This window comes from Taklimakanibacter lacteus (genome assembly GCA_003576695.1).
In the GTDB taxonomy this organism is placed as follows: Bacteria; Pseudomonadota; Alphaproteobacteria; order Rhizobiales; family Aestuariivirgaceae; genus Taklimakanibacter; species Taklimakanibacter lacteus.
The window spans coordinates 1-53,663 of sequence record QOZQ01000015.1 but is presented as its reverse complement, the minus strand read 5'-3'; the positions used below and the strand labels follow the sequence as shown (position 1 = coordinate 53,663).

General features: G+C 62.5%; 63 protein-coding genes and 3 tRNA genes (1 of these 66 running past the window's edge). 33 read left to right on the top strand and 33 right to left on the bottom strand.

The window, feature by feature from the left end; translation table 11 throughout:
• From DT068_RS25415 to DT068_RS25405, 3 genes are all read left to right on the top strand, one after another.
• Positions 1-625: the end of a hypothetical protein gene (locus DT068_RS25415; protein WP_119392707.1), read on the top strand. Its footprint begins 950 nt before the window's first position; 625 of the gene's 1,575 nt are visible here — the last part of the coding sequence; its start codon lies beyond the left edge, outside the window; the stop codon is at positions 623-625.
• Entirely contained in the window at positions 622-1,077 is a 456-nt protein-coding gene (locus DT068_RS25410; protein WP_162914452.1) for an N-acetyltransferase, read from the top strand. Before DT068_RS25415 ends, DT068_RS25410 begins: the two co-directional genes overlap by 4 nt.
• Before the next feature lie 92 nt (positions 1,078-1,169).
• Positions 1,170-2,165, top strand: coding sequence for a tail fiber domain-containing protein (locus DT068_RS25405; protein ID WP_368905177.1), 996 nt, complete (start codon positions 1,170-1,172; stop codon positions 2,163-2,165).
• A gap of 8 nt (positions 2,166-2,173) precedes the next feature.
• On the opposite strand, the gene DT068_RS25400 is transcribed toward DT068_RS25405, so the two are convergent.
• Entirely contained in the window at positions 2,174-2,671 is a 498-nt protein-coding gene (locus DT068_RS25400) for a hypothetical protein (protein WP_162914451.1), read from the bottom strand.
• Between the two features lie 106 nt (positions 2,672-2,777).
• Between DT068_RS25400 and DT068_RS25395 the strand changes: the two genes are divergently transcribed.
• The gene (locus DT068_RS25395) at positions 2,778-3,854 is read left to right on the top strand and encodes a hypothetical protein (RefSeq protein WP_119392703.1); all 1,077 of its coding nucleotides are present in this window, start codon (positions 2,778-2,780) and stop codon (positions 3,852-3,854) included.
• A 46-nt stretch (positions 3,855-3,900) separates the two neighbouring features.
• Here DT068_RS25395 and DT068_RS25390 read toward each other — a convergent pair whose 3' ends face one another.
• The 3 genes from DT068_RS25390 to DT068_RS25380 form a co-directional block, all read right to left on the bottom strand.
• Positions 3,901-4,287, bottom strand: coding sequence for a hypothetical protein (locus DT068_RS25390; protein WP_119392702.1), 387 nt, complete (start codon positions 4,285-4,287; stop codon positions 3,901-3,903).
• A gap of 223 nt (positions 4,288-4,510) precedes the next feature.
• Positions 4,511-4,783, bottom strand: coding sequence for a hypothetical protein (locus tag DT068_RS25385; RefSeq protein WP_119392701.1), 273 nt, complete (start codon positions 4,781-4,783; stop codon positions 4,511-4,513).
• Positions 4,780-5,028 carry a hypothetical protein gene (locus DT068_RS25380; RefSeq protein ID WP_119392700.1) on the bottom strand — a complete coding sequence of 83 codons (249 nt, stop codon included), beginning with the start codon at positions 5,026-5,028 and terminating at the stop codon, positions 4,780-4,782. The genes DT068_RS25385 and DT068_RS25380 overlap by 4 nt, the downstream gene beginning before the upstream one ends.
• A 21-nt stretch (positions 5,029-5,049) precedes the next feature.
• On the opposite strand from DT068_RS25380, the gene DT068_RS25375 reads away from it, so the two are divergent.
• From DT068_RS25375 to DT068_RS25355, 5 genes are all read left to right on the top strand, one after another.
• Positions 5,050-6,300, top strand: a complete 1,251-nt coding sequence (locus DT068_RS25375) for a hypothetical protein (RefSeq protein ID WP_119392699.1) — start codon at positions 5,050-5,052, stop codon at positions 6,298-6,300.
• 170 nt (positions 6,301-6,470) lie between these two features.
• Entirely contained in the window at positions 6,471-7,292 is an 822-nt protein-coding gene (locus tag DT068_RS25370; protein ID WP_162914450.1) for a trypsin-like peptidase domain-containing protein, read from the top strand.
• Positions 7,292-8,014, top strand: a complete 723-nt coding sequence (locus tag DT068_RS25365; RefSeq protein WP_119392697.1) for an N-acetylmuramoyl-L-alanine amidase — start codon at positions 7,292-7,294, stop codon at positions 8,012-8,014. Before DT068_RS25370 ends, DT068_RS25365 begins: the two co-directional genes overlap by 1 nt.
• Positions 8,011-8,364, top strand: a complete 354-nt coding sequence (locus DT068_RS25360) for a hypothetical protein (protein ID WP_119392696.1) — start codon at positions 8,011-8,013, stop codon at positions 8,362-8,364. The genes DT068_RS25365 and DT068_RS25360 overlap by 4 nt, the downstream gene beginning before the upstream one ends.
• A gap of 177 nt (positions 8,365-8,541) precedes the next feature.
• Positions 8,542-8,793 (top strand): hypothetical protein, encoded by a 252-nt coding sequence (locus DT068_RS25355; RefSeq protein WP_119392695.1) that lies wholly within the window; start codon positions 8,542-8,544, stop codon positions 8,791-8,793.
• A gap of 24 nt (positions 8,794-8,817) precedes the next feature.
• Here the strand turns inward: DT068_RS25355 and DT068_RS25350 are convergent, their stop codons facing one another.
• Positions 8,818-9,429, bottom strand: coding sequence for a hypothetical protein (locus tag DT068_RS25350; RefSeq protein ID WP_162914449.1), 612 nt, complete (start codon positions 9,427-9,429; stop codon positions 8,818-8,820).
• Positions 9,430-9,820: 391 nt separating this feature from the next.
• On the opposite strand from DT068_RS25350, the gene DT068_RS25345 reads away from it, so the two are divergent.
• Positions 9,821-10,162: a hypothetical protein gene (locus DT068_RS25345; RefSeq protein WP_162914448.1), complete on the top strand. Its 342-nt coding sequence runs from the start codon at positions 9,821-9,823 to the stop codon at positions 10,160-10,162.
• Positions 10,163-10,176: 14 nt separating this feature from the next.
• Positions 10,177-10,605, top strand: coding sequence for a hypothetical protein (locus tag DT068_RS25340; protein WP_162914447.1), 429 nt, complete (start codon positions 10,177-10,179; stop codon positions 10,603-10,605).
• A 31-nt stretch (positions 10,606-10,636) separates the two neighbouring features.
• Here the strand turns inward: DT068_RS25340 and DT068_RS25335 are convergent, their stop codons facing one another.
• The 3 genes from DT068_RS25335 to DT068_RS25325 all read right to left on the bottom strand — a co-directional run bounded on the left by DT068_RS25335 (position 10,637) and on the right by DT068_RS25325 (position 11,436).
• Positions 10,637-10,909: a hypothetical protein gene (locus tag DT068_RS25335; RefSeq protein WP_162914446.1), complete on the bottom strand. Its 273-nt coding sequence runs from the start codon at positions 10,907-10,909 to the stop codon at positions 10,637-10,639.
• 50 nt (positions 10,910-10,959) lie between these two features.
• A tRNA-Arg gene (locus tag DT068_RS25330) sits at positions 10,960-11,036 on the bottom strand.
• Positions 11,037-11,130: 94 nt separating this feature from the next.
• A complete protein-coding gene (locus DT068_RS25325) occupies positions 11,131-11,436 on the bottom strand; it encodes a DUF2975 domain-containing protein (RefSeq protein WP_119392690.1) in 306 nt (101 codons plus the stop codon).
• Between the two features lie 394 nt (positions 11,437-11,830).
• On the opposite strand from DT068_RS25325, the gene DT068_RS25320 reads away from it, so the two are divergent.
• A complete protein-coding gene (locus tag DT068_RS25320) occupies positions 11,831-12,625 on the top strand; it encodes an imm11 family protein (protein WP_162914445.1) in 795 nt (264 codons plus the stop codon).
• Between the two features lie 19 nt (positions 12,626-12,644).
• On the opposite strand, the gene DT068_RS28210 is transcribed toward DT068_RS25320, so the two are convergent.
• Positions 12,645-12,800 (bottom strand): hypothetical protein, encoded by a 156-nt coding sequence (locus DT068_RS28210; RefSeq protein ID WP_162914444.1) that lies wholly within the window; start codon positions 12,798-12,800, stop codon positions 12,645-12,647.
• Positions 12,801-12,864: 64 nt separating this feature from the next.
• Between DT068_RS28210 and DT068_RS25315 the strand changes: the two genes are divergently transcribed.
• The gene (locus tag DT068_RS25315) at positions 12,865-13,047 is read left to right on the top strand and encodes a DUF1127 domain-containing protein (RefSeq protein WP_162914443.1); all 183 of its coding nucleotides are present in this window, start codon (positions 12,865-12,867) and stop codon (positions 13,045-13,047) included.
• 229 nt (positions 13,048-13,276) lie between these two features.
• Positions 13,277-13,573, top strand: a complete 297-nt coding sequence (locus tag DT068_RS25310; protein WP_119392687.1) for a hypothetical protein — start codon at positions 13,277-13,279, stop codon at positions 13,571-13,573.
• Positions 13,574-13,580: 7 nt separating this feature from the next.
• On the opposite strand, the gene DT068_RS25305 is transcribed toward DT068_RS25310, so the two are convergent.
• Positions 13,581-14,048, bottom strand: coding sequence for a MarR family winged helix-turn-helix transcriptional regulator (locus tag DT068_RS25305; protein ID WP_119392686.1), 468 nt, complete (start codon positions 14,046-14,048; stop codon positions 13,581-13,583).
• A 44-nt stretch (positions 14,049-14,092) separates the two neighbouring features.
• Between DT068_RS25305 and DT068_RS25300 the strand changes: the two genes are divergently transcribed.
• A complete protein-coding gene (locus DT068_RS25300; protein ID WP_119392685.1) occupies positions 14,093-15,049 on the top strand; it encodes a PLP-dependent cysteine synthase family protein in 957 nt (318 codons plus the stop codon).
• A gap of 609 nt (positions 15,050-15,658) precedes the next feature.
• On the opposite strand, the gene DT068_RS25295 is transcribed toward DT068_RS25300, so the two are convergent.
• Positions 15,659-15,735: transfer RNA gene (locus DT068_RS25295), tRNA-Pro, on the bottom strand.
• A 190-nt stretch (positions 15,736-15,925) separates the two neighbouring features.
• On the opposite strand from DT068_RS25295, the gene DT068_RS25290 reads away from it, so the two are divergent.
• Positions 15,926-16,000 (top strand) — tRNA-Gln (locus tag DT068_RS25290).
• A gap of 25 nt (positions 16,001-16,025) precedes the next feature.
• Here the strand turns inward: DT068_RS25290 and DT068_RS25285 are convergent.
• The gene (locus DT068_RS25285; RefSeq protein ID WP_162914442.1) at positions 16,026-17,336 is read right to left on the bottom strand and encodes a hypothetical protein; all 1,311 of its coding nucleotides are present in this window, start codon (positions 17,334-17,336) and stop codon (positions 16,026-16,028) included.
• A gap of 257 nt (positions 17,337-17,593) precedes the next feature.
• Between DT068_RS25285 and DT068_RS25280 the strand changes: the two genes are divergently transcribed.
• Positions 17,594-18,829: an MFS transporter gene (locus tag DT068_RS25280; protein WP_119392683.1), complete on the top strand. Its 1,236-nt coding sequence runs from the start codon at positions 17,594-17,596 to the stop codon at positions 18,827-18,829.
• Positions 18,822-19,814 carry an asparaginase gene (locus DT068_RS25275; protein WP_119392682.1) on the top strand — a complete coding sequence of 331 codons (993 nt, stop codon included), beginning with the start codon at positions 18,822-18,824 and terminating at the stop codon, positions 19,812-19,814. The genes DT068_RS25280 and DT068_RS25275 overlap by 8 nt, the downstream gene beginning before the upstream one ends.
• A 54-nt stretch (positions 19,815-19,868) precedes the next feature.
• Here DT068_RS25275 and DT068_RS25270 read toward each other — a convergent pair whose 3' ends face one another.
• The 5 genes from DT068_RS25270 to DT068_RS25250 form a co-directional block, all read right to left on the bottom strand.
• Positions 19,869-21,206 carry a TIGR03808 family TAT-translocated repetitive protein gene (locus DT068_RS25270; protein ID WP_119392681.1) on the bottom strand — a complete coding sequence of 446 codons (1,338 nt, stop codon included), beginning with the start codon at positions 21,204-21,206 and terminating at the stop codon, positions 19,869-19,871.
• 72 nt (positions 21,207-21,278) lie between these two features.
• Positions 21,279-21,962: a hypothetical protein gene (locus tag DT068_RS25265; RefSeq protein WP_119392680.1), complete on the bottom strand. Its 684-nt coding sequence runs from the start codon at positions 21,960-21,962 to the stop codon at positions 21,279-21,281.
• Positions 21,959-24,106, bottom strand: coding sequence for a methylmalonyl-CoA mutase (scpA, locus tag DT068_RS25260; protein ID WP_119392679.1), 2,148 nt, complete (start codon positions 24,104-24,106; stop codon positions 21,959-21,961). The genes DT068_RS25265 and scpA overlap by 4 nt, the downstream gene beginning before the upstream one ends.
• Entirely contained in the window at positions 24,103-25,476 is a 1,374-nt protein-coding gene (locus DT068_RS25255; protein WP_162914441.1) for a methylmalonyl-CoA mutase subunit beta, read from the bottom strand. Before DT068_RS25255 ends, scpA begins: the two co-directional genes overlap by 4 nt.
• Positions 25,469-25,858: a DUF2780 domain-containing protein gene (locus tag DT068_RS25250; RefSeq protein ID WP_119392677.1), complete on the bottom strand. Its 390-nt coding sequence runs from the start codon at positions 25,856-25,858 to the stop codon at positions 25,469-25,471. Before DT068_RS25250 ends, DT068_RS25255 begins: the two co-directional genes overlap by 8 nt.
• Positions 25,859-25,962: 104 nt before the next feature.
• On the opposite strand from DT068_RS25250, the gene DT068_RS25245 reads away from it, so the two are divergent.
• A complete protein-coding gene (locus DT068_RS25245) occupies positions 25,963-27,435 on the top strand; it encodes a helicase HerA-like C-terminal domain-containing protein (RefSeq protein WP_119392676.1) in 1,473 nt (490 codons plus the stop codon).
• Positions 27,436-27,673: 238 nt separating this feature from the next.
• Here DT068_RS25245 and DT068_RS25240 read toward each other — a convergent pair whose 3' ends face one another.
• A complete protein-coding gene (locus tag DT068_RS25240; RefSeq protein ID WP_119392675.1) occupies positions 27,674-28,369 on the bottom strand; it encodes a glutathione S-transferase family protein in 696 nt (231 codons plus the stop codon).
• A gap of 100 nt (positions 28,370-28,469) precedes the next feature.
• On the opposite strand from DT068_RS25240, the gene DT068_RS25235 reads away from it, so the two are divergent.
• Complete coding sequence (locus DT068_RS25235) at positions 28,470-29,372, top strand: LysR substrate-binding domain-containing protein (protein WP_119392674.1); 903 nt, start codon at positions 28,470-28,472, stop codon at positions 29,370-29,372.
• On the opposite strand, the gene DT068_RS25230 is transcribed toward DT068_RS25235, so the two are convergent.
• From DT068_RS25230 to DT068_RS25215, 4 genes are read right to left on the bottom strand one after another with little or no spacing between them, the layout of a single operon-like run.
• A complete protein-coding gene (locus DT068_RS25230) occupies positions 29,355-29,819 on the bottom strand; it encodes a hypothetical protein (RefSeq protein WP_119392673.1) in 465 nt (154 codons plus the stop codon). The genes DT068_RS25235 and DT068_RS25230 overlap by 18 nt on opposite strands.
• Before the next feature lie 16 nt (positions 29,820-29,835).
• Entirely contained in the window at positions 29,836-30,876 is a 1,041-nt protein-coding gene (locus DT068_RS25225; RefSeq protein ID WP_119392672.1) for a succinylglutamate desuccinylase/aspartoacylase family protein, read from the bottom strand.
• Positions 30,877-30,880: 4 nt separating this feature from the next.
• Positions 30,881-31,786 carry a 30S ribosomal protein S6--L-glutamate ligase gene (gene rimK, locus DT068_RS25220; protein ID WP_119392671.1) on the bottom strand — a complete coding sequence of 302 codons (906 nt, stop codon included), beginning with the start codon at positions 31,784-31,786 and terminating at the stop codon, positions 30,881-30,883.
• Positions 31,783-32,259 carry an ATP-dependent zinc protease family protein gene (locus DT068_RS25215; protein WP_119392670.1) on the bottom strand — a complete coding sequence of 159 codons (477 nt, stop codon included), beginning with the start codon at positions 32,257-32,259 and terminating at the stop codon, positions 31,783-31,785. The genes rimK and DT068_RS25215 overlap by 4 nt, the downstream gene beginning before the upstream one ends.
• Positions 32,260-32,367: 108 nt before the next feature.
• Between DT068_RS25215 and DT068_RS25210 the strand changes: the two genes are divergently transcribed.
• A complete protein-coding gene (locus DT068_RS25210) occupies positions 32,368-32,838 on the top strand; it encodes a VOC family protein (protein WP_119392669.1) in 471 nt (156 codons plus the stop codon).
• 214 nt (positions 32,839-33,052) lie between these two features.
• Here the strand turns inward: DT068_RS25210 and DT068_RS25205 are convergent, their stop codons facing one another.
• The 4 genes from DT068_RS25205 to DT068_RS25190 are packed head-to-tail and all read right to left on the bottom strand — an operon-like array spanning position 33,053 to position 36,445.
• Complete coding sequence (locus DT068_RS25205; RefSeq protein ID WP_368905172.1) at positions 33,053-33,541, bottom strand: L-2-amino-thiazoline-4-carboxylic acid hydrolase; 489 nt, start codon at positions 33,539-33,541, stop codon at positions 33,053-33,055.
• Entirely contained in the window at positions 33,538-33,909 is a 372-nt protein-coding gene (locus DT068_RS25200; protein WP_119392668.1) for a VOC family protein, read from the bottom strand. The genes DT068_RS25205 and DT068_RS25200 overlap by 4 nt, the downstream gene beginning before the upstream one ends.
• A 7-nt stretch (positions 33,910-33,916) precedes the next feature.
• On the bottom strand, positions 33,917-35,227 hold the full coding sequence (ribB, locus tag DT068_RS25195) for a 3,4-dihydroxy-2-butanone-4-phosphate synthase (RefSeq protein ID WP_119392667.1): 1,311 nt from the start codon (positions 35,225-35,227) through the stop codon (positions 33,917-33,919).
• A 27-nt stretch (positions 35,228-35,254) separates the two neighbouring features.
• The gene (locus tag DT068_RS25190; protein WP_368905170.1) at positions 35,255-36,445 is read right to left on the bottom strand and encodes an AraC family transcriptional regulator; all 1,191 of its coding nucleotides are present in this window, start codon (positions 36,443-36,445) and stop codon (positions 35,255-35,257) included.
• Between DT068_RS25190 and DT068_RS25185 the strand changes: the two genes are divergently transcribed.
• Positions 36,444-37,253 carry a class I SAM-dependent methyltransferase gene (locus DT068_RS25185; protein ID WP_119392665.1) on the top strand — a complete coding sequence of 270 codons (810 nt, stop codon included), beginning with the start codon at positions 36,444-36,446 and terminating at the stop codon, positions 37,251-37,253. The two genes, DT068_RS25190 and DT068_RS25185, sit on opposite strands and share 2 nt — an antisense overlap.
• A 41-nt stretch (positions 37,254-37,294) precedes the next feature.
• On the opposite strand, the gene DT068_RS25180 is transcribed toward DT068_RS25185, so the two are convergent.
• The 4 genes from DT068_RS25180 to DT068_RS25165 all read right to left on the bottom strand — a co-directional run bounded on the left by DT068_RS25180 (position 37,295) and on the right by DT068_RS25165 (position 40,873).
• Complete coding sequence (locus DT068_RS25180) at positions 37,295-37,894, bottom strand: superoxide dismutase (RefSeq protein ID WP_119392664.1); 600 nt, start codon at positions 37,892-37,894, stop codon at positions 37,295-37,297.
• A gap of 200 nt (positions 37,895-38,094) precedes the next feature.
• On the bottom strand, positions 38,095-39,195 hold the full coding sequence (locus DT068_RS25175) for an NAD(P)/FAD-dependent oxidoreductase (protein ID WP_119392663.1): 1,101 nt from the start codon (positions 39,193-39,195) through the stop codon (positions 38,095-38,097).
• Positions 39,192-39,662 (bottom strand): GNAT family N-acetyltransferase, encoded by a 471-nt coding sequence (locus tag DT068_RS25170; protein WP_119392662.1) that lies wholly within the window; start codon positions 39,660-39,662, stop codon positions 39,192-39,194. Before DT068_RS25170 ends, DT068_RS25175 begins: the two co-directional genes overlap by 4 nt.
• Entirely contained in the window at positions 39,659-40,873 is a 1,215-nt protein-coding gene (locus DT068_RS25165) for an acyl-CoA dehydrogenase (protein WP_119392661.1), read from the bottom strand. The genes DT068_RS25170 and DT068_RS25165 overlap by 4 nt, the downstream gene beginning before the upstream one ends.
• A gap of 141 nt (positions 40,874-41,014) precedes the next feature.
• Between DT068_RS25165 and otsB the strand changes: the two genes are divergently transcribed.
• The 5 genes from otsB to DT068_RS25140 all read left to right on the top strand — a co-directional run bounded on the left by otsB (position 41,015) and on the right by DT068_RS25140 (position 45,516).
• The gene (gene otsB, locus DT068_RS25160) at positions 41,015-41,713 is read left to right on the top strand and encodes a trehalose-phosphatase (protein WP_162914440.1); all 699 of its coding nucleotides are present in this window, start codon (positions 41,015-41,017) and stop codon (positions 41,711-41,713) included.
• The gene (locus DT068_RS25155) at positions 41,710-43,500 is read left to right on the top strand and encodes a glycoside hydrolase family 15 protein (RefSeq protein ID WP_119392659.1); all 1,791 of its coding nucleotides are present in this window, start codon (positions 41,710-41,712) and stop codon (positions 43,498-43,500) included. Before otsB ends, DT068_RS25155 begins: the two co-directional genes overlap by 4 nt.
• On the top strand, positions 43,485-44,858 hold the full coding sequence (locus DT068_RS25150) for an alpha,alpha-trehalose-phosphate synthase (UDP-forming) (RefSeq protein WP_119392658.1): 1,374 nt from the start codon (positions 43,485-43,487) through the stop codon (positions 44,856-44,858). Before DT068_RS25155 ends, DT068_RS25150 begins: the two co-directional genes overlap by 16 nt.
• Before the next feature lie 83 nt (positions 44,859-44,941).
• Entirely contained in the window at positions 44,942-45,223 is a 282-nt protein-coding gene (locus DT068_RS25145) for a CopG family ribbon-helix-helix protein (RefSeq protein ID WP_119392657.1), read from the top strand.
• A 5-nt stretch (positions 45,224-45,228) separates the two neighbouring features.
• Entirely contained in the window at positions 45,229-45,516 is a 288-nt protein-coding gene (locus DT068_RS25140; protein ID WP_119392656.1) for a type II toxin-antitoxin system RelE/ParE family toxin, read from the top strand.
• Between the two features lie 12 nt (positions 45,517-45,528).
• Here the strand turns inward: DT068_RS25140 and DT068_RS25135 are convergent, their stop codons facing one another.
• Positions 45,529-47,628, bottom strand: a complete 2,100-nt coding sequence (locus DT068_RS25135; protein ID WP_119392655.1) for a S9 family peptidase — start codon at positions 47,626-47,628, stop codon at positions 45,529-45,531.
• A 223-nt stretch (positions 47,629-47,851) separates the two neighbouring features.
• Between DT068_RS25135 and DT068_RS25120 the strand changes: the two genes are divergently transcribed.
• The 4 genes from DT068_RS25120 (at position 47,852) to DT068_RS25105 (ending at position 51,170) form a co-directional block, all read left to right on the top strand.
• Entirely contained in the window at positions 47,852-49,405 is a 1,554-nt protein-coding gene (locus DT068_RS25120) for a DUF2336 domain-containing protein (RefSeq protein WP_162914439.1), read from the top strand.
• Positions 49,406-49,591: 186 nt separating this feature from the next.
• Positions 49,592-50,008 (top strand): Ros/MucR family transcriptional regulator, encoded by a 417-nt coding sequence (locus DT068_RS25115; RefSeq protein ID WP_119392652.1) that lies wholly within the window; start codon positions 49,592-49,594, stop codon positions 50,006-50,008.
• A 123-nt stretch (positions 50,009-50,131) separates the two neighbouring features.
• Complete coding sequence (locus tag DT068_RS25110) at positions 50,132-50,644, top strand: PAS domain-containing protein (protein ID WP_119392651.1); 513 nt, start codon at positions 50,132-50,134, stop codon at positions 50,642-50,644.
• 97 nt (positions 50,645-50,741) lie between these two features.
• The gene (locus tag DT068_RS25105; protein ID WP_119392650.1) at positions 50,742-51,170 is read left to right on the top strand and encodes a BA14K family protein; all 429 of its coding nucleotides are present in this window, start codon (positions 50,742-50,744) and stop codon (positions 51,168-51,170) included.
• An 11-nt stretch (positions 51,171-51,181) separates the two neighbouring features.
• Here the strand turns inward: DT068_RS25105 and DT068_RS25100 are convergent, their stop codons facing one another.
• On the bottom strand, positions 51,182-51,616 hold the full coding sequence (locus tag DT068_RS25100; RefSeq protein WP_119392828.1) for a SufE family protein: 435 nt from the start codon (positions 51,614-51,616) through the stop codon (positions 51,182-51,184).
• A gap of 124 nt (positions 51,617-51,740) precedes the next feature.
• Entirely contained in the window at positions 51,741-52,169 is a 429-nt protein-coding gene (locus tag DT068_RS25095) for a DUF5330 domain-containing protein (RefSeq protein ID WP_119392649.1), read from the bottom strand.
• Between the two features lie 304 nt (positions 52,170-52,473).
• On the opposite strand from DT068_RS25095, the gene DT068_RS25090 reads away from it, so the two are divergent.
• Together DT068_RS25090 and DT068_RS25085 are read left to right on the top strand one after the other, a co-directional pair.
• Positions 52,474-53,172 carry a peptidoglycan-binding domain-containing protein gene (locus DT068_RS25090; RefSeq protein ID WP_119392648.1) on the top strand — a complete coding sequence of 233 codons (699 nt, stop codon included), beginning with the start codon at positions 52,474-52,476 and terminating at the stop codon, positions 53,170-53,172.
• Complete coding sequence (locus DT068_RS25085) at positions 53,172-53,513, top strand: DUF1491 family protein (protein ID WP_119392647.1); 342 nt, start codon at positions 53,172-53,174, stop codon at positions 53,511-53,513. Before DT068_RS25090 ends, DT068_RS25085 begins: the two co-directional genes overlap by 1 nt.
• The last annotated feature ends 150 nt before the right edge of the window (positions 53,514-53,663 follow it).

Below are 53,663 nucleotides of genomic sequence, written 5' to 3'. Positions count from 1 at the left end.
ATCCTCGAAATACTGGTGTTGCGTCAAGTGGGTGGCGCGCAATATGGCGATCATCGGCGTGCCGACCGTGGGCGCGTCCGAGACCTATTGCTATGTCGTCAATCTCCTGACCGGCGCCTGGGCAAAATATACCGGCTGGGACATCGTGGCCCTGGCCGAGATGGGCAATATCGTCCTCTTCGCCACGCCGGCCGGCGGCATCTTCATCGCCGAAGCGGGCGGCACCGATGACGGCAACACCTATGCGTCGACCTTCGTCGGCCTTTTCGATCACCTGGGCATGCCATCCTCGGCCAAGACGGTGAAGATGGCGCGCTCGACCTGGCTGTACCGGAAGCCATTCCTGCCGAAGATCTCCTTCTCCTTCGACTATCTGCCCCATCTCGGCACCTATCCGAATGCCGCCATCCATCCCGATCTCGATGTCTGGGATGTCGGCCTGTGGGATGCGGCGATGTGGGACTCAGGCACCTCGCTCAACACCGTCACGCGCTGGGTGTCGGTCGCCGGCAACGGCTTCGCGGTGGCGCCCGCCGTCCAGATCACCCATTCGCATGCAAGCCCGCCCGAAGCGGAGCTGATCTCGATCGATCTCCTCTATGAAAGCGGAGGCATCGCGGTGTGAGATTGATCCATGGCAATGACGACACCGTGGCGGCCTTTGTCGCAAGCCGCATTCCCTTCTGCGCGGCGCGCGGCTTCGGCCCCAACCGGGCGATCGGCGTGGCGCGCGGCGATCAGGTGGTCGGCGGCTTCGTCTTCCACGATTATGCGCCGGAATTCGGCGTCATCGAGATGAGCTTCGCAAGTGCCGATCGGCGCTGGCTTACGAGGCCTGTCCTTTACCATGTGTTCTCTTATGTGTTCGACGGCATTGGCTGCCAGATGGCGTGCTCGCGTACGCCGGCCAGCCATCTTTCGGCATTGAGGATCACGAGGGCCTATGGCTTCAGGCAGGTAACCGTGCCGCGGCTTTTCGGCTGCCGGGAAGACGGTGTCATCTCAACTCTCACGGCCGAGGACTGGAAGTCCAACGGCTTTCATCGATCACGATCACTTCAGGCCACTTCGGCCTGAAGTGATGAACGTGATCGAGTTTTCAGTCTGGCGCGCGATCGGACGGAAAACCGCGAAACACTTTTCCTGATCGCGCGCAAAGGAGCATGCACATGGGCAAGTCCAAGGCGCCCAAGCCGCCCGATCCCAAGAAGACCGCCGCGGCGCAGACGGCAACCAATATCGGAACGGCGATCACCGAGGGCAAGCTGAACCAGGTCAACCAGGTGACGCCTGACGGCACGCTGACCTATTCCCAGAGCGGTACGTATGACTATGTGGATCCGCTGACCGGCCGGGTGCACAAGATTCCGTTGACGACGGCAACCACCAGGCTGTCGGATGCGCAGCAGGCGATCAAGAACCAGAATGACGCGGCCGAGCTCAACCTGGCGACACTTGCCCGCAATCAGTCCGGCCGCCTCGATGAGCTGCTGAGCCGGCCGCTCGAGCTCAACAACGAGGCGGTCGAAGGACGGCTGATGGAGCTGGGCAGCAAGCGGCTGACACCCGAGCTCGCCCGCCGCCGCCAGTCGCTCGAGCAGCAAATGGCCGATCGCGGCATAAGGCTCGGCTCCGCTGCCTATGACCGGGCCATGCGGAATCAAGGCGAGCAGGAGAATGATGCCTGGAACCAGCTCCTGCTGTCAGGGCGCGGCCAGGCGGTTCAGGAACTGCTGACCGAACGCAACCAGCCCTTGAACGAGATCACAGCACTTCTGTCGGGCGCCCAGGTGAACCAGCCCGGCTTCGTCAATACGCCGTCGAGCAATGTGGCGAATGCGGACTATTCAGGCCTCGTCAATGCGAACTACCAGGGCCAGCTCGACGCCTGGAAGACGAAGCAGGCGGAAAAGCAGGCTTTGATGGGCGGCCTGTTCAGCCTGGGGACGGCCTTGATCTCCGACCGGCGCGCCAAGACCGACATTCGCAAAGTGGGGCGCACCGATGACGGGCAGGCGGTCTATGCGTTCAAATACAAATCCGGCGGACCGATGCATCTGGGCCTGATGGCCGATGAGGTCGAGCGCCATGTGCCTGACGCCGTAACGCGCCATCCGAGCGGCTTCAAGCAGGTCAATTATGAGCGTGCGCTGCGCAAGGTCTGAGATGTCGCCTAGGCGGCATCATCCTCGTCTTTGCTTTCTTCCTTTGGCCAAATATACAGGCCAAGTGCCGAGAGCAGGATTCCAAATGCGATCATCGTGATGATCAGTTCGCCGAATTCTATCAAGAAGATGATGTAGTAGGTGGCAATCAGCAGACCAAAGAGCCACAAGGTGCCCGCCGCAGATCCCGCCAATTTGTACCGAACATCCCGGTGCTCGCTGGGTGGGATCCACCACCACGAGTACAATAGCATGAAACCAAACATCATTGCCGCCAGGATGGCAAGTTTCTTGTGTGGCAATGCCGGAACGTAGCCGGCCGCTCTTACGAGCATCCATCCCACTGGAACAGATACGACCAGGATCATTACTGTCGCCGCGACGGCTCCTAAAAAGCGCGACATCTGTTTCATCCGAACAGTACTACTCAACCCAAATTGATTTTCAAGGACGCAAAATAGACGTGCCCGGCGAACCCGGGAAAAAGGAGAACAATCGATGGTCATGTATGCTGCCCCGCAAAGAACTGGTCCCAGAGCAGGGGCTCGTCCAACGTCGAACCAAGAGGAAGTTGGACTTGTGGAAGACCTCGCGCGAAGCGGAGTGTCCGGTTTGGGTCAGGGCGTCGCCGGCATTGTCGGGATGCCAGCAGATCTTGCCAATATGGTGGTTCGTGGCGGCGATTGGCTCGGCCGCAAGAGTGGTCTGGTCGAGGATACACCGGAGCACCGGGAGTGGCTCGAAAGCAATCTGAGACAGGCGAATGCCAACTCCATATTTCCAACCTCCGAGAGGGCATTGGAGACTATGAATGCGCTGACGCGCGGGCTTGGCTCAGACTCTGAGGGGCTCTTCGAATATGAACCGCAAACCACAGGTGGCAAATATGTTCGTACTGCTGCCGAATTTCTGCCGAGCGCGGCCACTGGCCCAGGCGGACTGCCGCGAAAGGGCGCCATGTGGCTTGGCAGCTCGCTTGCCTCGGAGACGGCCGGCAAGATGGCCGAAGGCAGCGGGTATGAGGACTGGGTGCGCTTTGCCGGAGCGGTTGGCGGGGGGCTTCCCGGTGCGGCCAAATCGGTGGCCAAGCCATTTCCTTCCACAACCCAACTGGAACGGGAGTTCGAGGCCCTAAAGCCTCGTGCACGGGGGCGCGGCGAGAAGAGGGCCCAACTCGACAAGACCTATGTGCTCGATGATTTGCGTGGTTCGGACAAGCCATTGCAGGATGCCTATAGGCACCTGGCGCGAGATAAGAGGCGGATGAAGCAGTTCTCGCCAGACGAACAAGCCGCAATCCGCGCCATTTCCCAGAATAGCAAGCTGGAAAACGCCGCCAACGTGGCTGCAAGGCTCGTTCCGGACGAAAACGGTCCCTTCATACGCGGTGTAAAGCTTCTTGCAAGGGCAACTGGGCTGGGGGGCGGCGTGACTGGGCATTTCGACCCGCTCACCGGCGCAGGTATTGCCGTTCTGCCGGAAGCCGCCCTCACAGCCAAGGCAATCGCAAATAGGATCGGAGAGTCGATGGTTGGCAACCGTGTGAACAATATTGAAACTCTGGTGCGGACCGGGAAAGCGGCTCCGAAACCCTCCTCCAGAACGCTGGATGCTTTGGCGAAAGCAGTAATGCAGAACCAGGCTCTGCAGCTCGAAGAGCAGCGGCGCGCTATACAGGCCGGCAGATAGCGCCTATGGGCGGGTTTCGAATGTCGTCAGGCGCTCTCATATGACCTCAGTTCGGCTTCTCGCCGGCGAAGAGCTTGGTCAGGCCAACCGCCAGCCTTTGCAGGATGTTGGCGGGAACCTGATAGGCGGTGACCACGCCATCCTTGGTTTCGAGGCTGAGGATCGGATCGGGAAAACCCTTGGCGCCACCGACGCTCAGCGTCTTCACATCGGCGATCTCGCTCAGAAACTCCGTCTTTTTTCCGGCTTTCTGCAGCTGCTTATGCGCTTCCTGCGTTCTGGCGGAGAGCAGCCGGATCAGATGGCCGCTGAGCGACACCGGCAGATTGAGGGTCATGATACCGGCATCGGCGGTATCGAAGGTGACGCTGATGGTGTTCCCGCCATCCGCGACACTGGTGGCGCCGATGCCATTGGGATCGAACGTCGTCATATCAAAAAAGCTCCCCGGAAACTGAAATCGCAGGCGACACTAGAGCAAATCCCGCCAAAGTTGAAGACTTTGGCGATAAGGATTTGCTCCAAGATATTGATTTGGCGCGAATCCTTTTTGGCGAAGCGATTCCGCTTCGCCGGGAAGCGCGTCAGACCAGCTGCCTGGCCGTGCCAAGGTTGGTGACCCGAAGCCGATCCGGACGGCAGACCGCAACGAATTCTCAGCTTTGCGCGATGGGCTTTGCCGGCTTGCCGAATGTGGGGCAGGCATAGGCATCGGGCTGGTCAGCGATGCTGTTCTCGAAATTCTCGAACGGCATCCAGTACAGGCAATAGGTGTTTCCCACATTGTCACGCTCACGCGAGAAATTGACGCCAAGCGTGTTGACATAGAGATAGGCCAGGACGCCGGCCGCGGCGACCAGGGCGCAAATGACGAAGTGGGTCAGAATTGCTCCCCGGTCCCGGCGATTGTCGATCAGCATTGTGGTCATTTGAATTTTCCTCGCCAGTTCACGATCACAAACCCCAAAGCAATGATTACAAGCGCGAGCAGGACGGCCCATATCCCCCAGTTCGTGCTCACTATAAGCCATTTTGAGCCCAAGGCCGCCCCGAACAAGACAACCAGCAGCACCAGCACCACCGCCAGTCTGCCCCAGTCGGTCTCAGGCCCGCTCATGGGCAGCCAGAATAACAATTCCGCGGCGTAATTCCAGACCCCGAAGGGGATCTTCAACGCCTTTAATGAGGAACATCCATGCCCAGAAACGGTTCCGGCATCTATGGACCGCCAGCCGGTACAGCCGCTGTACCCAACACCACCATCGAAAGCGCCGACTATAATTCCGTGGTTGCAGACATTTCCCAGGCCCTGACCGACAGCATCAATGTCGATGGAACCGCGCCGTTCCAGGGCAATCAGTCCATGGGCGACAACAAGCTCATCAATCTGGGGGCGGGAGCGGCCGCGGCCGACAGCGTCAATCTCGGCCAGGCCCAGGCCGGCGTCATCGCGCATGCGACGGCGACCGGCGGGACGGCGGATGCCATCACGGCGGCCTTCTCTCCGGCGTTCGCCGCATACACGGCCAAAATGCGCTTCCGGTTCACGGCAGGCTTCGCCAATGTTGTTGTCAATCCGACGATCAATGTCGATGGGCTGGGCACCAGGACGATCAAGAAGCTGAATGGCGCCGCCCTCGAGCCCGGCGACATAGCAGGCGCCGGCCATGTCTGCGATTGCGTCTATGATGGGACAGATGTCCTTCTGTTGAATTTCGCCCCGATGACGGGGGCGGAAGCCAATGTGTTCACGGAAAAGCAGACCTTCACCAGACCGATCGTCTCGCCCGTAAGCACGCTCGCGGATGCGGCCACCATCGACTGGGACATGAGCGCGACGAGCGCAAATGTCCGTATCGTGCTTTCGGCGTCCCGCAGCCTCGGCGCGCCCACCAACATGAACACCGGCCAAAGCGGTCTCATTGTCGTGCAGCAAGACGGGACCGGTGGGTGGTCACTGACGCCAAACGCCATTTTCAAACAGTCTGGCGGGCAAGTGGTTTTCGATCTCGACTCCACGGCCAATAGTAAGACCGTCTACAACTACCAAATCATTGAGGACCACAGCGCGGCTAAGGTAGCTCTGGTCAAGCATCTCTGGTCGGAGGGAAAAAATTCGATAGGCTTTTGGAAAGAGTATGACAAAGGCACCTTTGTATTGAGCACGCAAACCGCTCAAGCACATGGCCTCGGACGCCGTCCTTCACTATTTGAAGTTTGGCTCGAAAACGTTGTGGCTGAACTCAGCTTCACCCCGGGTGACCGCGTCCGCCTGGTGAGTGCGAGTGACAGTGATACAGGCGGACGCTCCGTTACACAGGGCGTTAATACAACTACAGTTTTCATCAATGCCGGCGAGCTTAATCCAACCCTTGTGAACTCTTCTGGCAATGCCGCGATCATTACGACGAACCGGTGGAAGGTAATTTTCGTCGTGTATGAATAGCATTTCAGGTTGCTGACGTCGGCATCAGCAACGCCTCTCACCTCTTCACAAAAAGGAACATCCTCATGAAAGCCAAATATTGGCCGACTGCGCTCGCCTGCGCGCTCGGATTTCTTGCTCCCTCAGCGGATGAGAATGCCTGGGCGGTGGAGGGCTGGGATCTCGCCAAGATGGGCCAGCAGATCGACCAGACGAATGTCGTGGTTGGCGTTGGCGGCGACGGGCTCTGCTCCGGCACGATCATCTCGCGCAAGCACCGCCTTGTGCTGACGGCGTCGCATTGCGTTTCCGACCGGATCACCCGGACGACGGAGGAATTCGTCGATCCCATTACCGGCGAAGTCACCAGGAAGATGATCGAGAAAAAGCTGGACCTTGAAGTCTGGCAAAACACGACGCGTGATTACGAAGTCATCTCGTCCCGGCATTTTGTCGCGCGGATAAAAGGTAATGACAGCCAGAACGATGTAGCTATCCTGCAGATCGCCGATGCGGATTTCAGCGCCTCGATGGAGGCGCCCCTGGCACCCGACAGCCATAGGCTGATGCGCGGGCAGACGATTTATGTGGTCGGCAATCCGGGCGTGGTCCTGGACAATTCCGTCACCAAAGGCATCGTCTCGTCGACCGAGCGCACGCTGACCATTGGCGGCAAGCCGATCAAGGTATTCCAGATCGACGCTGCCAGCATTGGCGGCAATTCCGGCGGATCGGTTCTGAATGAAAGAGGCGAGCTCGTGGGCACGCTCGATGCCGGCATGCGGGGCGCCGGCATCAACTTCGCCGTGCCCATTTCCGCGACTAAGGCGCTTCTGCGCCGCAGTGGCTTTCCGGACATCGTTGGCGACGCATCAAGGCCGGACAAGGCGCCGTCCGGGGACGGCCGGACCGGCCGGCACGGCGGCCCGCAAGATCCGGCATCGATCGTTCATCGCACGTCCGCATCTTGGTTTTCGACCTGGTTTTTCCTCGTGGCCCGCATGGTGCGCTGATGCTCAGGAGAACGACCGATTATATCGTCCTGCACTGCTCGGCGACGCCACCTGCGCACGATATCGGGGCGGCCGAGATTCGCCAGTGGCACATGGCCAAGGGCTGGAGCAATATCGGCTACCATTTCGTCGTCCGGCGGAACGGCGCGATTGAGACGGGCCGTCCGGCCGCCGAGATCGGCAGCCATGTCAAATACCACAATGCGAGCAGCCTGGGCGTGTGTCTCGTCGGGGGCGTCAACAAGGCGCAGAAGCCACAGAACAACTTCACCGAAGCCCAGTGGCTGGCCCTCAGGCAGCTCCTGGCCGAGCTGCAGTCGCGTTATCCCCACGCGCTCATTATTGGTCATCGCGACTTTCCGGGGGTTGCCAAGGCATGCCCATGCTTCGGCGCCATCGAGTGGGCCCAGACAAATGGGTTGCGGGCAGCGCCGCCGATGCGCCTCGTCACGGCATCGATGCTGCGGGCGATCAAACGGGAATCGGAGGATGGCGACGAAGCCGACGACGATCTGTCCGGGCAGGAAACAGCCCCGGCCAAATGGTGGACGGCAATCCTCGGATCGGGTGGCGTGGGGTCGCTGGCGGGGCTGGGTTATGGCCTGGACTGGCTGAGCATCACGGCAATGATCCTCGGTCTTATCCTGCTGGTGTGCCTTGCCCTCTATCTCATGGGGTATGAGCGTCGCGAGCGCCTGTGGGACAGGCTGGTGGGCCTATGATCGCCTGGATCCTCACCCGTCTTGGGCTTGGCGGCCTTGGCCTCAAGAGCGCGATTTGGCTCTTCATGGGGGCGCTCGGCCTGGCCTTTGCCGTCTGGATTTCGACAAAACTCTATCTGGCCGGCGTCTATTCGGAACGGATCAGGGCGTATGAGGCGGTCATTGCCCAGATCAAGGCGGATCTCATCGCCAACGAGGTCATCGCCCGGCAGGCCGAAGCCGATGCGCGCGCCGCCGAAGCGGAAGAACAGAAACTCAAGGAACTGATCGATGCGATGCAGAGCGATAAATCCTGCCCTCTTACTCGCGAGCATGTTGACGGCGTGCGCCGGATCGACGAAAGCCCCTGATGTAAGGGTCCCACTCCCTGAAGCACCGGCAAGACTGCAGAACAGGTGCGACTTTCCGCATGTCTCGGTCGGTCAGGATGCCGTCCAGGCTCTCTACCAGAACCGTGCCGCCCTCAGGGTCTGCGAGGGAAAGCGCCGCGACTGGCAGAAATTCTATCGCACTGTGCGCGAGAAAAGATGACCATGCCGAGAAAACTGATCCTCGCGGAACGCAAGCTTGGACGCGAACGCGCCGCCGGCCAGGCCTTCACCGAAGAGGGATTGATAGAGATCGACCCTCGCCTGGAGCCTCGCCAGTGGCTGTCGACGCTTATTCATGAGGGGATCCATATGGCCTTTCCGGAAGCTCCGGAAGATCGCGTCGCCAAGGCGGAGCGAATTATCACGCGCTTACTGTGGCGAGCCAATATACGTCGCATCCATCAATAGCGGATCTGCTTCTTCGGAACGGACTTACAGGCCGAGCCAGTTCGTGATGCGGCTGCCGAGCGACATGTCCTTCTTTGTCCAGACGATCGTCTTGTCATCGGCAGGCTTTGCCTCGGCAGTGGCCGGCGCCGGCTGCTCAACCGCCTTTGCCTTTGGCTTCTGGGACTTGGCGATCCGGGCTTTCTTCTTCTTCTTTTTCTTGGCCGCCACCTTCTTCCTGGCCGATGGTTTCGCTTTTGCCTTGGGCCGTTCACGCTTGGGCGCGGCTTGCTCTTCAGGCTCGGGCGTGGCCTTTGCCGTTTCTACATCCTTCTTCTCCGGCACTGAAACCGCAGCCGGCATTTCAGGCGCGGCCTTTGCGGGCTTGATGGCCGTCGCCTGGGGCGTCGGCTCGAACCAGGGAACATCGGCAGATCCACGCTCAACCGTCGTCGTCTTTTCCGGACCGGCGAGCAAAGGCTGCTTTGCCGAAGGGAGCGTTTCTTCCGAGCAGCGATAGACGGTGGTCGCGGTCGCGCCGACCTCGGCGGAGGGGCTCAAGCATTCGCCATGCGCCCATTGCGACATCGCAAAGAAAGCGAAGACCAGCGCCGCAGACGCCAGCCGCCCCCTTTTCAGTACGATCTCATGGTTCACGATCAACTACGTCCAGCCAACCTATGGTTTCATCTCGTCAGTAAGCGGATCAAGCCAATATTTCTATAAATTTAGATATTAATCAACAATACCAGAGTCCTCTCCCACCCGCCTGTGGCAAAACTTTGGCGTGCGATTTCGGGCACTTGCCTGTGCCCGGGGAAGCGGATTCCCGCCCATCGCACCGGCAAAGGCATTTTCCCGACCCGATATCCCGAATCGGGATGGCGTCTTCCATGGCCAAGGACCACGCCGGAGGTTGAGCGGCCGGGAACCCCTGGCTGAAAGTGGCGGCGATCCTCGAAATTCATCCCGCCCGAAGTCGATGTTGCTTGACTGTCACATCTCCGCTTCAGCAATACTATGGCACCACGTTGAGCGGAGGGTCACAATGATATCCAGGAGAATTCTTTGTCTGGGCTTGAGCCTGGCCTTGCTGCCGGCCGCGGGGCTATCCGCTTCCACAGCGCATGCCGACGACGCCGGTGCCGCCGTTGCGGGTGGTGTCATCGGGCTTGCCGTCGGCGCGGCCCTCTCCAAGAAGCATCATCATCACCGTGATGTCTATTATCCGGGCTACGTCCCGCCCTATGGCCCGGGCGGCTACAATCCGGCGTGGAATCAGAGCTTCATGCCGACGCCCGCCGTCATCTGCTATCCGATGCAGCGTGCCTGCTACGGTGTCGATGGCGGTTTCGCCTACAAATGGACAGCCCGGGTATTCGGCTACTGAGAGGAATGCGAAACATGAAGACTGCAATTTGCGCCATGGCCGGTGTCCTGGCATTCGCTTCCGCGGCGGCGGCCCAGCCCACTGCCGATGACCACCGTCTGGATGATGCCTGGAAGGCGGCGATCGAGGAGCAGGAGGGTGTGCTGACACCCCAGCAATTCGCGACCGTGAACGGCCTTGCCTATCAGGCGGCAGTGTCGCGTCTGTGCGCCGGCTTCGAGATCGACAATGTCAAATATGCCAAGGCCGTCAACGCCATCGTGAATTCAGGCGGCGACAAGCTCTCCGACGAGCTGAAGCTCGAAAGGCAGACGGGCATCCTGATTGCGATCGGCACGTCCTATGGCTTGTTCCTCGCCGAAGGTGCCGCCCGGAAGGATGCTTTCTGCGCCAGTGCCACCGAAACCAGGAATGACAAGGAGACGCCGCATTTGTGGGAGTAGGTCGTCGGCGGCTGTCCGAGGCGGGTGCGCTTCAACGCGCCCAGATCTCCAGACAGAACCTGATGGCTTCAATGAGCCCGAGCGCGATCGCGGAAAGCGCCGTGCCGGTGGCAAGAAGCGTGTGCCAGAAGTTCAGCACCAGCGGATGCCGCACCTGCACATGCTTGCCATGCCAATAGAGGTCGCCGCGGTGATCGACGCCGATCGCCTCGAGCTCGTCAGCGGTGATGGCGCGGACCCCCGGTGGCCATGTGGATTTGTCTGCCTTGCGTATCGGCGCCGGCTTCACGTCCTGCTGGGCCATCGTGCCGCTTCCTTTCAGCCCTGCCTGCGCCATGCGCAGATTGCAGCTTTTGGTGACCCCGGCACGATTTGAACGCGCAACCCTCAGATTCGAAGTCTGATGCTCTATCCAATTGAGCTACGGGGCCCCGCCTTGATCTAGTCTGCTCGCCCGAGCCTCGCAATGACCGCATGGGCGGTTTTTCATATCCATATAATAAATTAACCAGTCAGTTAATTATATCAGGAATCATCGTGACGATCCTTGAAATGATCGCGCGCGGCATCATGGGCGCTGTCATCGTAAAATCGGCTGCTGTGGAAGACGGCGACCATGAGGCCCACGCCGAGGGCGTAGGAGAATGTAACGCCAAGGATGAGCGCGATGATCCCGGCGGTGCTCACGCCGGAGAAACCGCCGAAAAGATAGGTTCCAGCCACCGTCAGCGCCGCCAGTAGGACGGTGCCGCCGATGATGCGGCCCAGGCTAAGTCCGGGCGCATGGCGGGACGGAGATTCAGGCTGGGGACCGGTCGGATCGAAGGTCATGGCGGAATATCCGTTGTGACGGCTTGGCTGCGATCTCAACGGGCAAAGTTGTCGCACATTCGAGATGATCGCCGCCGGCGCCGCCGGCAGGTGGTGGAAATTGCCGATGATTGTATTCAATTCACCGGAGCGCGAGAAATTGTTTGGTGATCGCCGGTTGCTAGGGTCGGGTTGCGCGCTCCCAACGCGCTCAAATCCTGAAACGACCTGGGCCCGGCGTCTCCCCTGCGTCCGGGCCCTTTCGCTGGAGGGCACGGGATGGCTATCGCAAGTCTTCCTTAACGATAATTCGATAAAGCTATCCAGCCAGTAAGTTGCGTAGGGTCTGCGTATGGGGTTCTTTGACAAGCTTTTATTTGGCCCGAAAGTGCCGCCGCCGGCGCCGCAGGTCATCATGGCGGCGGCCGCTACGGCCCCCATCCCTGCTCCTGTTGCGGCTCCCGTTCCGATCGCCGGTCCAACTCCGGTTGCCGCCTCCATTCCGGTCGTCAAGCCCGCTTTCACCGTCCCGGGCTTTGCTGAAGTCAGTGACCGCACGTTCTTCGAGATTCTCGAGACCTATCAGAACCGCATCCGGCCCCTCAACGACCTGGTGACCTGGGATACTGAAGAAGAGAGCCGGTTGAAGACGCGCCGTATCGAAGCGTATCAGCTGCGCAATGGAACCGACTACAAGCCGCATGACGTGTTTCATCTCTGGCCCTATCAGCCGGTCGACCCCGATCATGTGATCAAGCAGGTGACCCTGAAGGTCAATGCGCCGAAGATATTGCCGGAATTCTCGCAGATTCTGCATGTCAACGTCGTATCGGATCGGGTGATGAAGGCGATCGTCGAGCTGGAGGAGGGCCGTCACGCCTTCTATCCCATCGATATCATGTCGCCGGACGGCGGTGTCCGCTGCCGCTATCACTTCATGCAGTTCCTCGAGCACACCGATTGCACCGTCCCGAAGCTCGGCGGCTTCCGCAAGGGCGCACGCCAGGATGGTACGACCTTCTGGGTTCGCACATCCACCGGTGACAAGGTCTTTCTGGATATTGAGCGAATAGGCTCGCGTCATTTCTTCTACGACAAACGGGCCAAATCCGGCTGGTTCATTTCCGGCGAGCTCACGGCAAAGCTGGGGGACTTCCTGCCCAGCGGTCTCCTCCTGGCCGAGGCCGGCGTGGTGCGCAGACAGGCCTGATCTCCATTCGTGCGGGCTTTCACGGGGCGGGCGCACTGATGAACAGGCCGGCCACCGGATTTTGGCGGGCAAGGATCAGCTTGCGATCAGGCAGGTAATTCAGCGAGAAGGCAAGATCGTCCGCGAGATGGGGCGTGATGGCGGTTGCCAGATGAATCCCGGATGAATGTGGCATTCAGCACCGATTGCGCCATGGACCCCTAAAAGCGCGGCCCTCAATTCATTTGATGGAGCACAAGATGATCAGTCACCTTTCCCGCGGCTTCATGGTCGAGGCCCATGACAAGTCTTTGCCTGGCCTGGTCGAGCGGATTCGCCGGCATTATGCGAAGAAGGCGGTGCGCCGTCAGCTGCAGTCGCTTGATGACCGCATGCTGCACGATATTGGCATCAGCCGCAGCGAGATCGACCGGATCGCCTGATATGACAGCACCTGCTCGGGGGGCAATACCCTGGGCAGGCGCGCACGGCTTGATCATGCAATGCCAGGGCGTCGCGCACGGTCCGGCGCAATCAAGGAGCGAGCTGAATTCCGCCAGGCGGAAACAATTCCCTCAATTGCGAGCAGGCGGAAGGACTGCTGATAGCCGACGTTAAATATTCATCGGCGAGAGCATTGGGAAAGAGCGGTGGCTGCAGTATTTTGACGCCATGCCGGATCTCTCCCGCGATGACACGGATCTCATCAACAGCATCATGGGCATCGTTCGTCTATGCGGCAGCGAGGGCGATCGGCCATCAAAGGAACTGCGCGCCGACGCATTGAACCAATTGGGTTATATCCTCTACAGGGTGAACGAGATTGCCCCCGATCTGTTCAGACGCATCGAGTCCATGCTGATTCAGGGGCTCACGCCGGAAGATTGGGAGACGTTGCAATTCGCCATCAAAGGCGATCTGCCGCCATCGCGTCCGCAGATCCGCAAGCGACGGCGCGGCGCCGCGTGATGAATTGTTAAGCCCTGCCGGGCAGCAAAAGCGCGCTTCTGGCAGCAAGAGCTTTGGCTTCTTCCAGCCCGACGACTTTCGCCAGCGCCTTATTGGTTGCCCGCCACGCCGGCAAGGCCTTGTCGAGCCGATGGGCTCCATTCTCGGTGAGCCATACGAGACGCCGGCGCAAGTCCCTCTCCACGATGGCGATCTCGACGAGCCCGGCTGATTCAAGAAGGCGCAGGTTGCGCGACAGGGTCGATTGCTCGAGGCCGGTGCGTTGCGCAAGTGCGCCGATCGTGTCGTCCTCTGCGGCGGCAATGTGGGCAAGGAGCCCGAACTGGGCCAATGTCAGGCCGCTCTCGGCGAGCCTCTCATCGAAGACGCGCGTGATCTGCCGCGCCGCCTGCCTGACATTGAGACCCACGCAGGTCGCGACGGCTTGGCGGGCATCCGCGACGAGGGTCTTTCGGGTGGGGTTGATTCTTGCCATTAAGATGTATATACAATAGTTGTAGATACATGGATATAGTGAAAATGCCCATCACTTCGATCATCGACGGTATTGGCCGCACTTCTCTGCTGGAGGTGTCGCAGCTTGCGCCGGCGGGATGCGCTCGCATGCTCATGAAGCTGGAGAGCGAGAACCCGACGGGCAGCATGAAAGATCGAATGGCGCTCGCCATGATCGCGGCAGGCGAGCGGTCCGGGCGGCTCAGGCCTGGTGGCCGGGTAGTCGAATATACCGGAGGCAGCACGGGCGTGTCCCTGGCCCTGATTTGCGCCGCCAGACGGTATCCGCTCAGCATCGTGACATCTGATGCCTTCAGTATCGAAAAGCGTCGCCACATGGCGGCTCTCGGTGCCGAATTGACCATTGTCCCGAGCAAGGCCGGAGGCATGGATGCGGATCTGACCCGCGGCATGATCGAGGCCGCGCGCCGGATCGCCGAGCGAACCGGTGCCTTCTGGACCGACCAGCTGAAGAATGAAGATCAGCTTCCCGCTTATCATGCCATGGCGGATGAGGTGCTGGCGCAGACAGGAGGCCGCATCGACGCTTTTGTGCAGGCCACTGGTACTTCGGCTTCCCTGCGCGGTGTTGCCGAAGGCTTCCGCCGCCGCGGACACGAAATACAGGTCGTGGCCGTTGAGCCGGAGGAGTCTGCGGTTCTATCGGGGGGGAGGGGTGGTGTCCATCGGATCGAAGGCGTTGGTGCCGGCTTCGTCGTTCCCCTATGGCGGCCGGAGCTGGTCTCCGAGATCGTGCCGGTATCAACTGCCGCCGCCATGGCCATGTCCCGCCGTCTTGCCCGCTGTGAAGCCGTCTTCGCCGGCACCTCGACCGGAGCCAATCTCGTTGCCGCAATCGAGATCGGAAAGCGCCTGGGCCCTAAGGCCACCGTCGTCACGGTGATGTGCGACTCCGGGATCAAGTATCTGAGCACGGAGCTCTATAACGGGACATCAGATCATGAGTCTGGCGATCACTGATGCGGACATTCGTCCGGCAGGCATGACCGTGAAATGAAAACGGGCCGGCAAAAGCCGACCCGTCGCTGCATGGTCTCCGGTGAGGGCGCATTAAGCCGAAGATCATGCGGGCCTCGGTATCTATGTGGAAAGGTGTATGGCCCCAGGGCCTGATTCTGCCGCGACGCCGGCAGGACATCCTTCGCCAGCTCCCCTATCACAAGCACCATCGTCGTTCAGGCGAAATTGCTGATGCCTGGTCGGTTTGTGAGGCGGTGTTGTAGACAGGACACAGCATTGCTTGAAAAGTGGATTGGAACGAAGGATAGCATTGCCCATCCTGCAGAAGTCCTGGCAGATATTCAGGAAGCGTTGAGGTGGGGCCGCGGGGGAGGGGAGGCAGGGCGTGCGAGGTCTGATTTGCCTCCGTGGCGAATCAACCTCAAGGGAGTTGGACAATTTTGCGGGTGCCGGCCTGCGTTCCGGGGCTTGGAGAGGATATTCGGCAGACGGCAGGTCTTGAGATCGCTGTCAATCTAAGATTGCAGTGCGACGCACGTCAAACCCCGAGCGGCTGCCCCATAGGGCTTCCGTCGATATTCTTCAATAAAAACAATGTATTAGGAAAGTTGGTCGGAGTGAGAGGATTCGAACCTCCGACCCCCTGCTCCCGAAGCAGGTGCGCTACCAGACTGCGCTACACTCCGTAACCTGAAAACACAGGGCTTTTGCCTCTCCAGCCGATTGCGGTCAAGCCAAAACAGCAGCGACCGGGTGGGCGCATGGAGATGACAATCGTTCAACTCGCGGAACGGCCATTCCCGTTAAAATCACGCAGGCGTGACGCCGTCATTGCGGTGCAGCAGGTGAGCGGATATATGGTCCCCCGCCGGTCAATGGGGCGTAGCCAAGTGGTAAGGCAGCGGATTTTGATTCCGCCATTCCCAGGTTCGAATCCTGGCGCCCCAGCCAGCTCAGGCGGGGCCGGAATTGACGTTCAAGGCTCGCCCGCCAGCTCTTCCTTGAGCTTCTGCAGGATGTCGCCGACTTGGCGCTTGAGCCGGTTGTTCTTGGCGGCGCGTCCTGCCGCGGCGCGAATCTTTTCGAGCGCGTCTTCCTGCTTGGCGATGCGCTTCTTGAGCTCGGGCGCCGGATCGACCGGCGCTTGCGCCTGCGCCTCCTCGCCCGGCTGGGGCGCGGTGGAGGCGAGCACGGGCTCGACCTTGGGTGGCTTCATCTTGTCGATCAGGTGGTTCATGCCCTCCAGCGACAGATTGCTGTCATCGGCAAAGTAAGTGAGGATGGAGAAGGGCGCAGCCTGGGTCTTGTTGGCGTCGCTCACGATCGCCCCGATATCGAACCAGCCAAAGCCGGCACCGGCGGCGATCTTGCTCAGCCGGTCCTTCTGGGCGTCGCGATTGGGAATGCGTTCGCTGAGCTGCCCTTTGCCGCGGGTGAGCTGCGGCGCCACATTGTAGATGGTCGGCGCATAGACGATCGTCGTCTTCGCGATCGATTCATTCTGCGCCAGATTCTTCAGCCAGGCGATCACTTCCTCCGGCGTGCCGTATTTGCGGCCCGAATCGAGATCCTGCTCGGCATAGACATAGATGAGCTCGTCGATCTGGCCTCTATAGCGTGGCACTTCCTTGTTCAGGTTACAGATCACCTGTTCGGCCGTGCCATGGGGGATGGCGAGCGTGACATATTGGCGGGCATCGTCACGCGCCTGCAGCCTGGAGGCGAGCGTGTTGGCATCATCGAGCGGGGCGCTGAAGGCGAAGGCGCCGCCGGCCACGATCACCTTGCGGGGCAGGTCGGTGGCGGGAAGCGTCGTGCGTTCGCCCAGCGCATTGGTGGTGAGTCCGTGTTGGCCGTAGCCATATTCCTGGAAGAACAGGGCAAGGTCCGAGGGAACCCTGGTGCTGCGGTCATGATAGGCGACGATCGGATCGAGCGGCTCGAACAGATTGGAGCGCAGGAACAGCGAAGTCTTGTCCAGATTGGCCTTCGTTCCCTCGCATTCCCGGTTGCTGGTGGTCAGCCGGGCGCTCTCAGTCCGGGTTTGCGGATAGGGCGCATTGTCCAGGCTTATGCCGGCGGCGACCATTTTCGGGATCAGCGGCTTGATCTGGCTTTCATCGGTGATGACACCTGAAAACTTGACCGGGTCCTGCTCGTAATAGGTCGACAGGCTGTCCCACCCGACCGACAGCTGGCCCCAGCTGGTGGACATGATATTCTGCCAGCCCAAAGCGACGATAAGAATAAGAGCAGCACTCAGCGCTACGAGCGCACTGCGTAACATTCCAGGCCTCCTCCGACCGCGGGCGGCCCGCTTGGTGATCTCCGCAGTTCCAATGCCGCCGCCGCCGTCATTCGCCTGCCATTATAAACCGAAAGCCTTCGCCTGCTGAACCCGTTTCTGGCCGCAGGCGACACTACGCTTCATCCCGGTTTGCTGTTCCTTCATGGCAGGGTCATGGCGAAGCCGGCTGTATATCTGAGGTGGAATGCTGCTAAGAGAGCGTCCCGGCACCACATCGAGCCCAGACAGCATTTGCCATGACGCCCGGCATTCCTCCCCGCATCATCCTGACGGCATTGGCCCCATTCGCTCTGGGCTATCTGCTGTCCTATCTGCTGCGGGCGGTGAATGCGGTGGTGGCGCCCGATCTGGTGAAGGACCTGGAGTTGAGCCCGGCGGAACTCGGGCTCCTGACCTCGGCCTATCTTCTGGCTTTCGCGCTGTTCCAGTTGCCGCTCGGCGTCCTGTTCGACCGCTACGGGCCGCGCCGGGTCCAGGCGGCCCTGCTGGCGCTTGCGGCCATGGGCTGCGCGTTGTTCGCGCTGGCCCCCGGCTTCATCACGCTCTTCCTCGCCCGCGCCATCATCGGCCTGGGCTTCGCCGGCGGCCTCATGTCGGGCTTCAAGGCGACCTCGCTCTGGGTTCCGCCCGAACGCCGGGCGCTCGCCAATTCCTGTATCATGTCGATGGGAGCGCTCGGCATCATCGGTGCAACCGAGCCCACCGAATATCTGGTGAGCGAGATCGGCTGGCGCGCCACCTTCGTCGTCTTTGCCGGCCTGGTTCTGGCGGTTGCGGCGGTGATCTTCACCTTCGTGCCGCGCCGCGACGGCGAACGTTCCGCCGCCAGCTTTGCCGGGCAATTCAGCCAGCTGCTGCGCATCCTGAAACTGCCGCTGTTCTGGCGCCTGGCGCCGTTCCTGGGGCTGACGGCCGGCGTCCAGATCGGCATCCAGACCTTGTGGGCGGGACCCTGGTTCCGCGACGTGGCGGGCCTCGACCGCGACCAGGTGGCGCGCCATCTTCTGTGGATGGCGGTGGCCTTCATGATCGGCATATTGTCGGGCGGCCTCGTGGCCGACCGGCTTGGGCGGCGCGGCATCAGCCCGCTCACCGTCATGCTCGGCTATCTGATCTGCTATCTCCTCGCCCAGGCCATCATCGTGCTGCGCATTCCGGAGGCGAGTTTCGTCGCCTGGCTGGTGCTCGCCGCCACCGGACAGTCAGGCATCCTCGCCTTCCCGTGGTTTGCCGCCCGCATCGGCAATGAGCTCGCCGGCCGTTCCAACGCCTCGATCAATTTCGCCATGTTCGTTGCCGCCTTCGCAGCCCAGGGCATGATCGGCATGATCATCGGCCTGTTCGCCCCGACCGCTACGGGCTATGCGCCGGAAGCCTATAGCTGGGCCTTCGGCTTCTTCCTCGCTTTGCAGGTGCTGGCTCTCGGCTGGTATCTGTGGGCGCGTGATGTGAAGGAATCCGCCTATGCCTAATCCCGTCATCGCCGAAGTGACCCGCGGCGGTACTGTCGAAAGCCGCCATACCGGCGCTTACGCCGTGGTCGATGGCACGGGCAAGCTCATCGCTTCGGCCGGCGACATAGATCGGGCCATATTCCCCCGCTCGGCCATCAAGGCCTTCCAATGCCTGCCGCTGATCGAGAGTGGTGCCGCCGACCGCTTCGGCTTCACGCCTGAGGACCTGGCACTTGCCTGCGCCTCGCATAATGGCGAGGCAGGCCATGTCCGGGTGGCGCAGGGCATGCTCGCCAAGGCCGGCGGGAGCGAGGCGCAATATGAATGCGGGGCGCACTGGCCGCATGAAATGGCCGACCAGCATGAACTGGTGCGCCATGGAGAGAAGCCGCGCGCCATCCATAATAATTGCTCGGGCAAGCATGCCGGCATGCTGGCGCTCGCCCGACACCTCGACGCGCCGGTGCAGGGCTATACGGGCATCGATCACCCGGTCCAGCGCGCGGTCGCGCGTGCCATGGGCGAGATCTGCGATGTCGATCTCGCTGCCCAGCCGCATGGCACCGACGGATGCTCGGTACCGACCTGGGCGATCCCCTTGCGCAACCTGGCGCTGGGCTTCGCCCGTTTCGGGTCGGGCACCGGCCTGAGCGATGCGCGCAGGGACGCATGTCGCCGTATCATCGAGGCGGTGCGCGCCCATCCTTTCATGGTGGCGGGCAGCAATCGTTTCTGCACCAAGGTGATGGAAGCCGTTCCGCGCGCCTTCGTGAAGACGGGCGCCGAAGGCGTGTTCTGCGGCGCGATCCCGCATGCAGGCCTGGGGATCGCGCTCAAATGCGATGACGGCGCGCACCGCGCCTCCGAGGCGGCGACGGCGGCAGTCCTCGCGTCATTGCCGGTCTGGACGGAGGCCGAAAGCCGGGCGCTTGAAGGCTTCGCGGCGACCGATCTGCGCAACTGGCGCAAGATCCATGTCGGCGACGTCCACGCGGCTATCTGAGACTCGTTTCCGCCTGAAGCCCTTCGACGAATTCCTGCCGAACGGGCGGTAACCTCAGGTCACGCTGTTGCCGCTGACCTTGAGATTGGCGGGCACGATGGCATCACCGAGCGCGAGATCGCCGGTTACGGCATTGGTATAGTCCATGCCGATGATCCCTTGCGGCGACTGCGCGATCATGTTGCCGCTGATGGTCATGGCACCCGCTCCTTTGCTCACCGAGAGCGTGATCGCCGTGGGGCATTGGCGGACGAGGTTGCCGGTGATCAGGATGTTGCGGGCATAGGCGCCCCAGCCGGCGGTGATGCCCACATGCGATACGGCCTCGACCACATTGCCTGTGACGATCGTATCAGCCTCGACGCCGATGCCGAGGCCACGTTTGTCGGGTTGCGATCCGCCGCCGGTGATGTCGCGGATGACATTGTTGGCGCACACAGCCAGCCTTCCGCCCTCATTGAAATTGGTGATTGATATGCCGGTGGCTGCGGTCTCGACGAGATTTCCGGACACGACAGCGCCGTCAAAGGCGAATTCGACATAGATCGCCGTCTCGTAAAGCCGCGAGCAGGAATTGTTGACGATCTGGCAGTTGCGCCCGGAATTGTTGCGGATGGCACTGAAGGCGCAGTCGCTGATGCGATTGCCACTGACCGTCACATTGCCGGCCCGGAACACCACGACGCCATTGCCGTTCTGGCCGGTGCCGCCATTGTCGAAACGCACGCGCTCGATCCTGTTGCCGGTGACGATCGTTCCGTCCTGGCGCTGATCGCTGGTCCACACCTGGATGGCGTTATTGCCGATATCGGTGATGTGGTTGGAGGCGATCTCGAGCCCGGTCGAATCGAGCGCGAAGATGCCGGTCATGCCGACATCACCGATGCGATTGTGAGCGATCCGTCCCGAGCATTGCCGCAGCTCGAGGCCGCTACCGGCGAAATTGCGGAAGGCGCAGTTCACGATCGTCAGGCGTTCGCTCGTCTGCGCAGCGACCAGTGCTGCGTCGCGCTCCGCCGCATCGCCCGATCCTTCGAAGCCGATGCCGTCGAGCACGACATCCGTGGCCTCGATGGTGAAAATCCGTGTGCCTTTCCGGGTGACCAGCTTCGTCTGGCCGGCGACGCCCTGGATCACCACCGGACGGTCGATGCGCATATCCGAGATCTGGTAGCGTCCGCCGGGCAGCAGCAAGGCGAGACCGCGCTCGGACGCCTTGGCGACCGCCTTGCTCAAGGTCGCCGACTGGTCGGCAGTGCTGTTGGGCTTGAGGCCGAATTCCGCGGCCGAGAGCGAGGCCGGCGCAGAGGCGGCGAGAGCCGGCCCGGCGCTGACGGTGCCCGCGGCCAGAACCGGCGCTGCGGACATGAAGATACGGCGTGAGAAATCCATTTTGGCACAGTCCTCGCGGAATCACGCATTAACCGTGCAATCCCCGTGCCGAGGGAAGTCTGCGGCGACGCATCAGTGCGTCAGATGCTTTTCGAGCGCATCCAGGTAACGACGGACAGCCGGTCGCTTGCTGAATTCACGCCACCTTGGGTCTGCCTCAAAATCCTCACGCCAGGAATGAAAACCCCCGGCGCGTCCAGCGGCAGCCAGGATCGCGGCAATATCGAACGCATGCAGATGAAGGTGATTGCTCGACGTTGGCTCCGTACATTTCTCAGCCAGGATCTGAGGATCGCAGTAGAGCGAGAATTCCGGGACGATCTTCGCAATAGCGATCCTCATCGTCTCTGGAAGATACGTCCCGAGCCACTCAATGTTGTCCGAGACGAGAGGACTACGTTCGCTGAAGAAGTTCGTGTCGCCGGTCACCGAAAAATTTGCTATGCAATAGTCTGCCTCTCGCGCGGCCTGGATAGCCGGTGTAAACGGAACCGAAGGAGGATCGGCGACCGCATGCTGCAACTTCCGCAGCTTTTGGGCCTTTGGCCAATCAACTGAAATGAAATAGCTGGCAAAAACGTTGCCGCTGCCACTTTGCTCAAGCCTATATTCAAGCAGCAGAGTCAGTTCTCCTCTCCGCTTCAACTCTAAAGTTAGATCTGCTTGCGATTGATCACTGTGCTTTTTCAGAATGGGCAGTTTGTATCTGGCTGCGGCGACTTCCAGCCCTGTGAGCAAGATTTTGACGGCGCTCACTCCGCCGCCTTCTGGGCATAGCCAAGCCGCTCATTGAGGCGCTCCAGGAGCTTCTGCGCCGCTTCGGGAATGACGGTGCCGGGCGGGAACACCGCGGCAGCACCAGCATCGAGCAGCGTCTGCACGTCTTCCGGCGGAATGACACCGCCGACGACGATCATGATGTCTTGGCGCCCGAGCTGGTCGAGAGCGGCCTTCAGGATCGGGATGTGGCTCAGATGGCCGGCGGTGAGCGAAGAGACGCCGATCACATGGACATCGCTCTTCGCCGCGAGCTCGGCCACTTCCTCTGGCGTCGAGAACAGCGCGCCGACCTCGACGTCGAAGCCCATGTCGCCGAAGGCGGACGCGATCACCTTCTGGCCGCGGTCATGCCCGTCCTGGCCGATCTTGGCGACCAGGATGCGGGGCGGCTTGCCGTCGGCTTCGCGGAAAGCGGCCACCGAACGGCGCGCTTCCTCGAGCCGCTGACTGCCTTTCGCCGCGGCCTCGTAGATGCCCTTGACGGCGCGGCTCTGGGCGGCATGCCGGCTCCAGGCTTTCTCGAGCGCCAGCGAGATTTCGCCGACGGTGGCCTTGGCGCGCGCCGCATCGACGGCAGCCGCGAGGAGATTGCCGTCACCGCTCCTGGCGACCAATGTCAGCTGGTCGAGCGCCGATTGGCAGGCTTTGGGATCGCGCTCGGCCTTGAGTCTTGTGAGCTTCTCGATCTGGCGCGCCCGCACCGCCGAATTATCGACCTTCAGGATCTCGATCTCGGCATCCCTGCCGCTCACATATTTGTTGACCCCGACGACCGTCTGCTCGCCGGTGTCGATGCGCGCTTGCGTCCGGGTCGCTGCTTCCTCGATCCTGAGCTTCGGAATGCCGGCTTCGATGGCCTTGGCCATGCCACCCATTTCCTCGACTTCCTCGATATGGGCCCAGGCCTTTGCCGCCAGATCGCCCGTCAGCCTCTCGACGAAGAAGCTGCCGCCCCACGGATCGATGACCCGGCAGGTGCCCGCTTCCTGCTGCAGGAAGAGCTGGGTGTTGCGCGCAATGCGGGCGGAAAAGTCGGTGGGCAATGCCAGCGCCTCGTCCAGCGAATTGGTGTGCAGCGATTGCGTGCCGCCCTGCGTCGCCGCCATCGCCTCGATGCCGGTGCGCACCACATTGTTGAACACATCCTGAGCGGCAAGGCTCCAGCCCGAGGTCTGGCAATGGGTGCGTAGCGACAGCGACCGCTCATCCTTGGGCTCGAAGCGCTTGATGAGCTTCGCCCACAGCATGCGGGCGGCGCGCATCTTGGCCACTTCCATGAAGAAGTTCATGCCGATCGCCCAGAAGAAGGAGAGCCTGGGTGCGAAGCGGTCGATATCGAGGCCGGCGGCGATGCCGGCGCGCACATAATCGAGCCCGTCGGCCAGCGTATAGGCAAGCTCGAGATCGGCGGTCGCGCCCGCTTCCTGCATGTGATAGCCCGAGATCGAAATCGAGTTGAATTTCGGTATCTTCTCGCTGGTATAGGCGAAGATGTCGGAGACGATGCGCATCGACTGCCGGGGCGGATAGATATAGGTGTTCCGCACCATGAATTCCTTGAGGATGTCGTTCTGGATCGTGCCGGAGAGCTTCTCCGGCGAAACACCCTGCTCCTCACCCGCCACGATATAGAGCGCCAGCACCGGCAGCACCGCGCCGTTCATCGTCATCGACACGCTCATCTTGTCGAGGGGGATGCCGTCGAACAGCGTGCGCATGTCATAGATGGAATCGATTGCGACTCCCGCCATGCCGACATCGCCGGCGACGCGTGGATGATCGGAATCATAGCCGCGATGGGTGGCGAGATCGAAGGCGATCGACAGGCCCATTTGCCCGCCAGCCAGGTTGCGCCGGTAGAAGGCGTTCGAATCCTCAGCCGTCGAGAAGCCGGCATATTGGCGGATGGTCCAGGGCTGCGTGACATACATGGTCGGATAGGGCCCGCGCAGGAAAGGCGCGATGCCCGGCCATGTCGCAAGGAAGTCGAGGCCCTTTGTGTCGGCGGCCGAATAGGATGACCTGACATCGAGCCCTTCCGGCGTCTGCCAGACCGCTGCCGCGGTTGGCGAAGCGCTCGCGCGGAAGTCGACTTTGGTGAAATCCGGGATGCGGCTCACTGCGCCCCTCCCTCAGCCTCGAAGAGTTCGGCGAGACGGTGGCCGTTTACAGGTCTGCCCGGCGCGACGTCTTCGATGGCGGCCGGCATTCCCAGCAACGACCTGTAACGGGTCACGCCGATGATGGTCTCGGTCATGCCTTGGATGCGGAACAGGCGCTGCTGGCGCTTCTCCGCGATGAGCGTGGCGACATGCCCGCTTTCTATGGCAGCGAGGATGCCGCCGCGTTTCTCAATATCCTGGAACAGGCTCCAGGCGGCCTCGCAGAAGCTGCGGGTCAGGTGCTCGATGTAACCCGAGCCCGATGCCGGATCGCTCACCCGCCAGAGCTGCGATTCTTCCTGCAATATCGTCTGCGTGTTGCGCGCGATGCGGCGGGCAAATTCATCGGGAAGCCCCTGGGCCAGCGAGAAGGGCAGCACGGTGATCAGGTCCGCTCCACCGAGGCTTGCGCCGAAGACGGCGGCGGTGCTGCGCAATATATTGGTATGGGGATCCTGCGCCGTCATCATGCGCCAGGAGGTTTCGCCATGGATCTGCAGCGCGTCGGCTTCGAGGCCCGATGCCGCGAGGACGCGCGACCACAGCAGTCGCAAGGCACGGAATTTCGCCAGAGTGGCGAACATGTCCTGGTCGGCGGCGAGTGCGAGGCCGACCGCGCGCTTGAGAATCTCGCCGGGAAGCTTGTCGAGCCGGCGCAGATAGGCGACGCCGGTCGCGAGCGTCAAAGCGAGTTCCTGCACCTCGCTGGCGCCCGCATCATGCCAGACGATTCCTGAGGCCTCGGCGAAAGGCCCGGTGAAATGCTGCTCGCGCAACAAGTCGACGGTCTGGCGGAGGTCCATCGGCACGCCGATACCGATCGGATCGAGTCCGAAAGAGAGCGTCAGCCTTTCCGGATCGATGGGCTGCGTTGCGATCCATTCTGCCAGCGCCAAGGCCGCCGACGCGCCGTCGCGACCGGCCGAGACGCGAAGCGCGATCGCATCGACCCTGATATCGGCAAGGAGGCGGCCAAAGCTCTTGCGATCGGGCGCCGCGAGGCCGAAGCCATGTGCGGAGGAAGCCTCGCCGAAGATGATATTGAGTCCCGTCGCACCGTGATTGAGGTCTTCGAGCGCCTGCTTGTTGGCTTTGCCGGCATCGGGATGATCGACGCGCTGCATCACCGTCCAGGGCGTCTGCTCGCGCCGCCGCGCTTCGGTGGATTTACCCGTGCCATAGAGCGGACCAATGGCGATGCCGTCCGCTGTCTTCGATGTAAGCCGTTTCTCGAAATCGGCGCCCTTGAGCACAGCCTCGACGCGCCGGCGCCAATCGCTCTCGCCCGCCGCCGGAAATTCGGAAGCGATCGGGAGCGTGTCAGACATAGCCGCCAAGGCCCGGAATGGAGCTCGCCACCTGCTTGACGAGATCCTCGCCCGCCACTTCCTTCGCATAAGTGAGCGTTTCGGAGCCGAGCTGCTTGATCTGGTCCATATTGAGCCCGGCCGCCTGCAACTTGGTGATGGCCGCGAGCGGCCCGCCCATGAGGCCGCCACCCAGCATGCCGAGCAGCCCGCCGCCCCGCGATCCATCGCCGCCATGCTTGCGCGCCAGCTCATCGGCGCCCGGCAACCTGGCGAACAGCTCGCCCACCTTCTGCTGGTTGCCCTGCGTCTTCACCAGCGACAGCATGATGCCGACGGCCTTTTCGGCGCGCTCGGGCTGAAGTCCGGTCTTGGTCACAATTCGGGCAATCAGCTCCTGCATGGGAACTCCGGCAAGTTTGAACTGGCCAGCGTTTTATAGCAGATTGGTTCAACTGCAAGCCGCATATCGCGGGGCTTTTTGGGAAGCAGGGGGACTCTTTGACGATGGCTGATAATACGATCTTTCTGGGCAAGGCCGGCAAGCGCGAGGAGCTCTTCCTGCCCATGGCCAATCGCCATGGTCTCGTGACTGGCGCCACCGGCACCGGCAAGACCGTAACCTTGCAGATCATGGCGGAAGGCTTCTGCCAGGCGGGCGTCCCGGTCTTCGCGGCCGACGTGAAGGGCGATCTCTCCGGCATCTCCCAGGAAGGAACGCCGCAGGATTTCCTCATCGAGCGCGCCAAGAAGGTCGGTTTCGACGATTACGGCTTCGCGGCCACACCGACGATCTTCTGGGACCTGTTCGGCGAGCAGGGCCATCCGATCCGCACCACCATTTCCGAGATGGGGCCGTTGCTGCTGTCGCGCCTCATGGGCCTGACCGATGCGCAGGAAGGCGCGCTCAACATCGCCTTCAAGATCGCCGACGAGGAAGGCCTTGCTCTGCTCGATCTCAAGGATCTGCGCGCACTGCTCTCCGATCTCGCCGCCCGCGGCAAGGAATTGCGCACCGACTATGGCAATCTCAACGCCATGACCATCGGCTCGATCCAGCGCCGACTGGTGGTGATCGAGGAGCAGGGCGGCGACAAGTTCTTCGGCGAGCCGGCGCTCGACATCAAGGACCTGATGCGCACCACGCGCGACGGCCGCGGCTATATGAACATCCTCGCCGCCGACAAGCTGATGTCCTCGCCGCAGCTCTATGCTACGTTCCTCCTGTGGCTGCTGTCGGAGCTCTTCGAGGAGCTGCCCGAGGTCGGCGATCCCGATAAGCCGAAGCTCGTCTTCTTCTTCGACGAGGCGCATCTGCTGTTCACCGATGCGCCGGCCGGCCTGCTGCAGAAGATCGAGCAGACCGTGAAGCTCATCCGCTCGAAAGGAGTCGGCGTCTATTTCGTGACGCAGAATCCGCTCGACGTGCCGGAAAGCGTGCTGGCCCAGATGGGCAACCGTGTCCAGCACGCGCTGCGCGCCTATACGCCGCGCGAGCAGAAGGCGGTGAAGACGGCGGCCGATACTTTCAGGCCCAATCCGAAGTTCAAGACCGACAAGGCGATCACCGAGCTCGGCAAGGGCGAGGCCCTGGTGTCCGTGCTCGATCTGAAGGGCGTGCCCACCATGGTCGAGCGCACCTTGATCCGCCCGCCCGAAAGCCGCCTGGGCCCGATCACGCCGCAGGAGCGCGAGAAGCTCATCAAGTCGTCGCCGGTCTATGGCCAGTATGACGAGGCCGAGGATCGCGAGTCGGCCTATGAGAAGCTGATCCGGCGCGCCAATGAGCGGGCCGCAGCGCAGGAAAAGGCAGCGGCCGAAAAGCAGGCGGCGCGCGAGGCGCGCGCCCCGCCCCGCCAGCGTGAATCGGCCACCGATCGTTTCATCAAGAACGTCGCCGGCAGTGTCGGCCGCCAGCTCGGCTCGATGGTGGTGCGTTCGCTGGTGCGCGGCATCCTCGGCGGGTTCACGCGCCGCTGAAATACGAGGAATTAAAGGGGTTTACAGGGGAGAGGCTCTCAGCTCAGAGAATTCCACAAACCGCAAGAACAGGGGGTTTATCTCCGACATTGTTCCTCCGCCATACGCGGCAAGTCCGGCAGGAGGCGCATGTTTCGATGTTGGAATTCTCCAATCTCATGGTCATGCCCAGGATTGCAGGAACAAACCGCCTGATGCGGTCCAGGAGAGAAGAAGCTCTTCTCTCCTGGCTTGCACGTCAAATCTCGCCCAGCGCCGTCTCCAGGCTGACATGGCCGGCGAAGCCACCGTTGCCCTTGGGATTGTCGCCATGCTCGATCGCATGGGCGAATTTCACCGCCGGATCGTCCTCGAGCCGTTCGAACAGCTGCCGGAGGCCCGGATAGTCCTTGCGGTCGATCACATCGTGATATTTGGTCCAGCGCGCGATGCCGATGAAATAGGCATCGGCCAGCGTGCGCTGTTCGCCGAGCAGCCACGGGCCTTTGCCCAGCATCTTCTCCAGCTGATCATGCACCTTGGCGACATTCGCCGCCCCATAGGCGCGCAGCGCCTGCTTCGCCGGCGGCGCCATGTCATGCTCGAGCGTGTACCAGAGCGGGCCGAAGCTGCTGAAGAAGCTGGTATTGAGATAGGCCAGCGTCTGGTTCAGCCGGTCGAAGCCGGCCGCGCCCTGTTTGAAGCCGAGGCCCTTCTCGATGCCGCTCGTCCCGATGTGGTTGAGGATCGCCAGGCTTTCGCTGATGAGGCGGCCATCCTGGGTAAGAAGGGACGGTGTTTCGCCGACCGCATTGATGCGGCGATATTCATCGCTTTGCACCACTTCCGGCATGTCGATGCGGGCGAGCCGGTAGGGCTTGCCCAGCCATTCGAGCGCCACGATCGAGCCGAAGGAGCAGCCGGAAGGAACGCCATAGAACAGGATAGGGGTCATGTGAGGTCTCCTCATGTTGAAGGCTACCCACATAATCTCGTGGACTTCGGGCCGGTAGACGGCCAAAATGCATCTGAAAGTCCACAAAGTTGGACGATAAATGTACAATCTCAATGACCTCATCTTCTTCGTCCAGGCTGTGGAGCAGGGCAGTTTCGCCGCTGCGGGACGCAGACTGGGCCAGCCAAAGTCGACGGTCAGCAAGCGGGTGGCCGAGCTCGAGACGGCGCTCGGCGCTCGTCTCATCCACCGCACCTCGCGCAGCTTCGCCCTGACCGATGCCGGCCGCGATTTCTATGACCATGCCCGCGCCGCCGTGATCGAGGCGGAAGCTGCCGAAACCGTGATCCGCACCCGCTTGGCCGAACCGAGTGGGAAGGTTCGGATCACCACCTCGGTGCCGACCGCCCAGTTCCATCTCGCCGACCGTCTCCACGCTTTGGCGCACACGTTTCCCAAGCTCGAGATCGAGCTTCATGTCACCGACCGCTTCGTCGATCTGCTTCAGGAAGGCTTCGACATCGCGGTGCGCAGCCATTTTGCGCCCCTGCCGGATTCAGGGCTCATGCAACGGCGCATCAGCACCGAGCGGATCATCCTCGTCGCTTCGCCGGGCTATCTCGAGGAACGGGGAACGCCCACCGCGCCTGAGACACTCAAGGATCATGACGGGCTCTTGACCGGTCCATCGGCGCGGATCTGGCGCCTCACCGGCAGCGATGGGCGTGTGGTCGACGTCGCGCCCCGGCCACGCTTCGTAGCCGATGAATCGCTCGTTTTGTTGAAACCAGCGATCACCGGACTCGGCATAGTCTGCGCGCCGCAAAGCCATGCCGCCCAGGCAATTGGCGAAGGATCACTCGTTCATCTTCTGCCCGGGTGGCACGCCGGCGCCGTGACCACGACCATCCTGACGCCGCATCGCCGTGGCCAACTTCCATCCGTGCGTGCCGTGATCGATTTTCTGGCTGACGCGAGACAGGCCTCAGACGCATCCAGATGAGGGAACGAGCGCCTGGAGACGATCTACTTCCGAGATGATTGCCCTTACCGTCGAGGAAGTGCTTTGTCCAAAAGCATCGCGAAAAGCTTTGTTCCTACAGCCGTCCGTGATCGCAAATGCCAGACCGTTCGTGGTGGCGGCATCCGTCTGAAGTTTTTCCAAGATAGTTTCAGCGGATTTTGTGTTATCGATAGCCCATACGATGAAGCTGATCCTAACCTGATGTCCGGGCGCCTCGCCGTGATACTGCTTGAGCCAGGCAAGGACTTCTTCGCTCTGGTCGTTTCTTTCATGCAAGGCGAGTAGCTCGTCCGTATGGCGTCCGGCCAAAGAGATCGAGTCATCGAAAGGGCGGTGCAGCGCATTATACAGCAGGAATGCCTGAAAGCCCGCCAGAACCCAGCCCATGACTGCAAAGATAGCCATCAGAAATCGATGCAATGTCATGCTCGTCTCGCGCGGTTCAAATAATCTCATCCTCGTCGAAGAGCGGCACCTGCGCCAGCTCTCCGCCGATCCGCCCGATGCGGGCGCGTGAGGTCTCGGGGTCCTTCACCCGAGCGATATGGAACAGCGCATCGCCGCGATTGACGATCGGCAGATTGGTGCGCCCGATGATGATGCCGTCCTCGGGCGAGATGACCTCCACGGCGCGTTCGCCAAAGGGATCGGAGATCAGGCCGATCACTTCGCCCTTGTCTACCCTGTCGCCGGTGAGGGGCACCGCCCTGAGCAAGCCGCCTTCCGGCGCCCTGAGCCAGGCGCTCGATGTCGAGATCGCCGGCGGCACCTTGCTTCTGGCAATATTGGCGGGCGCGATCATGGAGAGCCATTTCATCACCCGCAATATGCCGATGACGCCGGCGCGGATGGCGATCTCGTCGAAGCGCAGCGCCTCGCCGCCTTCATAGAGCAACATCTTGACGCCACGGTCGCGCGCGCATTGGCGCAGTGTTCCCTCACGCAGCTTCGAGATCAGGATCACCGGCGGGCCGAAAGCTTCCGCCATCTGCAGGAGATCGGGCTCGCCGGGTGCGATGCGGATCTGCGGCAGGTTGGTGCGGTGCTGGGCGGCGGTATGGAGATCGATGCCGTAGTCGCTCTTCAGCACCACCTCGCGCATGAAGAGATCGGCGACGATGGAGGCGAGCGAGCCGTGGTCCGAGCCCGGAAAGGAGCGGTTGAGATCGCGCCGGTCGGGCATGTAGCGCGAATGGCTGATGAGGCCGAAGGCATTGACCACCGGCACGGCGAGCAGCGTGCCGGCCATGCCGGAAAGTGCCCGATGGCGGATCACCCGGCGCACGATCTCGGCGCCCAGGATCTCATCGCCATGGACGACGGCGGAAAGGAACAGCACCGGCCCCGTCTTCTCGCCATGGACGGCATGCACCGGCAGCGTCAGCGGCGTGTGGTTGGAAAGCGCGCTGACCGGCAGGTCGACGGTCTTGCGCTCGCCGGGGGCGAGCGTCGCGGCGCCGAGGCGGAACGGCTTGGCGCTCATGCGCTCATCCCTTGCCTTTCGTCCGCGTGTGGCCGGGCCTGGCTTCCGCTTCCAGGAACTGGATGATGGCTGTGGCGACATCGACTCCTGTCGCCTTCTCGATGCCTTCGAGGCCGGGCGATGAATTGACCTCCATCACCAAAGGCCCGCGATTGGACTGCAGCATGTCGACGCCGCAGACATTGAGTCCCATGGAGCGCGCCGCCTTGACGGCCGCCGTCTTTTCCTGGCGCGAGATGGCGATCCTCTCGGCATGGCCGCCCCTGTGCAGGTTGGAGCGGAAATCGCCCTTGGCGCCCGAGCGCCGCATGGCGGCGACGGGCTTGCCGTCGATGACGAAGACGCGGATATCGCGCCCTTCCGACTCCTTGATGAATTCCTGTACCAATATGGCGATGTCGGCGCCGTGGAAGGCCTCGATGACGGACTTCGCCGAATTATGCGTCTCGCTCAGCACCACGCCGATGCCCTGCGTGCCTTCCAGCAGCTTGATCACGGTGGGCGCCCCGCCAACAATTTCGATGACGTCATCGGTGCGCGTCGTGTCATTGGCGAAGGCGGTGACCGGCAGGCCGACGCCGTCACGCGCCAGGATCTGCAGCGAGCGCAATTTGTCGCGTGAGCGGCCGATGGCGACCGACTCGTTGAGCGGAAACACCCCCATCATCTCGAACTGGCGCAACACTGCGAGGCCGTAGAAAGTGTGGGCGGCGGCGATGCGCGGGATGACCGCGTCGAAGCCCTCGAGCTTCTCGCCCATATAGCGCAGCTCCGGCTTGCGGGAGGTTATGTTCATGTAGCAGCGCAGATAGTCGACCGGCACGATCTCATGGCCGCGCGCCTGGGCGGCTTCCATGATGCGCTGATGCGAGAACAGCTTGGGATTGCGGGTCAGGAGCGCGATCTTCATCGGGTCTTGGTCTTTCTGGGTCGCTTTGATCTGAGGAAGGTGCGGCTCGGATCGACGAGGAAGGTTCCCTTGATCGAGCTCCGGCCGATCAGCATGGCCGCTCCCATATCGGCGCGCTGGGTGAGGGTGATCTCGGCATCGAGCAACCGGCCGCCGATCTCGATCGCGGTGGCGATGACGGCGCGCAGCTCGATATGGCCGTTCGAGCTCTTCACCCGGCGCAGGTCATGCAGCGGCATTTCGCATTCGATCCGGCGGGAGGAGTTGCCGCGGCGCTGCAGCTTGAAGCGCACTTTCATGCGCTTGCCGCGCCCGCTGATATGAATGTCGTCGGCATGGAGGGCGGCGGAGCGGGCACCCGTGTCGATCTTGGCGACGATCGGCCCGGCGCCGAGCTCAGGCAGGCGGACCGATTCCTGCCAGCCGAGAAGGGCAGGGCCTTCATCCTCCGTATCTGTGCTGTCGTCCGCCATAGGAGTTCCGGTCTAATCTTAAAGTACGACCCGCAAAAGGGAAATCCGCCTTTTTCGTTGACGGCCCTTCAGGTTAACATTGGCCCGGGCCGGCCAAGGGAGGACGTCATGAAGGATGGAGAGCTGATGCAGGTCGCCTATCTGGTACGCGACATCGAGACGGCGATGAGGCGGCACTGGGACAATTGCGGCATCGGGCCGTGGCATGTCTACCGCTTCAAGGCGCCGGATGTGCGCGACTATCTCTATCGCGGCAAGCCCGCCACGCACGAGGTGCTGATCGCCGTCACCAAGGACGGCGGCATCCAGCATGAGCTGATCCAGCCGGTGAGCGGCTATTCGATCTATGACGAATTCCTCGACAGCCGGGGCGAGGGCCTGCATCACACCAAGCTCTATTATGCCGACTGCGCCAAGGCCGTCGCCGACTATGCGCGGCGTGGTTACCCGGTCATCCAGAGCGGCAAGTTCGATGCCGACGAGCACTATTATCTCGATACCGAGAAGGACTTCGGCTACATCATCGAGCTCGGCAATGGCGGGAAGATCCGTGAGACGGAGTGGCGCTATCCGAGGTAGGTCTCTTCACATTCGTCGGGAAGAGCCGATGACGACCGTCCGCTCTTGCATCCCCTGTCAGCCCGTCATCCCGGCGAAAGCCGGGACCATTGAATAAGCGAAAAGCGGGCAGCGCGGCTCGCGTTGAAAATCCAAATGGATCCCGGCTTTCGCCGGGATGACGGAAAATGGGTGGGCCGAGGATTCGAGTGAAGCTGTCTTCAAATGAACTCAACTATTGGCGCCCTGGCTCGCTGTCTTTCCGATACGTATAACGGAACGTGCAGCACTTCGCCCCTTGCATGATCGTCTGCTTGCGCTCGAGCGTGATGTTGGGATCGTAGCCTTCGCAGAACGTGCCGTCGCGGTTGCAGGAGAGCAGATGGCCGATCTTGCCGAGGCCCATCTCCTTGTAGGTTTCGGCATATCGGCAGCGCGTGATGTCGAAGTCGAAGCGCTCGTCATTCGCTTCCAGCACCTTCATCTCGAGCGCGCCGTCGGCGGTCCACAAATCATAGAGCCTGATGAAATCGGCCATCGAGGTGACGCCGCCCGGGGCCTTCCCGGCGAATTCCCTGCCTTCGGCGATGGCGGCCTTGCGGATCGCCTTGTCGAGAATGGCGGCGGCCTTCTCCTCGCCGATCTCCGCGACCATTTCGGCGAAAATCGGTCCGATGACCTGGGCCTGCAGGCGGCGCTTGGTGAGGGTCGGAAGGTCGGTCACGAACGCGCCGGCTCGAACAGCTCGATCACATTGCCCGAAGGATCTTCGGCAAGGATCTGCCTGCCGCCCGGCCCCTCGACAATATCATTGCGGAACGGCGTGCCGGCTTTGCGCAGGCGCGCGACCACATCCCCCAGGTCCTGCACTTCCAGCACGAAACGATTCCAGCCGCCGGGCTCAGGCTTGCGTCCATCCGGCATCGGCCGCCCGGCCGACGCATTGGGCCCGGCCACCCACAGGGTCAGGCCGTCCCGCGCCAGGATCGCCATATTGGGTCCGAATTGCTGCTTCACGGTGAAATCGAGCTGCCCGGTGTAGAAGGCGACCGCCGCGTCGACATCCTTCACCATGTAGCGCACGGTCGTCATCTTGGCGTCATCCTTCGATCTTGATGGTCTCCGCGATATCTATACCAAAGCCCGACAGGCCGACATAGTGGCGTGAGCTGGACGTGATCAACCTGATCGAGCGGACATTGAGATCGCGCAGGATCTGGGCGCCGAGGCCGACATCGCGCCACACCTGCTCGCGCAGCGCCGCACTGCCGGATTTCTCAGCACCCATCTTCTGCCCGGCCGGCACGCCGGCGGTGCCTTCGCGCAGATAGACAAGCACGCCGCGGCCCTCGCGCTTGAACACGTCATAGACCGCGTTCAGCACATGCGGCGCGCCGAAGATGTCGGCCACGATATCCTCGCGATGCAGCCGCACCGGGATGTCCTTGCCGCCGCTGATGTCGCCGAAGACGATGGCCAGGTGCTCGACGCTGTCGAAGGGGGTCGAATAGGCGAGGCCGCGCGCCTTGCCGATCGGCGTCGCGATCTCGAACTGGCTTTCCTGGTCGACGAGACGCTCGCGCGCCTGGCGATAGGCGATGAGGTCGGCGACCGAGATCACCTTGAGGCCATGCTCGCGCGCGAAGGCGACGACCTGCGGCCCGCGCTTCACCGTGCCGTCGTCATTGACGAGCTCGCAGATGACGCCGGAAGGATGCAGGCCGGCAAGACGGGCGAGATCGACCGCGGCTTCGGTGTGGCCGGAACGCATCAGCACGCCGCCCGATTTGGCGACCAGCGGGAAGATATGGCCGGGGCGCACGAAGTCGCCCGCCTGCACATTGCCATTGGCGAGGGCATGCACGGTGGCGGTGCGCTCCTTGGCCGAGATACCGGTGGTGAGGCCCTCGCGATAATCGACCGAGACGGTAAAGGCGGTGCCGAGCGGCGCGTCATTGAGGGCCACCATCGGGTCGAGCTTGAGACGGCGGGCGTCCTCGGGCGTGATCGGCGCGCAGACGATGCCGCAGCAATAGCGGATCATGAAGGCCATCTGCTCGGGCGTGATCTTGCAGGCGGCGGCGATGAGATCGCCTTCGTTCTCGCGGTCGTCATCATCGACGACGACCACCATCTCGCCACGCGCGATGGCGGCGATGGCGTCTTCGACGCGGTCGAGGTCGGAGGAGGAAGCGGGGGTGGCGGGCTTGGCGGTGTCCATGGCGGCAGGTCCGGAAAAGTCTTCGGGGCGAACGGCATTGTTGGTGAAGCTCGCGATCTTGAGCGCCAGGTCGAGCGACGGCGAGGCGCCGGCAATGAGCTGCGAGACACGGCCCTGCGAGACGCCAATGGCTTTCGCCAGCGCGGATTGGGAGGTGCCGGACTTGTCCAGCCAGTCGGGGAGCTTCATTTCCAACTGTTTAGCACTGCTAATAAGTTATGAAAAGGGACTATTAGCACTGATTAAGTTGCGATGACGCCATTCGGCCGGCGAGACGCCAGAAATTCGTTTGAAGGCTCTGCTGAAGGCCGCTTCGGAATCATAACCCACACTGCGCCCGACCGCCGAGACTTTGACCAGCCCATCGCTGAGTTGGCGCGCCGCCAGTTGCACCCGCCAGCGTGCCAGATACTGCATGGGCGGACATCCGACGAGCGTCGTGAAGCGCACTGCCAGCACCGAGCGCGAGACGCCGGCTTCCTGGGCAAGCCCGGCCAGCGTCCAGCCATGTGCCGGTCTCTCATGCAGGAGCGCCATGCTGCGGCCGACAACGGGATCGCGCAATCCGGCAAGCCAGCCGGTCTGGCGCGGATGCAGTGTTTCGAGATACACACGCAGCACTTCGACGAACATCAATTCGCTGAGACGCAGGCGGATGCATTGGGCGCCGGGTCCCACTCCAGATGCTTCACCAAGGGTGAGATCGATCAAGCTGTCGAGGAGATTGCTCACCTCACCGGTACCACGGCGAAGGCGCATCAGCCTGGGCAGGGCTCCCAGCAGTGGATTGAACGGCTGCGCATCGCAGCCAAGAAAGCCGCAGACATAGTGGGCCAGTGGCAGGTTGCCGCCGCCTTCGATGACGGTGGCGGGCAACTGGCCTGCCGCCATGGCGCGAAAGAATTCGACGGAGTGGTCCTCGGTCAACCCTGCGAGCACGTCGATTGCGCTGCACATCGCATAAGAATCTCCGTGCGGGATGACCAGGATGTCGTGCTCATGGAATTGTACCGGCGGATCATCGCCGACCCGCACCCAGCCCGATCCCTGCGTGATGATATGATAGGAGATCACGTGCTGCGCACGCGGCAGGATGATCCTGGCAAATGAATGCGCGCGTGGCACCTCGACCGACCACGGGGATGATGCGTTGACTCCGAAGAACAGCGCGCCGGTTAGTTTTATTGCCCGCAAGACGTCGGACAGCGTGTCCATGCCGGCGCCGGCTGATCGATCGTTAGGATCTTCACCGCGCGGCAGACCGTCCGATGGCTGCGAATCGGACGCCGCGACATGCGATCGGGACGTTGGGTCATGGAGTGTGCCCATGACCAAGTTTACACCCTTGTGGATGACATAACCACGCCACGCATCCTTGCGGCATGTATTCAGGAGGAGCTCTGACATGACGGCCTATTCACTTGCCGGGGAACCCCCGAAATCGCCGGCTGAAATCTATGATGCCCTTTTCGTCCCGGCCCTCTTTCAGCAATGGGGCGCGATAGTTGCGGGTGAGGCCCGGATTGAACCGGGTGACCGGGTGATCGATGTTGCCTGCGGAACCGGCGTGCTCGCCCTCGCGGCACTTGATTGTGCCGGGCCGACGGGGAGGGTGACCGGGCTCGACCCCAATCCCGACATGCTTGGCGTGGCCCGTCGCAAGACCACCCGCATCGAGTGGCACGACGGTCGCGCTGAGGAGCTTCCCTTTCCCGATCGCACTTTCGATGCCACCGTGAGCCAGTTCGGCCTGATGTTTTTCACCGATCGCGCCAGGGCCTTGCGCGAAATGATGCGCGTGCTGAAGCCGGGTGGCCGGCTGGCGGTTGCTGTTTGCGGTTCGCTGGCGCGCTCGCCCGGCTATGCGGCACTCGCTACATTGCTGGAACGGCTCTTCGGTGAGCGGATCGCCGATGCCTTTCGCGCCCCCTTTGTACTCGGTGACCGGGAATTATTGAAATCGCTATGCGTCGAGGCAGGCATAGCGCATGCAGGGATCAAGCAACACGGCGGAAAGGTCCGCTTCGCCTCCATAGCATCGCTGATCTCGACGGAACGTGCCTGCGTCTGGACATTGGGCGGACTGCTTGACGACGCCCAGTTCACACGGCTCATCAAAGAAGCGGAAAAGGCACTTCAGCCCTGCAGGGGAGCCGATGGGTCGGTGGTCTTCGACATGCCGGCACTGATCATCACCGCAAGCAGGGACAAATAAAAACGGGGCCCGAAGGCCCCGCTGAAAACCTGTCCCGGAAATCAGGCTTCCGAGAACATCTGCTCGACATGTTCCCAGTTGACCAGGTTGTCGATGAAGGCCTCGAGATATTTCGGCCGCGCATTGCGATAGTCGATGTAATAGCTGTGCTCCCACACATCGACGCCGAGGATCGGCTGCGATCCGTGCATCAGCGGGTTCTCGCCATTAGGCGTTTTCTGGATCTCGAGCTTGCCGTTCTTCACCGCGATCCACGCCCAGCCCGAGCCGAACTGGGTGGTGCCGGCATTGATGAAGTCGGCGCGCATCTTGTCATAGCCGCCGAGATCGGAATCGACCGCCTTCTGCAGCTTGCCCGGCAGCTTCTTGCCGCCGCCGCCCTTCTTCATCCACTGCCAGAAATGCAGGTGGTTGTAGTGCTGGCCGACATTGTTGATGAGGCCGGCGTTCTTTTCCTTGTAGGCCGCCTTGACGATCTTGGTCAGCGACTCCTTGGCGAGCGGGGAATCCTTGAGCAGGTTGTTGCCGTTCGTCACATAGGCCTGATGGTGCTTGTCGTGATGAAATTCGAGCGTCTCCTTCGACATATAGGGCTGAAGCGCATCATAGGCATAGGGCAAAGCGGGAAGTTCAAGGGCCATGGTGTCATCTCCTTTTTTCTGCGACGCATTCGCTTGAGTTGCGAAACCCGTCACGGCTCCTGGAATGGACGATCCGCTTGCCGCGGCAAGAAGGGTTGTTGCGGCAAGGGTTTGAAATTGGCGGCGGGTGGTCAATAAAATCTCCTCGATTTCATCGAACCCAACCCAGAGATAGGCGTTCGGGTTCCTTCTGTCAAAGATCAGGCTTCCGCTCTCAGCCATGCAAGAAGTGCCGGGTCATTGCCCGTTTCAAGGGCCGTGGCGACGCGCCGGCCGATGGCGGCGCCGAATTTGTAGCCATGGCCGGAACAGGCCGAGACGACGAGTGCCTTACCCTTGCGGTATGACAGGAATTTCTCATCCGCGGTGAAGGTGTAGGCGCAGGTGACGACGCGCGAGACGCGATAGTCATCGATGCGGGCCAGAGGTGGTGACAGTAATTTACGCAAGCTCTCGCCCTCGCCTGGAATGGGCGAGCGGTTGGCGTCGGGGGCGCTCGCCGGGCGCTTATGCACGCCGGCGCCGACCTTGAGGCCGGTGCCATCGACCGGCGGCAGCATATAGGCTTCGGCCTTGCCGCCAATGTCGAGTATGGCGGGAGCTTCCGCCCAGGCCGCCGCGAGATCGGCAGGTGGCGCCAGATAGGCCACCGCCGTGCGGTAGAGCCTCAGGCTTTCCGCCAGCTCCGGCACCAGCCGCAGCACCCAGGCGCCCGCCGCAATGATGATCTGGTCCGCAGTGATCCGCGCGCCATCGGCCAAGGTGACGCCGCCCGCCTGCTCGTCGATCGCCGTCACGCCGCTGTTGAGCCGGAGCACCGCGCCCTTTTCCTGAAGCCAGCGGGCGAGATCGCGCGCGATGCGCTGGCAGAGCAGGGCGCCGCCGGCCTTGGTGTGATAGGCATAGCGGATCGTCCCGGGGTCGATGAACGGATAGCGCCGCGCAGCGTCTTTCGGCTCATAGAGCTCATAGGCCTCGCCCATCCGGTCATAGCCCTCGCGGAATTTCTCGCCGTCATCGCCGGCGATCTGCGACATGGCGAGCACACCGCGCGCCGCCAGATGCGAACGGCCGAGATCGCCCCACATCTCCTCCCAGGCCTCGAAGGCTTCCGAGATGGTGCGGGCATAGCCATCGGCCGAGCCATAGCCACGGCGGATCATGCGATGCTCATCGCCCGAAGCCGAAAGCAGGTTGGGCAGCTCGCCTTGCTCGATCAAGGTCACGTCATGGCCGCGCTTGGTCAGCGCCCAGGCGCTGGAAAGTCCCGCTATGCCGCCCCCGACGATCGCGACCTTCATGCGACCGGCTTCTCCATGAAGACGGAATAGGGATCGTCCGTCGGATAGTCCGCATAGGGCCCGCAGCGCGTGAAGCCCCACTTGGCGAAAAGGCCCAACGCTTCCGGCTGCAGCGTGCCGGTCTCGAGCTTCATCGCCCTGAGCCCATGCTCGCGCGCATTCTCCTCGAGCTTGGCCATGATGAGCTTCGACAGTTTGAGGCCGCGCGCCTCGGGGCGCACATAGATGCGCTTGATCTCGCCATAGGCGGCATCGCGATGCCACAGCGCGCCGCAGCCCAGGGCTTCGCCGTTGCGCCGCGCCACGAAGAAATGGATGTTGGGCGAGGCCAGCGTCTCGATATCGACGAGATGATTGCTCTCGGCCGGATAGAGATGGTGGAACATCTCGTCGAGATCGCGGATCAGCTTCGTCACATCCGGCGTGCGCGGATCCTCGCGCCGGATCTCGATCTCCCTCTCGCTCACGGCTGGAAGGCCTGCAGCCCCGTCTGCGCGCGCCCCAGGATCAGCGCATGAACGTCATGCGTGCCTTCATAGGTGTTGACCGTTTCGAGATTAACCATATGACGGATGACGTGGAATTCGTCCGATATGCCGTTTCCGCCATGCATGTCGCGGGCATCGCGGGCGATCGCGAGCGCCTTGCCGCAATTATTGCGCTTCATCAGCGAGATGGCGGGCGGTGCGGCCACACCGCGCTCGAGCGCGCGGCCGAGCGCCAGCGCGCCATGCAGGCCGAGCGTGATTTCCGTCTGCATGTCGGCGAGCTTCTTCTGGACGAGCTGGTTGGCGGCGAGCGGCCGGCCGAACTGCCTGCGGTCGAGCATATATTGCCGCGCCCGGTGCCAGCAGTCTTCCGCCGCACCCATGGCACCCCAGGCGATGCCGTAGCGCGCCTTGTTGAGGCAGCCGAACGGGCCCGACAGGCCGCGCGCATTGGGGAAGATGTTCTCTTCGGGAATCTCGACATTGTCGAGCACGATCTCGCCGGTGACGGAAGCGCGCAGCGACACCTTGCCCTCGATCTTGGGGGTGGAGAAGCCCTTGGTGCCGCGCTCGACCAGGAAGCCGTGGATGCCTTCATCCTCGAGCTTGCCCCACACCACCGCGACATCGGCGATCGGCGAATTGGTGATCCACATCTTGGTGCCATTGAGCACGAAGCCGCCATTGATGCGCTTGGCCCTGGTCTTCATGCCGCCCGGATCGGAGCCGGCATCGGGCTCGGTCAGGCCGAAGCAGCCGACCCATTCGCCGGTCGCGAGCTTCGGCAGGTATTTCTTGCGCTGCGCTTCCGAGCCGTAGGTTTCGATCGGATGCATTACCAGCGAATTCTGCACGCTCATCGCCGAGCGATAGCCCGAATCGACGCGCTCGACCTCGCGCGCCACCAGGCCATAGGCGACATAGCCGAGACCCGAGCCGCCATAGCTTTCCGAATTCATCATGCCGAGAAAACCGACCTCGCCCAGCTCATTCATGATCTCGCGGTCGAAGCGCTCCTCGCGGAACGCTTTCTGGACGCGGGGCTGAAGCTTGTCGGCACAGAAGGCGCGCGCCGTGTCACGGATCATGCGCTCGTCCTCGCTGAGCTGGCTTTCGAGATCGAGCGGATCCTCCCAGTTGAACTCTGCGAGAGGGGCTGGGCCATGAGCTTTGCGGGCGGCTTGGGTCATTGGAACTCTTTGTCGTTTCGGGAGTTATCACCGAGCACGTAACAACGCCAATCGCCCTTAAAAGTCAAATCCCGCCCAATGGTGACCCAATCCCCATCCGATGAAGCGCCAGAACCGAGGCAAAAGCCGCCTCGCCTGACGTTGCGCCACGCGCTTTTCCTCGATTTCGACGGCACGCTCGTCGATATTGCGGAAAGCCCTTCCGCTATCGCCGTCCCCGCCGAGCTTCCCGCCCTCCTGATGCGGATGCAGATCTTTCTCGGCGGCGCGGTCGCCATTGTCAGCGGCAGGCCCCTTGCCGATCTGGCCTCTTATCTGGCGCCTGCCGATCTCGACTTCATCGCCGAGCACGGAGCGGTGGTGAAGCGGCGCGGCCAATCGGCGCTCGTTCCCGAACAGGCCTGGCCCGAAAGCTGGCATGCGCGGCTGCGGCAATTCACGGCGGATCATCCGGCAACCGAAGTCGAGCGGAAGTCCTCGAGCATCGTCTTGCACTTCCGCCGCGCGCCTGAGGCCGAGCGGGCCGCTTTCGACCTCGTGAGCGCTCTGGCGAAAGGCGCGGGAGGCTTCGAGATACTTCCCGCGAAGATGGCCTTCGAGCTCAAGCCGGCCTCGATGAGCAAGGGCAAGGCGATCACCGCCCTCATGGCCGAGGAACCCTATCGGCACCGCATCCCGGTCTTTGCCGGCGACGATGTGACCGATGAGGACGGCTTCGCGGCTGTTGCGGCGATGGGCGGCATGGCGCTACGTGTCGATGCCAGCTTCGGGGGCGCCACGGCGCGGGTGCGGGCCTGGCTGGCGGGCGAGATCGGCATGCAGGGAGTGGTTGCGGCATGAAGCAGATGGATCTGGGGGTGATCGGCAACTGCGCGGTTGCGAGCCTCATCGATGCCGAAGCGCGCCATGTGTGGTTCTGCTTCCCGCGCCTCGACGGCGATCCCCTGTTCAATGCGCTGGTGAACGGCGAAGGGCCGGAAGACGGCTTCATGGACATCGTGCTGCGCGACCAGCACAACTCGAAGCAGAGCTATTTGCGCAACACCGCCATTCTCGAGACGGTGCTGACCGGTGAGGGTGGTACGGTGCGCGTTCTCGATTGGGCGCCGCGCTACAAGTTGCAGGGCGAGCTGTTCCGCCCGCCCATGATCGTCAGGCGCATCGAGCCGGTGGACGGGCGCTGCCATGTGAAGATCCGCGCGCGCCCGACCTTCAACTATGGCGGGACGAAGCCTGCCGTCTCGATGGGCAGCAACTATCTGAGATATACCGGCGGCAACACCACGGTCAGGCTCACCACCGATATGCCGGTCGCCTATTTGCGCGACGAGGCATTCTTCCTGCTCGATCGGCCGGTGCATATCTTCATCGGCAGCGACGAGCCCCTGCCGCTGCGGGTCGACCGGCTTGCCCGCGATTATCTCGAGGAGACGACCGGCTACTGGAACGACTGGGTGCGCGATCTCGCCGTCCCCTTCGAGTGGCAGGAGATCGTCATCCGCTCGGCGATCACGCTCAAATTGTGCAGCTTCGAGGATACCGGCGCCATCCTGGCGGCGCTCACCACTTCGATCCCCGAGGCCGCCGGCAGCGGGCGCAACTGGGACTACCGCTATTGCTGGCCGCGCGATGCTTATTTCACCGTGATGTCGTTGAACCGGCTCGGCGCCACGACGACGATGGAGAATTTCATCACCTATCTCATCAATTCGGTGATCACCTCCAACGTCCAGTTCCTGGCGCCGCTCTATCCGATCGTGCCCGGAGCGCCGCTCGAGGAATATGAGGCGACGGCGCTCAAGGGCTTCCGCGGCATGGGGCCGGTGCGCGTCGGCAATGGCGCGTCGAACCAGCGCCAGAACGACATCTATGGCTCGGTCATCCTGGCCGCGGCGCAGATGTTCTGGGACATGCGCCTGCCGCGGCCGGGCGACCGCGCGCTCTACCACCAGCTCAAGCCGATCGGCATGATGGCGAAATCCACCTCGCTCGAAGCCGACGCCGGCATCTGGGAGTATCGCGGCCGAACCCGCGCCCATACCTTTTCGGCGGTGATGTGCTGGGCGGCCCTGGAACGGCTGGGCCGCATCGCGCATCGTGTCGATGAGATCGATGACGGCAATGACTGGTTCAAGGCTGCGGCCGAGCTGAAGCAACGCATCCTCGATGGCGCCTGGAATTCGGCGGCCGATTATTTCAGCGGCAGCTTGGGCGGCAGCGAGCTCGATGCGGCGCTGCTGCTGATGCCCGAGATCGGCATCATCGACTATGACGATCCGCGCTTCCAGAAGACGCTTTCCGCCATCGAGAAGCATCTGCTCGTCGATGGGCTGATGATGCGCTATGCCGAGGAGGACGATTTCGGCAAGCCCGAAAGCGCCTTCCTGGTCTGCACCTTCTGGTACATCGAGGCGCTGGCCAATTGCGGCCGGCGCGACGAGGCGCTGGCGCTGTTCGAGCGCGTGCTGAGCCTGCGCAATCATGTCGGCATCCTGTCGGAAGACGCCGTGCCCGCGACCGGGGAGTTGTGGGGCAATTTTCCGCAGACCTATTCCATGGTGGGCATCATCCACTGCGCCAGGAAGCTCAGCCGCACCTGGGAGGAGGGCCTATGGCGCGTCTCGTGATCGTCTCCAACCGCGTGCCAGTGCCGGCCCGGAAACGCGAGCAGCAGGCAGGCGGTCTTGCGGTCGTGCTCGAAGAGGCCCTGAAGGGCGAGGTGCTGTGGTTCGGCTGGTCGGGCCGACGGGCCGAGACGCTCATCGTCCAGCCCGCCATGGCGACGCGCGGCGCCACCACTTTCGCGACCATCGATCTGAGCGAGGCGGAATATCGCGACTACTATGCCGGTTTCTCTAATCGCAGCCTGTGGCCGCTGCTGCATTACCGTACCGGCCTCGTCGCCTTTTCGCGCGAGGAGTACAGGGGCTATCGCGCCACCAATGGAAAATTCGCCGAGGCGCTCAAGCCGCTGCTGCGCCCCGATGACGTCATCTGGGTCCAGGACTATCACCTGATCCCGCTCGGCCGCGCTTTGCGCGAGGCAGGCATCACCCAGCGGATCGGCTTTTTCATCCATATTCCCTTTCCGCCGCCCTCGGTCATCGACATCCTGCCGCCGGCGCGCGAGCTCATCACCGATCTCGCCGCCTATGATCTCACCGGATTCCAGACCGAGGAGGACCGCGAGAATTTCGCCGGCTGCGCGCGCAAGTTCCTGGCGGGCAAGGAGCAGGCGCATGCGATGGCCGCATCAGTGGCGATCCCGGTCGGCATTGACGGCAAGGCCTTCGCCAAAATGGCGAAGACATCGCGCATGACGGCGGAATCGCACCGGCTCAAGCACAGTCTCGTCGGCCGCAAGCTGATCATCGGCGCCGATCGGCTCGATTATTCGAAAGGTTTGCCGCAACGCTTCGAGGCCTATTCGGAGCTGCTCGCGACCCATGCCGAGTATCGCGAGAAGATCAGCTTCCTGCAGGTGGCGCCGCGTTCGCGCGAGGATGTCTCGGAATACCGCGAACTGAAGAAGAGCCTCGACCGGCTCACCGGCAAGATCAACGGCAAATATGCCGAATTCGACTGGGTGCCGCTGCGCTACATGACCCATGGCCTGTCGCGCCGGCTGCTGGCCGGCTTTTTCCGCATGGCGGCCATCGGCCTCGTCACGCCCTTGCGCGACGGGATGAATCTGGTGGCGATGGAATATGTCGCCGCCCAGGACGAGGAGGATCCGGGCGTCCTGGTGCTGTCACGCTTTGCCGGCGCCGCGGCGAGCCTCGATGCGGCGCTCATCGTCAATCCGCATGACACGAGTGCGGTGGCCGAGGCGATCCATCAGGGCCTGACGATGCCGAAGGAGGAGCGCCATGCCCGCTGGCTCGCTTTGATGAGCCGGATCGAGCAGGACAGCGCCGCCTCCTGGTGCCGGCGCTTCCTGGCGGGGCTCACCGCCGGCGCCACGTCGCTGCGCGCGGCATCGTAGATACAAAGGAGAGAAATGAAGGCCGTTTGCGTTCGCTTTCCGTGTGTGTTACATTATATGTGCGCCGTAACACAGAGTTTGCCATGCCGGATGCCACGTTCACATTCCGCGTTGAGGAAGATCTGAAAGTCGCTTTCGGCGAGGCCGCGAAAGCGCAGGATCAAACCAGTGCGCAATTGCTGCGCAGTTTCATGCGCGACTATGTGAAGAGACAGAGGGATCAGGCGGATTACGACTCATGGTTTCGGCGGCAAGTGCAGGCCGGTCTCGACTCGGCGAAATCAGGAGACCTGATAGCTGGTGAGGAGGTCGAGGCGAAATTCGCCAGGCGCCGCGCCGAGACACATCGAAAGCTCGGTAGATAGCTAGCGTGAAACTTCTCTGGACGGGCGCAGCGGTGGCTGACCGGGAAGCGATCTACGACTTTATCGAAGCGGACAATCCCCGCGCGGCGCTCGAACTCGATGAGCAATTCTCGCGACGCGCCGACCAGCTCATGAGGCATCCCATGGCCGGCCGGCCGGGCCGTGTTCCGTCAACGCGCGAGCTGGTCATACGGCCGAACTATGTCCTGATCTATGACATGGACGGCGAGACGGTCCGCATCCTCCGCGTCCTGCATGCTGCCCGGCAGTGGCCGCCCGCGACGGAGGAGTGACGATGACCGAAATTATCCGCCAGCCTTCCCGCTCATCATCAGTCCGAACGCATAGACGAGCGCCACTTCCTTCAGCCGGTCGAAGCGGCCGGGCGCGCCGCCATGGCCAGCTTCCATCTGGGTCTTGAGCAGCAGCAGGTTCTGGTCGCTCTTGCGGTCGCGCAGGCGCGCCACCCATTTCGCCGGCTCCCAATAGGTCACGCGCGGATCGGTGAGCCCGCCCACTGCGAGGATATGGGGATAGTCCTTTGCCGCCACATTGTCATAGGGCGAATAGGCGGCGATGATGTCGTAGAATTCCTTGCTGGCGATCGGATTGCCCCACTCCGTCCATTCGGGGGGCGTCAGGGGCAGCGTGTCGTCGAGCATGGTGGTGAGCACATCGACGAAGGGAACTTCGGCGATGATCGCCTTGAACAGTTCCGGCGCCATATTGGCGACGGCCCCCATCAGCATGCCGCCGGCCGAGCCACCTTGCGCCACGATCTCGGCCTTGCGGGTGAAGCCCGCATCGATCAGATGGCGCGCCGCCGAGATGAAGTCGCGGAAGGTGTTCTCTTTCTTCTCGCGCTTGCCGTCCGTGTACCAGCGATAGCCCTTGTCCTGCCCGCCGCGGATATGGGCGATGGCATAGATGAAGCCGCGGTCGACAAGCGACAGGATATTGGTGTTGAAACCGGCCGGAATGGTGATGCCATAGGAGCCATAGCCATAGAGCCATAGGGGCGCCGAGCCGTCGAGGGGCGTGTCCTTGCGATAGAGCAGCGTCACCGGCACGGTCTCGCCGTCATGCGCCGGCGCCTGGATGCGCCGCGTGACATAGTTCTTCGGATCGTGGCCCGATGGCACTTCCTGGCGCTTCCTCATCACCCGCGTGCGGTTGCGCATGTCGTAGTCATAGATCTCGGCCGGCGTCGTCATCGACGAATAGCTGAAGCGCAGGATGTCGGTGTCATATTCGAGCATCTGCCCGAAGCCCAGCGCATAGGCCTCCTCGGCGAAGGCGATTTCATGTTCGGCGCCCGTCGCCATCTCGCGCACCACGATGCGCGGCAGGCCGTTCTCGCGCTCGAGCCGGATGAGCCAGGATTTGAGGGTGACGATGGCGAGCACCAGGCAGCCGGCGCGATAAGGCACGAGGTCGCGCCAGTTCTCAGCGTTCGGCCGGTCGATCGGGGCGGTGACGATCTTGAAGTCTTCCGCCCCATCGGCATTGGTGCGGATGATGAGCAGGTCTTCCCAATGCTCGACGTCATATTCGATCGCGCTCTGGCGCCGGGCGATGAGGCGCGGCGCCGCATCGGGCGTCGCGGCGTCGATCAGATAGGCTTCCGAGGTTTCATGGTCATGCGTGTCTATGACGAAGAAGCGGTCGGATTGCGTCTTGCCGACGCCGGCGAAGAAGCCCGTGTCCTTCTCTTCATAGACCAGGACATCGGCGCTGGCGGCGCTGCCCAGCACATGGCGGAATATCTTCAACGGGCGATGATGCTCGTCCTGCTGGGTATAGAGGAAGCTCTTGCCGTCGGCGGCCCAGCTGGCGCCGCCGCCGGTATTCTCGATCACATCGGGGAGCTCCCTGGCCGTAGCGAGATCGCGGATCTGGATGCGGAAGAACTCCGAGCCCTTGTCGTCCGACGACCAGGCGAGCAGCCGGTGATCGGGCGATATCGAGAAGCCGCCGAAATCGAAGAAGGGCTTGGTCCCGGCCTCGACGGTGCCATCGACCAGGATCTGCTCCGGGCCTGAAAGATCGCGTGCCTTGCGGCAATAGCGCGGATGCTGCGCCCCGGTGACGAAGCTCGAATAATAGGCATAGGCGCCGTCGGGCGCCGGCACGCTCGAATCGTCCTCCTTGATGCGCCCCTTCATCTCGCGGAACAGGCGCTCCTGCAGCGCCTTGGTACCGGCCATGGCGTGCTCGGTATAGGTGTTCTCGGCCTCGAGATAGTTGCGGATGTCGGCCGGGAGGACGGAGGGATCCTGCATCACCGTCTGCCAGTTGTCGGCCTTGAGCCAGGCATAGTCATCGCTGCGGGTCACGCCATGGCGGGTATCGGCATGCTGTCGCCTCTCCGCGCGCGGCGGAACGATCGTCTCATGTTTGTTCATGTCACTTCGTCTTTTATGGATAGGGCTTCAGTGGGGAATCCGGCGAGAATAGACGGCCGGGCCTTCGGCCGCAAATCGGCTGCCAGGGAACGGATCGGTAACCAGGCGTTAAGCATAACATCATGGACAAATGGTTTCCGGATCGCTTTTTCCAAGGGTTTAAGCAGATTTAGACGCTTCACCGGCTTTAATGACGATTCTGACAAGGAGACCAGGGCCCGGCATGTCGATCGTGCAGCCTGAAAACGGACTGCCGGAACGCCGCATGATCACGGCGGATTCCTTCCGCGCGCTCAAGCTCAAGCTGAGCGGCGGCAAGCGCAGCCCCACGCCGGCTCGCGAGCCGGAAATCGTGCCGGTCATCATCGTCCCGCCCGCTTCGCCCCCGCCTTCTCTGGCCCCCGAGGCACTGCCTGAGCCTGAGGACTCTCCTGAGGCCGTGCTGGCGCAGGCGGAAGACCTCGCCCCGGCAAGCCTCGAAATCCCGGCCGAGCCAGTCGTCGAGCTGCCGGACCTCGCGCTGCCGCCGGCATTGGAGCCGGAGCCGGAGCCGGAGCCGGAGCCGGAGCCGGAAGCGGTCGAGGCACCCGCTCCCGTGCCGGTCGAGACCGCTGTGTTCGCTGACACCGAGGTGCCGGCTGTCGAGATGGCCGCGGCTGAACCACCGGTGCCGACTGAAGAACAGGTCGGTGAAGAGGCCGTGTCCGTCGTTCAGCCCGTCCTGGCCGAGCCTCCCGTCGCCGCTCCGGTTCTGCCGCCCGAAACAGGCTTCGTCGAGCGCCGCGTCCTGGAAAAAGCGCAGCCGGAAGATCCAGAAGCCGGCGAGCGTGCGTTGGCGCTGCTCGACATCATGGCTATCCCGACCGCCGGCTCGCTGCCGCAGGAACGGGCGCTTGCCAACGACACGCTTTTGCGTCTCATTCCGCGCATGCCGCTCAAGGCCCTGCGCCATCTCGCCGAGCGGGTCTGCGTGATGGAAGCGCCGTCCGAGATGCTGGTGCGCCGCCTCATCAACGACCCGCGCATCGAGGTGTCGGGTCCGCTGCTCGAGAATGCGATGGCGATCCATGACAGCGACCTGATCGCGGTGGCCAATGCCGGCAACCCGGCCAAGCTCAGGCTGATGGCGCGCCGGCGCGTGATATCCCCCGCTCTGGCGGAGGCGCTCATCCAGTCGAACCATGTCGAGACGCTGCTCAATCTGGTGCGCAACGAGGGGGCAGCCTTCTCGATCGAATCGATGTGGCGCCTCACCCGCTTCGCCGCCGCCCATCCGGTGCTCCAGGCACCGCTGGTGACGCGCCAGGACACACCCTCGCCGATCGCCTTCCAGCTCTTCTGGCGCCTGCCCTCGGAGCTGCGCCGCTATGTGCTGTCGCGGTTCCTGACCGATTCGGAAACCATCACCAAGATCCTCACCATGAACATGGAGAGCGAGGGAACCGAGCCGAAATTCGCCGATCTCTCGCTGCTGTCGCGCCTCGAGGAGGCCGTCCCGGGAGAGGCTGGCGAGATATATGCCCAGCTTACCCATGTGAGTGAGGAAACCGGCGTGCGCATCGCCGACGATGCGGGCGGCGAGGCGCTCACCGTGGCGCTCAAGGCCGCCGGCCTCACCCGGGCGCAGTTTGCCGGCATTGTGGCCAAAAGGGACGATGCCGAGGATCTGAAAGCGATTTTCGAGACGCTGTCCTTCAACAAGGCGCGCGTGCTTCTCACCTACTGGGACTGGGCGGCGCGCCGCACCGGCCCCTATGCCCGCACACCCGCCGCCTGAGTCCGCCGGGTGCGGCAGGTACATAATCAGTAGCGTGACGAATTTTGCTTCGGGTGAATAATCCCGGCGAAATAGGCTTCTTTTCGTTGTTGACCGTCTGGTCGGTGTAAAAAACTCACGCTGCCGATCTATTGATTCATCTGACAATTGATGAAATAAAACTGCACCGGAACCGGGGCAAATCCAATGCAGGAAAAAGGCAATCTTGTCGAGCTGACGGCTGATATTGTGGCGGCTTATGTGGGCAACAACACCGTCCCCCAGGCCGATCTGCCAAAACTGATCGCCAACATCTACCAGTCTCTGGCGAGCGCCACGCAGGGCGCGGCGGAGGTCAAGATGCCGGATGTTGTCGAACTGAAGCCGGCCGTGCCGGTGCGCAAGTCGGTCACGCCCGACTACATCGTTTGTCTTGAGGACGGCAAGAAGTTCAAGTCGCTGAAGCGCCATCTGCGCACGCACTATGATCTTTCGCCCGAGCAGTATCGCGAGAAATGGGGCCTGCCGCTCGACTATCCGATGGTGGCGCCCAGCTACGCCGAAGCGCGCTCGAGTCTTGCCAAGAAGATCGGCCTCGGCCAGAACCGCGCCGCCCGCCGCTGACCGCTCACTGCTGCCATGACTTTTCCGCGAGTTCCATATTTGGACTCTTGCGGCGCATCCGACCCGGATTCATAACAGCCGACAGGTGCCGGGCTGGCGATTCGGAAGCGACGGAAAGGGGATATGGCGAAGGGTCAGGGAAATGCCGCCTTCAAGGCGCAGTTGATCATCCCGGAACACCGCCAGCTCTATGAATACTGGCTGCTGAAAGCGGCCGGGCGCCTGATGCCCGACAAGCGCGATATCAGTCCTGCCCATATTCCGCGGCTGCTGCCCAATATCAGCCTGATCGAGGTCGAGATGCCGGGCGAGCGCTACCGCGTCCGCCTCGCCGGGACGCGGCTGCGCGACGTGCATGACTGCGAGACGACCGGGCTCTATCTCGATGAGCTCGACTGGGGCGACAAGCGCGATTACTGGCTCGCCGCCTATCACCGCATCGCCGAAGAAGGCAAGCCGGCGCAGGGCGTCGTCAGGGGACCGCGCACCCAGAAGGAGCACCTTGTGCAGTTCTGGCTCAAGCTGCCCTTGACCCATGGCGGCGACCGGGTCGGCATGATCCTGTGCTACGACGCCTTCCTGCCGGGCTCGGAAGTCTTCGAGACGATCGAAGAGAAGCTCGCCGCGGCGCGCTGAGGACACTCGCCGGCAATCAAGACCGATCGCGGTTGAACCTGTCATCTTGAGACCCATATGGAGGGGCGAACCCATCGGTCCCGAACCGGAAAGCGCCATGCGTTTTGTCATCCTGAGTCTCATAGGGCTGGTGTTGGGCGCGGCCTCTTTCGTCGACCCTCCCCCTGCGAAGGCCGATCCCTGCCTCTACAGCACCTGTGGCGGGAAGCAGAGGCTGTTCGGTCCGGATCTGCGCCGCTCCGACCCCTATCGCTCGCCGAACGATCTTTACAACGAGCGCAATCAGGACCGCTACAGATCGGGCATCAAGGCGAAGCCCTTCGATTTCGGCTCATCGACCGACGCCACGCGACCGCTGGGCAGCGCACCGGCGGGAAAGACCGGAAATTTCAATGGCGACCAGCCGCAGGCGCGCAGCGAGCATGTGCGCTGGTGCCTCGCGCGCTACAAGTCCTATGCGGTGGCGACGAATACCTATGTGACCTATGACGGCCGCACCCGTTTCTGCGACAGCCCGTTCAGGTAGTCGCGATCAGATCAGGTGGTCTGATGCTCCAGCGCCGCTTTGGCATCGGTCTTGATGCGCGCCACCATCGACGCCACGCCGTTCGAGCGTTGCGGCGTCAGATGCTCCCTGAGGTCCAGCTCGTCGAGCAGCGCACCAGCATCGGTGGCGAGGATCTCGGATGCCGGCCGGCCGGAGAACAGCCGGAAGATGATGGCGATGAGACCCTTGACGATGAGGGCATCGCTGTCGCCGGTGAAGGACAGGACCGGCTCGCGGCCGTTCCTGCTTTCATGCGCGGCGATCCATACCTGGCTGGCGCAGCCCTGGACCTTGTTGCGCGGCGTGCGCTCGGCCTCGGCGAGCGTCGGCAAGGCCCGCCCGAGCTCGATCACATAGCGATAACGGTCTTCCCAATCGTCGATCAGGGAAAAGTCTTCCTTCAGTGTAGCGATCGTATCCGCCATGAACCTCGCCTTGTCGCGCGCGACCGGGTGCAATATGCAGTTCAGATAGGCGTTTGGCGGCATAATCTCAAGCGCGCGAGAGACCGGTCCGCGCCCGGCTTTGAAGGCAAAACTGATCGTGATCTCAGCCCTGGCCGGCGGATTTCGGCGCCCGCCATTCGGGAATCAGGTCCTCGAGCTGAAGCGTGTTCTGCCCGGTGACCCGGGTTTCGTCGCCGGCAGAGGCGAAGCCGCTGGCCGGCACGCGATCGCTGTCGGCCGCCTGCAGCGGCAATGCCGCGCCATTTGACTCGCGCGCCCACTCATAGATGAGCTCGATGCTGTATTTGGCCTTGCCCTCGAGCTTCACCGCAAGATAATGCGCGGTGTCGCAGACCGCGGCCTGGCGGGCGCAGAAGCCGCGCATGTCGGCGAAGGTCGAGACGGCGGCCGTGAGATATTCGGTGGCGGCCGGTTCGCTGCCGGCATCGACGGCGACGGTGCGGTTCTCGGGCGGCGACGGCAGGAAATAGGCCGCGACGCCCAGGAAGAATATCGTACGAAAGATGCGCATTTCCGGGTCCCCTTGTCCCGGCGTGTGATCCGATCACGCGCCACTATGGGTTTACTGGAATAGCGCTGCGGTCTTTCTTCGGGTTGAAGACCGGCACTGCGATTTGAGTCTAAGTTTCGGCAAAATTTAAGTATTTCATTAACCATCCGGAAACGATGACGCCTTACCCACGCAAGGGCATCGGGCGTGCGCCCGGAGAGTGAAACAACCCGATATTAAGCATCTCGGATGCATGATGCGGGACAAAGCGGGGGCCGGCGCTCAGCCGGCAGGTGGCAGGTTTTCGAGTTGGGTCCGGCGTTGAATGAGTGAGAATGAAGAAGACGATGCGCCGCGTCTGGGCGCCTCGACCATCGTGGTCGGGCTGACGGTGGCCGTGCTCTCGGTCGCGATCGTCTACAATACCTTGACCCGGACTGCGCCGCAGGCGGGCCTTGCCGGCAACCCGGCCATCTTGGATGCCGATCCCATCACCGGCTCGACCCGTGTGACCGTAGACGCCGGCCAGGGTCAGGCCGGCACCGTCACTTTGCGCTACGATCCGACCGTGGAGAGCGTGCAGCGCGAGCTGGCCGCGTCCGGCCTCTATAGCGGCCAGGTCGATGGCGTCTCCGGCCGGCGCACCAAGCTCGCCATCATCGCCTATCAGCGCGCCAATGGCCTGGATGAAACCGGCGCCGCCACCACCGATCTGATCGAGCATATCCGCTATACCCGCCAGATCGCCGATGCGGTGAACATGACGGAAGTCACGCCCAACTCGCCCACTCCCCGCGCATTGCCCGCGGCCAAGGCGGTCGACACCGTGACGCGCGTGCAGGTCGGCCTGGCCGAGCTCGGCTATGAGCCCGGCGCCATCAATGGTCAGCTGGGCCGGCAGACGCGCGCCGCCATTCTCAAATTCGAGCACGACCGCGGCATCGCGCCGACCGGCGATATCAGCGCCACGCTGATCGCCGAGCTCGAGAAGATGAGTTCGCGCAGCACCACCACCGCCAATTGATGCGGCTCAAGTCCGAAATCTGGGTGCATGCTCTCCTGCGCCGCTGCTTTGTTGCCGGCCTGTTCGGCGCCGTGCTGCGCAAGGGTGCCGCCGAAGCGGGCGCCATCTATATCGTCATCAATCGTCTTGATGGCACGGTGAAGCTCCTGGGGCCGCCGCCCGGTTCGGCCATAGATGAGGCGGGCGAGCGCCTATGGGCCGAAACCGTGCCGCCGGTCACGCAGGCAACGGAAGTGACGCGCTTCATCGAGAAAATGGCGAAGTTCGATCCCGATTTCTGGGTGGTGGAGATCGAGGACCGTACGGGAACGGCGGGTCTCACCGTCATTGCCCCAGAGTAAGATGCGATTGTCGTCGCACTGGCAAGATCGCTTAGCCCGGATTTCTCAAACTAAGGAGCGCATCGGAGCGCCGAATCAGCGAAAGTTGTTGTGCTGCAATAACTTCGATGGATTCGAGGAGCGCTCCGATGCCGACAGATTGTATAACGG

Bases quoted from the DNA above. Each gene is read 5' to 3' on its own strand.
- DT068_RS25270 (WP_119392681.1), bottom strand. From the start codon at position 21,206: ATGGATTTCTCACGCCGTATCTTCATGTCCGCAGCGCCGGTTCTGGCC.
- DT068_RS25145 (WP_119392657.1), top strand. From the start codon at position 44,942: ATGCCGGATGCCACGTTCACATTCCGCGTTGAGGAAGATCTGAAAGTC.
- DT068_RS25165 (WP_119392661.1), bottom strand. From the start codon at position 40,873: ATGACCCAAGCCGCCCGCAAAGCTCATGGCCCAGCCCCTCTCGCAGAG.
- DT068_RS25285 (WP_162914442.1), bottom strand. From the start codon at position 17,336: ATGTTACGCAGTGCGCTCGTAGCGCTGAGTGCTGCTCTTATTCTTATC.
- DT068_RS25300 (WP_119392685.1), top strand. From the start codon at position 14,093: ATGCCCATCACTTCGATCATCGACGGTATTGGCCGCACTTCTCTGCTG.
- DT068_RS25235 (WP_119392674.1), top strand. From the start codon at position 28,470: ATGTACAATCTCAATGACCTCATCTTCTTCGTCCAGGCTGTGGAGCAG.
- DT068_RS25105 (WP_119392650.1), top strand. From the start codon at position 50,742: ATGCGTTTTGTCATCCTGAGTCTCATAGGGCTGGTGTTGGGCGCGGCC.
- DT068_RS25120 (WP_162914439.1), top strand. From the start codon at position 47,852: ATGTCGATCGTGCAGCCTGAAAACGGACTGCCGGAACGCCGCATGATC.
- DT068_RS25155 (WP_119392659.1), top strand. From the start codon at position 41,710: ATGAAGCAGATGGATCTGGGGGTGATCGGCAACTGCGCGGTTGCGAGC.
- DT068_RS25110 (WP_119392651.1), top strand. From the start codon at position 50,132: ATGGCGAAGGGTCAGGGAAATGCCGCCTTCAAGGCGCAGTTGATCATC.
- DT068_RS25370 (WP_162914450.1), top strand. From the start codon at position 6,471: ATGGGCCAGCAGATCGACCAGACGAATGTCGTGGTTGGCGTTGGCGGC.
- DT068_RS25365 (WP_119392697.1), top strand. From the start codon at position 7,292: ATGCTCAGGAGAACGACCGATTATATCGTCCTGCACTGCTCGGCGACG.
- DT068_RS25095 (WP_119392649.1), bottom strand. From the start codon at position 52,169: ATGCGCATCTTTCGTACGATATTCTTCCTGGGCGTCGCGGCCTATTTC.
- DT068_RS25255 (WP_162914441.1), bottom strand. From the start codon at position 25,476: ATGTCTGACACGCTCCCGATCGCTTCCGAATTTCCGGCGGCGGGCGAG.
- DT068_RS25355 (WP_119392695.1), top strand. From the start codon at position 8,542: ATGACCATGCCGAGAAAACTGATCCTCGCGGAACGCAAGCTTGGACGC.
- DT068_RS25305 (WP_119392686.1), bottom strand. From the start codon at position 14,048: ATGGCAAGAATCAACCCCACCCGAAAGACCCTCGTCGCGGATGCCCGC.
- DT068_RS25325 (WP_119392690.1), bottom strand. From the start codon at position 11,436: ATGACCTTCGATCCGACCGGTCCCCAGCCTGAATCTCCGTCCCGCCAT.
- DT068_RS25180 (WP_119392664.1), bottom strand. From the start codon at position 37,894: ATGGCCCTTGAACTTCCCGCTTTGCCCTATGCCTATGATGCGCTTCAG.
- DT068_RS25375 (WP_119392699.1), top strand. From the start codon at position 5,050: ATGCCCAGAAACGGTTCCGGCATCTATGGACCGCCAGCCGGTACAGCC.
- DT068_RS25175 (WP_119392663.1), bottom strand. From the start codon at position 39,195: ATGAAGGTCGCGATCGTCGGGGGCGGCATAGCGGGACTTTCCAGCGCC.
- DT068_RS25230 (WP_119392673.1), bottom strand. From the start codon at position 29,819: ATGACATTGCATCGATTTCTGATGGCTATCTTTGCAGTCATGGGCTGG.
- DT068_RS25320 (WP_162914445.1), top strand. From the start codon at position 11,831: ATGGCGGCGGCCGCTACGGCCCCCATCCCTGCTCCTGTTGCGGCTCCC.
- DT068_RS25240 (WP_119392675.1), bottom strand. From the start codon at position 28,369: ATGACCCCTATCCTGTTCTATGGCGTTCCTTCCGGCTGCTCCTTCGGC.
- DT068_RS25385 (WP_119392701.1), bottom strand. From the start codon at position 4,783: ATGACCACAATGCTGATCGACAATCGCCGGGACCGGGGAGCAATTCTG.
- DT068_RS25215 (WP_119392670.1), bottom strand. From the start codon at position 32,259: ATGGCGGACGACAGCACAGATACGGAGGATGAAGGCCCTGCCCTTCTC.
- DT068_RS25315 (WP_162914443.1), top strand. From the start codon at position 12,865: ATGATCAGTCACCTTTCCCGCGGCTTCATGGTCGAGGCCCATGACAAG.
- ribB (WP_119392667.1), bottom strand. From the start codon at position 35,227: ATGAAGCTCCCCGACTGGCTGGACAAGTCCGGCACCTCCCAATCCGCG.
- DT068_RS25250 (WP_119392677.1), bottom strand. From the start codon at position 25,858: ATGCAGGAGCTGATTGCCCGAATTGTGACCAAGACCGGACTTCAGCCC.
- rimK (WP_119392671.1), bottom strand. From the start codon at position 31,786: ATGAAGATCGCGCTCCTGACCCGCAATCCCAAGCTGTTCTCGCATCAG.
- DT068_RS25340 (WP_162914447.1), top strand. From the start codon at position 10,177: ATGAAGACTGCAATTTGCGCCATGGCCGGTGTCCTGGCATTCGCTTCC.
- DT068_RS25115 (WP_119392652.1), top strand. From the start codon at position 49,592: ATGCAGGAAAAAGGCAATCTTGTCGAGCTGACGGCTGATATTGTGGCG.
- DT068_RS25405 (WP_368905177.1), top strand. From the start codon at position 1,170: ATGGGCAAGTCCAAGGCGCCCAAGCCGCCCGATCCCAAGAAGACCGCC.
- DT068_RS25310 (WP_119392687.1), top strand. From the start codon at position 13,277: ATGCCGGATCTCTCCCGCGATGACACGGATCTCATCAACAGCATCATG.
- DT068_RS25275 (WP_119392682.1), top strand. From the start codon at position 18,822: ATGCCTAATCCCGTCATCGCCGAAGTGACCCGCGGCGGTACTGTCGAA.
- DT068_RS25345 (WP_162914448.1), top strand. From the start codon at position 9,821: ATGATATCCAGGAGAATTCTTTGTCTGGGCTTGAGCCTGGCCTTGCTG.
- DT068_RS25190 (WP_368905170.1), bottom strand. From the start codon at position 36,445: ATGTCAGAGCTCCTCCTGAATACATGCCGCAAGGATGCGTGGCGTGGT.
- DT068_RS25280 (WP_119392683.1), top strand. From the start codon at position 17,594: ATGACGCCCGGCATTCCTCCCCGCATCATCCTGACGGCATTGGCCCCA.
- DT068_RS25210 (WP_119392669.1), top strand. From the start codon at position 32,368: ATGAAGGATGGAGAGCTGATGCAGGTCGCCTATCTGGTACGCGACATC.
- DT068_RS25090 (WP_119392648.1), top strand. From the start codon at position 52,474: ATGAGTGAGAATGAAGAAGACGATGCGCCGCGTCTGGGCGCCTCGACC.
- DT068_RS25150 (WP_119392658.1), top strand. From the start codon at position 43,485: ATGGCGCGTCTCGTGATCGTCTCCAACCGCGTGCCAGTGCCGGCCCGG.
- DT068_RS25100 (WP_119392828.1), bottom strand. From the start codon at position 51,616: ATGGCGGATACGATCGCTACACTGAAGGAAGACTTTTCCCTGATCGAC.
- DT068_RS25225 (WP_119392672.1), bottom strand. From the start codon at position 30,876: ATGAGCGCCAAGCCGTTCCGCCTCGGCGCCGCGACGCTCGCCCCCGGC.
- DT068_RS25135 (WP_119392655.1), bottom strand. From the start codon at position 47,628: ATGAACAAACATGAGACGATCGTTCCGCCGCGCGCGGAGAGGCGACAG.
- DT068_RS25400 (WP_162914451.1), bottom strand. From the start codon at position 2,671: ATGACCATCGATTGTTCTCCTTTTTCCCGGGTTCGCCGGGCACGTCTA.
- DT068_RS25245 (WP_119392676.1), top strand. From the start codon at position 25,963: ATGGCTGATAATACGATCTTTCTGGGCAAGGCCGGCAAGCGCGAGGAG.
- DT068_RS25185 (WP_119392665.1), top strand. From the start codon at position 36,444: ATGACGGCCTATTCACTTGCCGGGGAACCCCCGAAATCGCCGGCTGAA.
- DT068_RS28210 (WP_162914444.1), bottom strand. From the start codon at position 12,800: ATGCCACATTCATCCGGGATTCATCTGGCAACCGCCATCACGCCCCAT.
- DT068_RS25335 (WP_162914446.1), bottom strand. From the start codon at position 10,909: ATGGCCCAGCAGGACGTGAAGCCGGCGCCGATACGCAAGGCAGACAAA.
- DT068_RS25085 (WP_119392647.1), top strand. From the start codon at position 53,172: ATGCGGCTCAAGTCCGAAATCTGGGTGCATGCTCTCCTGCGCCGCTGC.
- DT068_RS25360 (WP_119392696.1), top strand. From the start codon at position 8,011: ATGATCGCCTGGATCCTCACCCGTCTTGGGCTTGGCGGCCTTGGCCTC.
- DT068_RS25390 (WP_119392702.1), bottom strand. From the start codon at position 4,287: ATGACGACGTTCGATCCCAATGGCATCGGCGCCACCAGTGTCGCGGAT.
- DT068_RS25200 (WP_119392668.1), bottom strand. From the start codon at position 33,909: ATGACGACCGTGCGCTACATGGTGAAGGATGTCGACGCGGCGGTCGCC.